The sequence below is a fragment of the Listeria weihenstephanensis genome, assembly GCF_003534205.1.
GTDB lineage: Bacteria > Bacillota > Bacilli > Lactobacillales > Listeriaceae > Listeria_A > Listeria_A weihenstephanensis.
Genome location: NZ_CP011102.1, coordinates 3,087,949 through 3,145,619, shown reverse-complemented (window position 1 = coordinate 3,145,619; position 57,671 = coordinate 3,087,949). Strand labels below are relative to the sequence as shown.

Below are 57,671 nucleotides of genomic sequence, written 5' to 3'. Positions count from 1 at the left end.
ACAAAATAAGGAGTGTTTTAGAAATGGCTTTATCGAAAAAATGGAAATTGTACGTGTTGCATCATTCGCATACCGATATTGGTTACACCGAGCGCCAAGAGAAATTAAAGCGGTATCATGTTGATTTTATTCAGCAAGCGATTGATATTTTAACGGATATTGAAAATGGTAAACGTCCGGAATGGGAAGGTTTTCGCTGGGTATGTGAAAATTATTGGCAGGTGGAAAACTTCCTTGCAAATAGTAGTGAAGAGAACATTGCTTGCTTTGAACGCTACGTACAGGCGGGTCTTATCGATATTTCGCTCAATTATTTAAACATGACGGAATTAGTGGATAATGATGTGCTGAATCATAAATTGGCGCAAGGCAGGAGTTACGCGGATGGGTTAGCGGTACCACTTGATTCCGCGATGACTGCTGATATTAACGGTTATTCGTGGGGTTATGCCGACGCACTGGCCAACAACGGGATTGAGAATTTATTCAGCTGTATTCACACGCATCACGGGATGTTTCCGCTCGGAAAAAAGCATCACGGTTTTTGGTGGGAAGGTCCAAGTGGCGAACGCGTTTTAACATGGGTGTCGGATCATTATCATATGGGAAACGAGTTATGCTTAGTGCCGGAGCATGGGATTACGTATTTGTTGGAGGATCGCTTTAACGAGAAGGCGGCGGTCGCTGATTTTGCGATTGCGGAAGAACGGATTTTCCAATATATCGAGAAGCTGGATCAAGACGCGGAATATGACTATAATTTTGTGCCAATTATGGTTTCGGGGATGAGCACGGATAACGGCGCGCCGAATGGTCGGATTTTGGAGCGGCTGAAGGCTTGGAACGACAAACACGGCGAGCAAATTGAAATCGAGATGATCACGCTGAATCACTTTTTCGAAATTTTGCGGAAGGAAATGAATGAGTTACCGGTGTATCGCGGTGATTGGAATGACTGGTGGGCGGATGGTGTTGGCTCGACGCCTGCGGTTGTGAAGCATTACAAAGATGCGCAGCGGAAATATCATATTGGCAAGCAGTTGGCGCCTGAATCGGTTGTGGCGGACAAGGCGTATCTTGATGCAGTGGAGTACGAGTTGGCGCTATACGCGGAGCATACGTGGGGCTATTCCTCATCCGTGACCGAGCCATGGGAAACGCTCGTCAATGATTTAGATTTCAGAAAGTCGGCTTATGCGATACGTGCCAATCAGTTGGCGTCGCTGAAACTAGATGAAATTTTAGCGGCAAAAGGGGAAGTCACGATTCGACCTGACCGCGAAAAACTGTTTAAAGTCATCAATCCGCAAGCAACGACGCGTACGGATAGCGTTCGCCTGTACATCGAGCATTGGGAAGACGTAGAAGGGGCAAGCGTGGACATTTTACTGCAAAATATCGAAGTGGTGGATGAAGCGACTGGAAACGTGTTGCCATCACAAGTTAGGGAAATCGCGCGGGCAAAAGAAGTGGAGGTTGTCATAGAACTGGCAGCTTTGGAGGAACGGATTTTGCGGATTCGGCTTAAAAAAGAACTGCAAAAAGAGCAGTATCGCTATTTAGCGGTGGATAAAGTGAAGGATATTATGTACGATGGTTGGCAAGATGGTCTGCGTGTAAATGCGCATCAAGTGGAAACGAAATATTATTCGATGGCTTTTGACGAAACGCAGGGAATTGTTTCGCTGGTTGATAAGCAGGATGGGCGTTCGTTGCTTCGAGATAACATGGAGCACGCGCCGTTTGTAGGCATTTATGAGCGTACCACGACGGAGCCAGATGCGTGGGAAGTTCGTCATACAATGGGACGTAACCGCAAAAAAGTAAACACGAATCGCCACATATCGACTTTACGAAATATCCGAGTAGGTGAAATCGGTGATGTGAGCGCGACCGTCGTGTTTACCTATGATTTGGAAGGCACGCAAATGTATGAAATCCACATGAAGGTTTATCGTGATACGCCGAAAATCGACGTTACGCTTCGCTTGCACAAAGATAGCATTTGGGATCCTGAAAATCTGTATATTTCGTTCCCATTCACGGCGGGCGGAGCGGAGGACCTTTACTTTGATAAAACAGGTTGCTTGGTACGGCCGGGAATCGATCAACTTCCAGGCACGAATCAAGAATTTTATTTAGTTCAAGAAGGCGCGGCTTATGTTGGTGAAGAGAAGTCGGTGATCCTGGCATTGAAAGACACGCCACTGCTCGTTTTGGGCGATTTGAAGCACCATCTTATTGAACTATCTGGACAAGGAAGCACACCGAAAAACAAAGAACCGCTTTATGTTTGGGCGATGAATAATTTCTGGGAAACGAATTTTAAAGTGGATTTGGCTGGGTTTTATGAGTTCCGGTATACATTGGCGACATTGCAAACAAATGAGGCTGCTGTTGCGATTGATGCTTGTAAATCTTATAATCAAGGCTTTTTATCGATGTATGTGTAAGGGGTGTATGACTGAATGTATCGAATTGGGATAGATATTGGGGCGACGAATATGCGGGTGGCTTTGTTTGATCGGGACAATCGGTTGGTGGCGCGTGAGCAAGTCAAAACGGAAGCTGCGTTAGGACCCGCGCAAGCATTGGAAAAGTTAGTGAATATGATTGGCGTAGTTGATCAAGGGCGCTTGGCGATAGGAGTTGGGATTGGCGCGCCGGGACCACTAGATACAAGCAGTGGCACTGTTTTGGATGCACCGAATTTGCCTGGATGGTACGGATTTCGGGTTCGAGATGAGCTTTCCAGTCGTGTCAATATGCCAGTTATCTTGATGAACGATGCCAAAGTAGCGGCTCTTGCTGAGGCCAAAATGGGCGCGGGTGCAGGGTACGAGAGTGTGCAGTATATCACCGTTAGCACTGGTGTTGGAGGTGGCTTCGTCTGTGATGGGGAGCTGTTTTCTGGGAGCCATGGACATGCTTCGGAAATCGGGAATATGATTGTTGGGAACAGTACGCTTGAGGATATGTGCAGTGGCAGCGCTTTGCTTCGAGCGAGTAAACGTTTGTTCGGTGAAGATAAGACAGCTGCTGATTTATTCGCGCAATATGAAGCGAATCATGAAGGAGCACGCCAAGTAATCGACGACTGGCTACATCATTTCGCTGGCGCCCTAACATCGATTATCCAAGTCATCGATCCAGAAGTTTTCGTTCTCGGTGGCGCGGTAATTTTGAATAATCCGTGGTTAGTAGAAAAGTTGCACCCGATTGTGACGCGACAGGTGTACGATACAATGAAGGAAACCGTTCAATTAAAGGTGGCTAGTTTAGGAGATGACGCGGGGCTTTACGGGGCTGCGATGCTTGTTAAATGAAGGGAATGGTGACATTTTGGATAAAGAAGTTTTGAAAAATACGAGCCTTGATAAGGAATTGATGGGCGATGATACGTATTTACGATTACGGCGAATTACGGATGAAATTTTAACAGAGGCGATGCGTGACAATGCGGAACTTGCGACCTTGATCGATAATGCGGTAGATCAAGTGTTGGAGCGCGCTAATCTTTCTGATAAGCTAAAACGGATGTTCCGAAAATGCATGCTAAATACGATTACGACAACACTGGTGCAAAAAAAGGACGACTCGGCATTTCTGTTTACGGGCGATATTCCAGCGATGTGGTTACGCGATTCGGGTGGGCAGTTACGCGTGTTTTTGAATCTGGATGATCCGAGCGGGAAGTTGTACGACGTGATTGGGGCGGTAATTCGGCAACAGTTTCGCTATATTCTTCTCGATCCGTACACGAACGCATTTAATTTTGCGGGAAATGGGAACTGTTGGAGCGCGATTGATAAGAGTGAACGCCAAAATCCGTGGAGTTGGGAACGTAAATATGAGCTTGATTCGCTTTGTTTTCCTGTGGAACTTGCGTATTTTTACTGGAAGCAGACGGGGCGGGTGGATTTATTTGATGGCGATTTCTTAGCCGCGGTTAAGGAGTTAATACGTGTGTTTCGTGTGGAGCAGCATCATGAGGAGCAGTCGGAGTACTTCTTTATTCGCGATAATGGGATTGAGCAGGATAGTTTGCCGAACGACGGACGCGGAATAAAAGTCGGCTATACCGGGATGATTTGGTCAGCTTTTCGTCCTAGTGATGATGCGTGTGAATACGGATATCTGTTGCCTGCGAACATGTTTGCCGTTGTGATTCTTGGATATTTAGAGGAAATCATGACCGCGTTTTATCCAGAAGAAACGGACTTACTCGGCACGATAACAGACGTGAAAAAAGAAGTACAAGCGGGAATCGTTGAATTTGGCATTGTCGAACATCCGAAATACGGAAAAATTTATGCATATGAAGTGGACGGTTTGGGTAATAGCAATATCATGGACGATACTGGCGTTCCGAGTCTGCTATCGTTGCCATATATTAAGTATTGCGATACGGATGATGCGATTTATCAAAATACGCGCCGATTTTCATTATCAAAGGATAACCGGTATTATTTTGAAGGGACCGCCGCGAAAGGATTGGGAAGCCCGCACACGCCACCAGAATACGTTTGGCATATGGGACTGGCGATTCAAGGTCTAACTTCGACGGATGAGGAAGAATGTCAAGAGTTGCTGCGGTTATTTGAAACGACGGATGCAGGGACAGACCTGACACATGAAGGATTTTTAGCCGACGATCCGACGATATACACGCGCGAATGGTTTTCATGGTCGAACTCGATATTTTGCGAATTTGTGTTAAAAGAAATTGGGAAGTTGAAGCTATAATTTGTTTTCAATACGACGAAATATCTCTGTGATTATTTTTCGAGTAATTATGGAGATTTTCGTTGTATAATGGGCATATATGAGGAAAAGAGGTTTTAGCCATGAAATCAGGAATTGTACAATTGCAAGCGCTAGCAAAACAGTCGATGGGGTCATATCAAGACATTGCCAAATATATCGTGACCAATGCAGAAACGGTAAAAACGATGCATATTACACAATTGGCGAATGAATGTTTCACGAGTCCGGCGACGATTGTACGGATGTGCAAGAAACTGGGCTACAAAGGGTACACTGATTTTAAGCAAGACTTAGTACTGAACTTACATAAATGGTTTTTCGAAAAGCAGGAAGTGTATAATCGCGGGTATATTTATCCGAATAAGGCAGCGATTGAAATTGGCGAAGTGATTACGAACTTGACGATAAACGGGATGATCAAAAGTGTGCAGTTTTTGGATTCGGAGTTGGTGACAGATTTAGCGAAAATACTATACGAGGCGAAGCGGATTGATTTCTACGGTTGCGGGGTTTCGAATTTGGTAGCGCAAGATTTCTCTTACCGGTTTATGCGTTCGGGGAAGAGTACGAGCGCTTTTGCGGACTCGCATATTCAGATTTCGCAAGCGCAGCAATCGGATGCGGGCTGCGTGGCTGTTGGGATTTCGTATAGCGGGGAGACAAAAGAGGTGATCGCGTCGCTCGAAATCGCACAACAACTGGGCGCGTACACGATTTCGTTCACATCGGAGGAGGACAATAGCTTGGCGCAGGTGGCTGCTTGTAATATAACGGTAGCGCAGATCGAGCATCCAGAAGGGTTTGTCGCCGCGGCGTCACGGATTGAGATGTTGCACGTGATGGATATTATTTATTCGGTTTATGCGAGCACGTATGATGAAACGATCGCAGCGAAAATATCGCGGACACGGCCTTATTTTAAGAAAAAGAGTGATGATGCGGATGAGGAATGAAAGTATCGGTGATTTTTATTCACAACTCGCTATCCGCCCAAAATTCGGTTATACTATGAGGTAACGAAGTTCAAAAAGGAGAACCACATGAATACAAATGAAGTGATGCGGCAACTCGAATCTCTCGGTTCTGAGCAAACGAAAAAGACCCTCTGTAAACATGGTGCGAACGAGCCGATTTTTGGTGTTAAAATTGGGGATATGAAGAAATTCTTAGTCAAGAAAATAAAGGATTCAGATGTTTCTCGTGAGCTTTTCGCAACTGGGAATTATGATGCGCAGTATTTAGCTGGCTTAACGATCAATCCGAAAGCGATCACGAAAGAAGAGCTGCTTAATTGGGCGGAAACTGCGAATTGTTCGGCCATAAATGAAGCTATCGTAGCGAGCCTTGCAGCGGAAACGCCATATGCGATCGAACTCGCAAAAATTTGGATGGCGTCTGGCGAAGAACGAATTGAGGACACTGGATGGAGCTGTTACGCTAATTATTTATCCCTTGCGCCGAATGAGGAAATTAACGAAACTGAGGTGCTGGAGCTTTTAGAACAGGTTGAAAAGAATATTCATGCTGCCAAAAATAGTGTTAAATATACGATGAATCAATTTGTCATCTGCGTTGGAACTTACTATCCACCTCTTCTTGAAAAAGCGATTTCCGTTGCAGAAAATATCGGCCAAGTTCACGTAGATATGGGTGATACTTCGTGTAAGGTCCCGCTAGCAACGGGTTACATCGAAAAAGTGATTGAAAAAGATCGCGTCGGGAAGAAACGCAAACGCGCGATTTGTTAGATATGAGTTTGTGAACATGACGTCATTTTAAAAGCTCAGTAAATCGATTGCTATGCGGTTGTTTTACGGGGCTTTTTTGCGCTTTCTTTTCGGACGGCGTAAATGGTTTTCGCTATTGGCTAAAAGTATTGTGGAAAGCGCTTTAAATTCTTATACTGGAAGCATGAAGAGAAGGAGGCGTTGACATTGGGGAACAACCACACAACATATAATCACTGTCCAACAACGAAGGTGAAAGGTGATTTTGAAACATGGACGGGATTTCAAACGATATTTTCGGAGCTTTCAAGTGCGATAGCTGGGCGAGCGGATGAGAAAATGGTATTGGTAATCGAGACTTATCCGGGAGTGCGGATGGAGGTTTTGCGTCGGGATTTGGAGGCGTATTTTAAAGAAGCGACGATATTATGCGCTGATGATTTTGCGATGACTGGTCAGGAAATTCAGGAGAAATTCGCGATGCTAATTACGGAAGATCGCGTTTTTGGACGGATGGCGGCGATTAAGATCGAGGATTATTACGCGAAATCGCAGTTGGAGTTGTTACGGCAAAAAGTGGCGCTGGCTGACGGTTTGACGATTGTTTTCGGAACTGGCGCGAGCTTGGCGGGGGATGCTGATATGACGGTTTACGTGGACGTTGCGCGTTGGGAGATTCAGAAGCGGATGCGTTCTGGTGAAATTGGAAATTGGAATGATACGAATTTGGATGAGGATATTTTGCGGAAATATAAGCGTGGATTTTTCTTGGATTGGCGGGCTGCTGATCGGTTGAAGGTGGATTTGTTCGGGGAAATTGACTATTATGTTGACGAAAATGTTTTGGAGAATCCTAAAATGGTGCGCTGGTCGGATTATTGTTCTGGGCTTGAGCAGATGTTGCGGGGACCGTTTCGCCTCGTTCCGTATTTTGATCCAGGTGTATGGGGCGGGCAGTGGATGAAGGAGAATTTAGGCTTGGATTCGAGTGTGGAAAATTTTGCGTGGGCGTTTGATGGGGTTGCGGAGGAGAATAGTTTGTATTTGCAATTTGGCAATACGAGGATTGAGACGCCGGCGATGAATGCTGTTTTGAAATATCCGAGGGAGCTACTGGGCGAGTTGGTGTTTAGCCGATTTGGAGCCGAGTTGCCGATTCGGTTTGACTTTTTGGATACGGTGGGTGGGCAGAATTTGAGCTTGCAGGTGCACCCGGATAAGGAATACATTAAGAAACAATTCGGCATGGATTACACGCAGGAGGAGAGTTATTATTTGCTCGATGCGAAGGAGGATGCGGTCGTTTACTTGGGTGTGAAGGATGGCGTGGAGTCGGAGGAGCTGATCGCGGCGCTTGAGGAGGCGCAGACAGGTGCGGCGGAACTTGATGCGACGCGGTATGTCAATACGTTTCCAGCGAAAAAACACGATCATTTCTTAATACCATCAGGCACGGTGCATTGTTCGGGCGCGGATTCGATGATTCTTGAGATAAGCCTGTGCGCGTATATTTTCACGTTCAAGTTGTGGGATTGGGGACGCTTGGGGCTAGATGGCAAACCGAGGCCGGTGCATATTGAGCATGGAGAAAAAGTGATAAATTGGGATCGTTCGGAGGATTGGGTCGCGGAGAATCTGGTGAATCATTTCGAGACGCTGGTTGAGACGGAGACGCATAAAAAAGAGAAGACCGGGCTGTATAAGACGGAGCAAATTCGGACAGAGCGGGATTGGTTTACTGATTTCGTGGATTATGATAATACAGAAAAAACGGTGAATATGTTGAATTTGGTGGAGGGGGATAAGGTCGTTGTAGAGAGCGTGGACGGGGCGTTTGAAGCGTTTGAAGTGAATTATGTGGAGACGTTTGTGATTCCCGCGCAGGTGGAGCGATTTAGGATTAGGAATGTTGGGGAAAGCGCGCGGGTTGGGGTTTTGCGGGCGAGGGTTATGTGAATAGGAGGGCGCAATCAGGGGTTTGCTTGTTGCGTCTGATTTTATATTCGTGAACACCTTGGACTAAATGGTTATACGAGATATAATTAAGTTATAGTGATGACTACTGGTACGATAATGCTTTGTTTGTTTGCCAAGACATTTTGGAAGAGTTTTCAGATGAAGATAGGGTGAATTTAACAGCTATGATTCCAAATGAGACGAATAGATGGAAAAAGCGATTAGTCGAATGCTTAGGTGGTACAGATACCTCATATGAATTAAGAATAATATTAGATATTATCGATACGCCAGATGATGATGTATTCGTTGCGTGTATCGATTCTCTGAGGGGATTCGATTGGGATGGGATGGATAGTTCTATCATGGAATCGTTGAAGAAGAAAATAGACAAGCTTTTAGTTGGCGCATCATTACCAGTAAAGAATGTATTAGAGAATTTTCTTGAGAAAGATTGAGTAGAAAATTGAAATATTAGAAAAATATAGCAGAGGTTTATAGTTATGGCAGTCTATGTGTTGATGATAAAAGAACTGGAAAATGATGTGATGGTTAGTTATAAATTTGGACCTAATGAGCAACAATTAGGAATAATAGAATTTAATAAAAAAGCTAGGAAATTTAAAGTAGTGGAAGAAGTGAATGAGCCTCATGTATCTAATGAGGCATATGAGCATTGGGCTATAGAAAGAATTGTTAGAGTCGTGGCACGAGAAGGTAGTGTTTTTCCAGCGAGGATGGTTGTGGAAAAGTGAGGATATAACTAACCAGATTAGAAACTAGTTGAAATTTTTACGTATTTGAACACGCTTTAATGTAAAATGCGGCGAGTCGTAACTAACAAATTACACAGCCTCACTATTCACAATTCCTAAAACCAAGGCCATCAGCGCTTTCAAGACGTTTTTGGTCTGTATTTTTATATAGTATCTTTATATACTTTGATTTTATAATATTTTGACTATTTGTGTGTGGTCGTTTACACTTACAAGTGATACTAAATAAGAGGGATGAAGGTGAAGAAACCAATGTTCAAAGGCAAGAGCAATCGCTACTACTGGATAACCGCAAATGGCACACTCAAAAACAAATAGGCAGATGTGAGATAAACTTGACGATAAAAGCGGAATTACTGCTTGTTATAGCACCGCTGATTTACATTTCATTTTTGATTAGTTGGATAAGAAACAAAGCACCTATCGAGAAAATTGTCTTCAAAAGCTTCCTGTTTTTCCAATCGAGCTTGAGCCGGAGCTTCGGGAGACTATGTTTAAGAATACGCGGTGGATTAATGTGATTCCGTTTGCGACGATTAGCGAAATATATGTGTACCGGAATTTCGATAACTACGGCACATTTTTTCAAGTCGTTGCGAATATCATTATGTTTATTCCTCTCGGATGTTTGTATGCGCAATGCTCGAAATATCACGTGACGTGGAAGCGGATGTTGATGACGGCGTTTATTTTTACACTTTCGATCGAGATGGCGCAGCTGATTCAGAATCTTTTATACCAAGCTATTCCGCATTCTATCGACGTGGATGACCTCATTTTTAACACGGCGGGCGGCATGATTGGATTTGCGATATTTTACGTCTGTAAGCCTCTTTTTCGTAAATGGAATATATATGAATTTTAGGGCGGTGGAAAATGCTGAAAAAGATATTATTGATTATTGGAATTCTGCTAGTCGGACTCTTCGCCTATATTGGAGTTGTATGGGTGAAGGACGTCTGGCCGGTTAATGACACCTCGCTAAAAGATGAGCAGATTGGTAAATTAGCTATTGGAATGGATGAATCTCAAATTAAGCATTATTATCCTGGGTTTGAGATTGTGAGCGAGGACGACGTAACTTTATATTACTTTGATGATGAGACTGGTTTTATTGTAAGGGCAGATGCTAAAACGAACAAAATTGTCTGCATGGAGCTCAGGGAGAAAATCGATGGGCAGAAGTTTACGACAGGAAAGGGAATTGGCCTTGGTAGCAGTCTGGCGGATATTAAACGGGAATACGGGACTGATTACAGGAAGAAAAATACGGAGATGTATGGTGATGTTATTGAATTTCAGGATTCGAAAACTAATCAGAAAATCGGTTTTGGAATCAACGCAACAAATGATAGTGTAACGGTTGTTGTATTGTATAATTATGATGTATACAAATTTCCGTATTAGGTATCACAACCAATATACATATGCATATAGATATGTTATAATAGACGTGGAAAAAGATATTCATATGTTACCCAAAGCGAAGCCCCCATCTCGGGTAAGGAGATGGGGGCTTCTTTTTTGGTTAGCAAACCGTCTACTATTCTTTTTCTTGCGTCGAGTCTCTAACCAGTGATTGAAGATTGCAAGGATGCAACCAACAATGACCGGCGCAAGAATGGTAGAAAAGATATTCACATGTTTCCCTCCTTCCCTAGATGCTGTTTTCGTCTAGAGGTAGACGGCTACTCAAGTGTAGCATGTTATGAGGTCTATATTTTTTAACTTGAACACAACTTTCTTTTGCTCAAAATAAAAAATGGGGTGTCCGATTTACCTGGACACTCCATTTGCTCATTTATAATCTTTCCCCATCCGATAATGCCCGCCGATTTTCGGAATCACGAACTCTTCTCCAATCGAATAGAAGCCCATTTTTTCATAAAATCCAGTCGCAATTACGCGTGCGTTACACCAAAGTAAATCGGCGTCACGTCGCACGAGCTCTTCCTCCGCAAACACAATCACAGCTTTACCAAGTCCTTGCAGCCGTGCCTTTGAATCACTCGCCATGCCGCGTAATCGATACTGTTTTTCACCTTCAAAATGATCATCCGACTCTTCATAAAAACTCCCGATTGCGACCAGCCGTCCTTCGTCATCAAACACCCCAACATGAAACGTCGTCTCATCCTCGTCTCCTGGATAGACCAACGCCTCCACTGGATGATCTGGAATCAGCACGCGGTGGCGCAAATCGTGTGTTTCGCTAGCTTCTATAAACCGTGTTTCCATCTATACCATTCCCTCTCTCAAAAGCAAGTTACTTGGAATGATTGTACCCAATTTCGCACGATTTAGCAACGATTATTGTGAGATTTTCGCGAATTCTGCATCGCGCAATGCCACGCGGCGAACTTTTCCAGAATCAGTTTTCGGCAAACTCTCTACAAACTCAATGCGTCGTGGATATTTATACGGTGCGGTGTGTTCTTTCGTGAAGTTCTGCAACTCTTTCACAAGCGTCGAATCTCCAACAAAACCGTCTTTCAAAACGATGAACGCTTTCACAACCGTACCGCGAATCTCGTCAGGGCTTGCCACAACAGCGACTTCTTTCACGCTCGGATGGTTCGTCAACGCGTCTTCCACCTCAAACGGTCCAATTGTATATCCAGAACTAATAATAATATCGTCATTGCGGCCTTGGAACCAGTAGTAATCGTCCTCATCACGGTACGCGCGGTCGCCGGACACGAAATAATCGCCGCGAATCGCTTTTTCAAGACGCTCAGGCTCTTTGTAATATTCTTGGAACAGCGCTGGGAAATCTTTGCGCATCGCGATATCGCCAATTTCGCCGACACCAACAGGCTGGCCATTTTCATCAATAATCGCCATGTACTCCGGCATAATCGGCTTGCCCATCGAGCCCGGACGAATCGGAAACTCCACAAGCGTCCCAATCAGAAGCGTACTCTCGGTCTGGCCATAACCATCGCGAACCTTAATGTCAAAATTGTCTTGGAAAACTGTGATAACTTCGCGGTTCAGCGGCTCACCAGCAGAAACAGCGCTGCGCAAATGACTCAAATCATACGAATCCAAGTGGTCCGCCTTCGCCATCAAACGGTATTCCGTCGGCGTACAGCAAAGCACATTAATTTGCTTATCTTGCAAAAGTTCCAACTGTTTCGCGGGACGGAAACGCCCATTATAAATGAAACCCGTCGCGCCTTTGCCTAAAACAGACAAGAACGGCGACCAAACCCACTTTTGCCAGCCAGGTCCAGCCGTTGCCCAAACCGTGTCGCTCTCGCGAATATCCAACCAGTGGTCCGCGGCGATCCGAATGTGTGCGTAACCCCAACCATGCACATGCACCACACCCTTCGGATTCCCCGTCGTGCCTGACGTAAAGGCCAGCAAACAAGGATCATCTTTGCGCGTCGCTACCTTCTCAAATTCGGCGTCAGCGTCCTCAATCAACCGCTCATAACCCAGCCAACCATCACGCGCGCCGTCCGCCCCAACAACAATCCGCGTCACGATACTAGGCGCGTCCACGATCTTATCAAACTCCGCCGTACAACTCACGTCCGCAATCACAGCTTTCACGCCCGCATGATGAATCCGATATTCCAAATCATGCGCCTTTAAAAGCTCCGAGGCAGGAATAATAATCGCGCCCGTCAGCCAAATCCCCATATAAACCGCGTACGTCTCCAACAACCGCGGCATCATCACAATCACATGATCGCCCTTCCCGATACCAGCATCCTTCATCACAGTCGCAAACCGGTTCGCCTGCTCTAACAAATGATGATAAGACCATTCCTTCACATCCCCAGCCTCATTCTGCCAAATCAGCGCCGTTTTCTCCGAGTCAAATTGTGCAATTTCATCCGTAATATTATAAAATTCAGGTGCAATTAAATTTTCAGATTTCACTTTGGAACATCTCCTTGGGTTTATTTTTGGTGTTTCTCCTTGAGGCATCATTTTTATTGTTACCAGGTACTAATACATGGTACTATAACCTCCTAACCAAAGCAAATAAAAGGCACAAACCGCATACCTATGCTAAAATAAAGAAGATATCGAAAGGGGAAACATCCATGCAAAAAGAAATCTATATGCGCGAGGCCTTACTCGAAGCCGAAAAAGCACGCGAAAAAGGGGAAGTCCCGATTGGCGCGGTTGTAGTGCTTAACGATGAAATCATCGGACGCGCGCACAATCTCCGCGAAACGACAAAAAACGCGATCACGCACGCCGAGATCCTAGCGATCCAAGACGCCTGCAAAAACCAAGACGCTTGGCGACTCGAAGGTGCGGAACTCTACGTCACGCTTGAACCTTGCCCGATGTGCAGCGGCGCGATTCTACTATCCCGCATAGACACGGTTTACTACGGAGCACCTGATCCCAAAGCCGGAACAGCTGGAACGCTCATGAACCTACTTCAAGATTCGCGCTTCAATCATCAATGCGAAGTAGAAGCTGGACTCTTAGCTGATGAATGCGGTGCCATCCTAACCGACTTTTTCCGCAATTTACGAGCGCAAAAAAAATTACAAAAGAAGCCGTAATACCTATTTTAATTCAATTTATCCCCATTATGCGCTAATATGTGAAAAAATGCGCAATGCACTGATACGTCTAAACTCGCCTGCCCGACTCACTTTATGACTCCATGTTTTCCCTTATGAAATTAGAACCAAAAGAACTAAACAAATTTAGGTCAAAATGAGATAGAATAAAGATTAGGTAGAACTTATTCTAATCTGTCAAAGATGCGAAGGAAACCCGTTAGCCTCGACAAAATTTGTTAGAGGGCGCAGTGAAAACCTTCTTTTGGTTTTTGCGGAGGCCACGAAAATTTCGAGAGGGCGGTTTCTGTAGCTCGCTTCACGCGTTTATTTATGTGAGAAATTAGACACAGTCTGAGAAGTAACTATTTTTCAGTGGAATCAGGGGATTTCCGTACGTGTTTTTTCTTATATCATGATTTGTGAATTTTAACACAAGGTATCAGAACGGTATTCGCAGTTTTTCACAATCGATAAATGTGTATAGTAAAAAGTCGGCAAATTATTATAATGCTAACAAGCTGGGTTAAATGCCCAATAAACACAAAAGGAGGAAAAAAGGTGGATAAACTTTTCTTAGCTAGACTTCAATTCGGATCAACAACCGTTTTCCATTTCTTATTTGTACCACTTTCTATTGGACTTGTATTTATGGTTGCTCTTATGGAAACGTTGTATGTTGTGAAGAAAAAAGAAATCTACAAAAAAATGTCGAAGTTTTGGGGACATTTGTTCTTAATTAACTTCGCGGTAGGGGTAGTAACAGGGATAATTCAGGAATTCCAATTCGGGATGAACTGGTCGGACTATTCGAGATTCGTAGGGGACGTATTTGGGGCACCGCTTGCAATTGAAGCGCTACTTGCCTTCTTTATGGAATCAACATTTATCGGACTTTGGATCTTCGGCTGGGATCGCTTGAACAAGAAATTACATTTAATGTGTATTTGGCTGGTTGCACTTGGAACAGTTTTCTCCGCGTTCTGGATTTTAGCGGCGAACTCATTCATGCAACATCCAGTAGGATTCCAAGAAATCAATGGACGTGCGGAAATGAACGATTTCTGGGCGCTTATTACGAATGGACAGTTACTTGTGGAATTCCCACACGTTATCTTTGGTGCGTTCGCGACGGGTGCGTTCTTTGTAGCCGGGGTCAGCGCGTACAAATTACTTAAAAAGCAAGATGTGGACTTTTTCCGAAAATCGTTCCAAATCGCGCTCGTACTCGTTATTATCGGTGGTTTTGGTACGGCCTTCAGTGGTCACCAACAAGCGCAATATCTTGTTAAAACGCAACCGATGAAAATGGCGGCGACGGAAGGTATATGGGATGATACGGCCGATCCGGCACCGTGGACGATGATCGCTGGGATTGATGTTGACAACAAGAAGAACACGTGGGAAGTTAATATTCCGTATGCGCTGAGCTTCTTATCCTACTCGACGTTCTCTGGTAGCGTTCAAGGTATGAATTCGCTACAGGCCGAGTATCAAGAGAAGTATAAAGATCGTTTCGGGGCGGATATGAACTATATTCCACCAGTTAAAACATCATTCTGGAGCTTCCGTATTATGGTGCTCTCCGGTATGTTAATGATTATGTTCGGCTTGTGGGGAGCTTTCCTTGCATGGCGCAAAAAATTAACAACTTCAAAATTATATTTACGTTTAATGATTCCAATGATTGCTTTCCCGTTCATCGCCAATTCAATGGGTTGGATTATGACGGAAGTAGGGCGTCAACCGTGGGTAGTATTTGGCTACATGTCAACGGCTGATGGGGTCTCACCGAACGTCTCGGCAGGCTCGATATTATTCTCGCTCATTGCGTTTTCAGCGATCTATCTGGCGCTTGCAATTGTGCTAGTCTGGCTGTTTATTCGCGAAATCAAAGCAGGGCCATTTGCACACGATCATGACGATAAAAAAGGTAAGAAAACGCCTGCGTCTGTCGATCCATTTGATTTGAAGGGGGCGAAATAAGATGGAATTAAATGAACTGTGGTTCCTTTTAGTTGCTGTACTTTTCATCGGCTTTTTCTTCTTGGAAGGGTTTGATTTTGGAGTTGGAATGTCGACTCGTTTTGTAGCTCGAAATGATATGGAGCGTCGTGTTTTAATCAATACGATCGGTCCTTTCTGGGATGCGAATGAGGTTTGGTTGCTGACGGCTGGGGGCGCGATTTTTGCGGCGTTTCCGAACTGGTATGCGACAATGTTTAGTGGTTATTATATTCCACTTGTCTTCTTCTTGCTGGCGCTCATCGGCCGTGGTGTTTCGTTTGAATTCCGCGGGAAACATGATACAAAAGCTTGGGTGAAAACGTGGGATTGGGTTATTTTTATCGGTAGTGTTTTGCCGCCGTTCTTACTTGGCGTCTTGTTCTCGTCACTTGTTGCGGGGATGCCGATTAATAGTGAAATGAATATGAATGCAGGATTCTTTGATTACATTACGCCGTTCTCGCTTATGGGCGGATTGACGGTTACATTAATCTGTTATTTCCACGGATTGCTGTTTATCACGCTTCGTACGCATGACGACATTCGTGAACGTGCGAATCGGATTGCAAAACGGATGTGGTTCGTAACGGTTCCTGTACTTGCGATTTTTGTAGTGATGGCGTTCTTCTATACAGATATTTTCCAAGCTCGTCCAGTCTTATTGCCAATCATTATCGGCGCGACTGTTGTTTTCTACGTAATCTCTGCGATTGCTCTTTGGAAAGGTCGCGAAGGTTGGGCATTTGCCTTTAGTGGACTTGGAATTGTTGGAACGATCGGCGCGATTTTTGCGGGATTATTCCCACGTGTCATGATTAGTTCGACAAGTTCGCTATATGATTTAACGATTCATAATGCAGCATCCGGCGATTATTCGCTGAAAGTAATGACAATCGTGGCTCTGACGCTTTTGCCGTTCGTACTAGGTTATCAAATCTGGAGCTATTATGTGTTCCGCAAGCGTGTATCCAGTAAGGAGAAAATGACGTACTAATGGGTAGAGATTTATTAAAATACCAAGGTATAAAACCGATCCTTGCAATGCTAGCCGTCCTGACAATTGTTCAGGGCGCGGCTATCATCGCGATGGCAAGATATTTAGCAACTGCGATTACAACGTTATTTCACGGGGAACCGTGGGGGAACGCGCTGTTCGATTTAGGCCTCTTTGCGGGGGCTTATCTCGTACGGCATTTTTTGAATGTATGGAAACGCAAAATAGTCTATGATTATGCTGCAAAAACAGGGACGAAGATGCGCCAGGAACTGCTTTCAAAATTGTTTCTACTTGGGCCGCGCTATACAAGTGCGGAAGGGACAGGGAAAGTCGTGACGATGGTGATGGAAGGCGTCGCTGATTTTCGACGCTATTTGGAGCTCTTTTTGCCGAAATTGATGAATATGTCTATTATTCCTGTGATGATTTTAATCTACGTATTTATAGAAGATGGGACGTCGGGCACGATTTTGATTTTGACGTTGCCGATTTTGATTCTATTTTTGATTATGATTGGGCTGGCAACGAAGAAACAGGCGGATCGCCAGTTTGAGACGCATCGTGTGTTGTCGAATCATTTTGTGGACTCGCTAAAGGGACTTGAAACGCTGAAATATTTGGGGATTAGTCGCTCGCATGAGGGGAATATTGCGAAGGTGAGTGAGGATTACCGGAAGGCAACGATGGGGACTTTGCGAATGGCGTTCTTGTCTTCGTTTGCGCTGGACTTCTTTACGATGCTTTCGGTTGCGACGGTGGCGGTGTTTCTAGGGCTAGGTTTGATTGAAATGACGATGAATTTGCCGATCGCGCTCGGGATACTTATTTTAGCACCGGAGTACTTTTTGCCGGTTCGTGAGGTTGGCTCGGATTATCACGCGACGCTAGACGGTCAAGAGGCGGGACGTGTGATTCAGGAGATTATTAATAAGGACGTGACGGAGGTTGCGGCGGATCAGAAGTTGGAGTTCGACGCGAATACGTCGTTTACTTTGCAAAATGTGACGGTGCAACATCAGGCGGACTCGCCGACTTCGCTTGACGCGGCGAATTTTACGGTTTCGGGTTTTGAAAAGATCGGGATTATTGGTGCAACGGGGGCTGGGAAGTCAACGATGATCGATGTGCTGAGTGGCTTTTTGGAACCGACGGCGGGTGAATTTATTTGGAACGACACTGAACGTGTGCAGTTGCGTGATGCGGCTTGGCAGAGTCAGGTGACGTATATTCCGCAGCACCCGTACCTTTTTCATGAAACGGTGCGCGAGAATATTCGTTTTTATGCACCGGATAGTACGGACGCGGCAGTGGAGCAGGCGGCGAATGAGGCTGGGTTGCGCGATTTAGTGGCGGAGCTTGATGCGGGTTATGATACGCTTGTTGGTGAGGCTGGGCGTGTGCTTAGTGGTGGTCAGGAGCAGCGGATTGCAATTGCGCGGGCTTTTCTTAGTGATCGCCGAATTGTGTTGATGGATGAACCGACGGCGCATTTGGATATTGAGACGGAGTATGAGTTGAAGCAGCCGATGCTTGATTTATTTGAGAACCGTCTTGTCTTTTTTGCGACGCATCGTTTGCATTGGATGCTTGAAATGGACCGGATTATTGTGCTGGATCATGGTGCGATTGTGGAAGTTGGCACGCACGAAGAATTGATCGCGAAAAATGGCTTTTATGCGAAATTAATCAAAGCCCAATTGGAGGAGATCTGATGATAAAAAGTAGCTGGATTGGGCCGTATATCAAACAAAATCGGATGCTTTTCCTCTGGGTTATTTTGCTCGGGTTGTTGACGGTATTTTCAACGGGAGCGTTAATGTTTACATCGGGATATTTGATCTCGACAGCGGCAACGATTCCGGAGACAATTTTACTTATTTATGTGCCGATCGTTGGTGTGCGGGCATTCGGAATCATGCGTGCGGTATCGCGTTACGTCGAACGTCTGGCGAGTCATTCGCTCGTTTTGCGGATTTTGGCGAAAATGCGTGTGCGTTTGTACCGTATTATTGAACCGCAAGCTTTGTTGATGCGTTCGCGTTACCGGACGGGGGATATTTTGGGGCTTCTTTCGGATGATATCGAGCATTTGCAAAATTACTATTTGACGACGCTACTTCCGAACATTGTGGCAATGGTTTTATATGGTGGGATTGTGATTTCACTTGGCGTCTTTTCGATTCCGTTTGCGATTCTATTTTTCGCTTATATCGCGCTGCTCGTTCTTGTGATGCCTTGGGTGTCGCTACTTTATGCGCGTGGAAAAAATGCGTACATGAAGCAGGAACGGAATAAGTTGTATCAAAAATTCACCGATGCTGTGTTTGGTATCAGTGACTGGATGTTCAGTGGTCGTGAAAAAAGCTTTATCGCGGATTATGAGGCGGATGAGAAATTGATGCTGGCGGCTGAAACGAAACAGGCGCGTTTTGCGACATTGCGCGACTTTATTGGGCAACTGATCATCGGAGTTATGGTGCTGTCGATGGTGTATTGGACAAACGAGCAAGTCGTGGATGGCGTTTTTGAACCGACGTTTATCGCGGCGTTTGTGTTAGCGATTTTAGCTTTATCGGAGAGCTTTATTCCGGTGAGTAATGCGGTCAGTGATGGCTCGCTTTACAAGGATTCGATTGCGCGTTTGGAAGAGATTGAGGACGCGGAACTTCTGACTTGGGAAGAGGAAGGCGCGCTTGAAAAAGTGGCGATCGATACGCAAAATGTAACTTTACGTACGGAAAAACTGACTTTTGGTTACACAGATGTGAAACCTGTTTTGCGAGATTTGGATTTTGAGTTGAAGCAAGGCGAGAAAATCGCAATTTTAGGCCGAAGTGGTACTGGGAAATCGACATTTTTGAAATTAGTGCAAGGGGCTTTGGCGCCAACATCAGGCTCGGTTACGTTAAACGGGGACGATGTGGCGAAACTTCGACCGCAAATCGCGGACATGATTTCGATGCTGAATCAGAAGGCACATTTGTTTAATACGACGGTTTTGAACAATATTCGAATGGGAAATCAGGATGCAACGGATGAAGAAGTCGCAGAGGTCGCGAAACAAGTGAAGTTGCACGACTTTATTATGAGCATGCCGGATGGATATCATACGCAGATGACGGAGATGGGCGCGCGCTTTTCTGGTGGTGAACGTCAACGGATTGCACTAGCTCGGATTTTGTTACAAGATACGCCGATTGTAGTGCTAGATGAGCCAACTGTGGGACTTGATCCGATTACTGAGAAGGAACTACTGGGAACTATTTTTGAGACGCTGCAAGGGAAGTCGCTCGTTTGGGTGACGCATCATCTTGTTGGTGTGGAGAAAATGGATCGGGTATTATTCTTAGAGAACGGGGAAATCATCATGGAGGGAACACATCAGGAATTGTTGCATCAGGAAGAACGTTATCGTCACTTGTATGAGTTGGATCGTCCAATTAAGCTGTGACTAACGTAATGAAAGGTAATATTTATCACACTGAAAAAGACCTGTTTTGTCACATTTTAGACACAAACAGGCCTTTTTTTGTAGCATAATAATGTTTTGTATGTTAAAGTTTTAGATGTAGTGAAGTTTTATACATAGTTACTTTTGATAGGTAACGGTATGCTTGAATATGAAGATTGAAAATTCTGCTTTTTAATTTCGAGTTAGAGTACTCGTTTTTATACTTACATCTTGGTGTAACTCGCATTTGGTTTGCTCATCTAAGAACAGAGATGAAGGCGCTTGTGGGGACCCTAAATTCATCAGGTCAAGGCACGAACCATTTATGTGCAATTTTGATAGAAAAGGGGAAAAAGAGATGAAGAAGGCAGTTATTTTTGTTGTTTTATTTATGTTGGTTGGGTTTAATTTGGTGTCGGCGATTCCAGTGAGTTCGGCGAATGTGGAACGGGATTTTATTCAGGATGTGGCAGTGAAAAATAGCCAGGGGTCGCAGGAACTTGAAAATGCGCCGCCTGTGGAAGTGTTGTATAATTGGGATTCTGGTGCGGATGGAATGGCAGCGGGGACGGTAATTGGGATTGATATTCCGCGGGAACTGGGTCTTGCTGATCAAACGGTGAATTTGTTGGGTGATGATGAAAGCGTTTACGGGAATGTGACTTTGGATAGTGAGAAGTTGCACGGAGAATTGGAGATTACGAAGGATATTCCGGCTAACTTGACGGGAGGATTTAGTTTTCAGGCGGGGTTAGCGGCGGATGATGCTGTGCTTGCTTTTGACATGGGAAATACGGTGAAGCAGGTCGCGGTGAAATCGGTGGAAAAGGGATTGAAAAGTGCTATTACTGCGCCGATTTTGACGGATGTAGCTTTGACGGACAGTTCTGGGAACGTGTTCACGGAGGAAAACCGGCCGTCTGTTGATTCGGCGGCGCATTTGGCGTTTGAATGGGCTTTGCCAGACGCGTTGAACGTGAAAAATGGGGATACGTATACGTTTAAGCTGCCGGATATTTTCAAATTATACTCGGTGGTGAATGGAACGCTGGGCGATTATGGGACGTTTGTTGCGGGGACGGATGGGACGGTAACGATGACGTTTAATGAAAATGTGGAGACGGATTCTGGCGTCACGGGCACGTTGCAGTTTAATACGCGATTTGATGGGGCTAAGGAGAATACGCTAGCGGAGCAGAAGATTGTGTTCCCAGTTGCGGAGTCACAGAGTTTTGAGGTGCATTTTGTTCCAACTGGTGGCGAGAAGGTGATGTCAAAGTCGGGGACGGTGGATCAGGCGTATGGGCCGAGTCAGATTGACTGGAAGGTACGTGTGAATGAGAAGCAGGATGTGTTGCGGGACGCGGTTTTGAAGGATGCTATTCCGACGGGGCTGAGGTTGGATACGGAGAGTATTGCGGTTTATAAACTGGATGTATTTACGAATGGGGACGTGAAAGTTGGCGGATTGGCTGACAAATCGGAGTATACTATTTCGAAAAATCAGAATAATGAGCTGGAAATTACGTTTGTAGATGGTTCGACTGGGAGTTATGAGGTTCGCTATACGACGCTGATTGAGGATGCGAGTAAGAAGCAGTTTGTGAATACGGCGGAGTTTGTGACATCGGGGAAACCGACGAGCGCGACGGGGACTGTGACGGTGGAACGCGGGGAACATTTGGCGAAGCAGGGTGTTTTTGATGCGAAAACTGGACGGGTGATGTGGACGGTTGGCTTTAATTTTGATAATGCGGATGTAGCGCAAGCAGACGCGGTGCTGCATGATTTGTTTGACGCGACACATCGATTAGTGGACGGCTCGGTCGTTGTGCGGCATGTGAGCGTGGATGGGAATGGTGCGGTGTCGCAGGGTGATGTGCTGGCGGCGACGGATTATTCGGTGATTCCGCAGTCGAGCGCGACGCAAAATGGGTTTGATTTGCATTTTACAGACGGGGTGAAAACGGCGTATCAGGTGACGTATGAGACGGAGCTTGTGGACACGGATGCGGATGTAAGTAGTGTTGTGAATCGTGTTGGGACGGCTGATTCTCCTGAGAAAACGGCGACGGTGAGTACAGCGACGCAAAATATTACGAAACGCTTGGTTGACGCGGATTATCATGCGAAGACGATGAAGTGGGAGCAGCGAATTAATGAGCATAATTATGCGTTAGATAATGCGGTTATTCGGGATAGTTTTGCTTCGGGGGGCTTGGAACTCCTTGATGATACGCTGAAATTGGTGGATCGTGATAATGGAAATGCTGTGCTGGTCGTTGGTGAGGATTATACATGGACGGCGGATGGCGACGGTTTTACGATCACACTTTTGAATAGTTATGCAAAACAGATGACTCATGAGCTTGTGTTGACGTACGATACGAGTTTCCAGCTGGGTGATGCGACGGTTTTCAAAAATGATACGCGTTTAGAATGGAGTAGCACTGGCGGTGGAACGAAGACAAGTACGGATTCCGTGACGACCTATCCGGATTATTATACGCAAAAAAATGGTTTTAAACTTGGAAACTATGATGCGCAAAAAAAAGAAATAACGTGGAAAATCGGCTTTAATTATAATTTGTTAACGATTGCAGAGCCAATTTTGAAGGATGTGATTCCGAGTAATCAGAAGTTAGTAGCGGACTCGGTTGAAGTGCATAAAATGGAGCTGGGCAAGGAGGCGTATAATTATTCAGATGGTGGCGTTGTAAATCCGAGTGAATATACGCTTGATACGAATGATAATACAGTGACGATTACGTTCAAAAATGGTATTTCGGAAGGATATTATGCGACGTTTAAGACTAGTTTGGACGGAAAGTTGGTGTCTTCGTATTATTTGAACGAGGCGACGCTTTCGGATGGGACTAAGTCTGTGGCTGATTTGGATGGTTTTGTCTTGATACCAAATGGGGGCAGTTATGTTGGTAAAACGGGGACGCAAGATGGGGAGAATATTCATTGGAATGCGACGGTGAATGCAGGGCAGTCCACTATATCGAACGCGAAAATCACGGATACGCCGAGCTCGAATCAAGTTTTGCTCCCGGATACGATCAAGGTTTATGGTACGGTAATGGAATCTAGTGGTTATTTTGCGAAAGGTGCGCAGTTAGTTGAGGGCGAGGATTACGCGCTTACGATGCATAGTGACGCCGAAACTGGGAAGCAATCGTTTGAGATTGCGTTTAGTGACACGATTTCGACGGCTTATATGGTTCAGTATGACACATTTATTGACGCGGGGGATGATGAGATTGTCAAAAATGGGATCGGGCTGACTGGTGATAATCTCACGACAGAGCCTACGCAAACTGCGACCGAAGTGAAAGTCCGGTTTTCTGATGGTTCGGGCGGTGCAACGGGTGAGCGCGGGGCTTTGACGCTTCACAAAGCAGACGGTAACTCAAAACGAGCGCTGGCAGGGGCGGAATTCGGCCTGTACAATAAGGACGGTAGTGTGTTGCTTCGAACGGCAACGTCTGATGCAGCTGGTGAAATTTTATTCGGTTCTTTGCGCTACGGGGATTATACGGTGAAAGAGCTGAATGCACCATCTGGTTACTTCAAATCGGCGAGCTCGGAGGCTGGTATTGCAGTGACAGTGAACTCGAAAAATCAGGATTTGACCGTTGAAAATGAAGCTTTTGTTGGCGAGGCAAAACTGACCAAATTTGAAAAAGGAACGACGGAACGCTTGGCGGATGCTACGTTTAGCTTGATGAAGGGTGCGGAGGTCATTCAAACCGATTTAAAAACAGATGAAAATGGCGAAATCGTTGTGCGTGATTTAGAACCAGGAGATTATAGTTTTGTGGAAACAGCTGCGCCACAAGGCTATAAAATAAACGCGGAGCCGCAAGACTTCACGATTGGCGAGAAGCAGAAAGCGCCGGTGAATGTGACTGTGGAGGACGAAGTGATTTTAGGAACGTTGCTTATCACGAAGCAGGATCATACGACAAAAATGCCGTTGTCGGGTGCGATATTTGACTTGCAGGATAGTGATGGAAATACTGTGAAATCAGGGGTTATTAGTGATTTTGAAGGAAAGATAGAGATGGCAAATTTGCCGTTGGGGAACTATAAGCTTGTGGAAACGCAGGCGCCGACGGATTATGTGCGTGGGGATACCGTAATTCCGATTACCATTTCCAAGGCTACAAGCGAGCGAAATCTTTACTACGAAACGGTGGATAATGAGTTGGCAAAAGGTGGCGTCATTTTGACTAAAACGGATAGCGTGAATGCACAGAAACATTTAGCGGGCGCCATTTTTGATTTGAAGGATGTGGATGGGAACGCGATACAAACAAATTTGACGACGGATAAAAATGGCGTGCTTGTGATAGCGGACTTGGAGCCAGGAGATTATTATTTTGTGGAAACAGCTGCGCCACAAGGTTACAAATTAGATGCCACGCCGCTTCCTTTTTCGATCGTGAAATCGCAGCAGGAATTTGTGAATGTCGCGGTGAGCAATGAAATTTTGGCGGGACCAGAGGAATTACCAACGCCGAACGTGCCAGGGGATGAAGTGGAGCCGCCAAGTGGAGAGGCACCGCAAGAAGAAATTCCTCGTGGAGAAACACCGCAAGAAGTTGTAACGCCAAATGGTGGATCGCCGCAGAAAGTGGTTGGGAATCCAGTGGTAACACCGGTTGGTAGTCAAGCGTTACCAACGATTAAAGCGGTAAAACCTGAGGCAACTCAAAGTTTACCAACAACAGGTGACACGCAAAATGAAACGCTGATTTGGCTCGGCTGGGGACTTATATTAATGAGTGGAATCTATTTAAGTAGACGCCAAAAATAAGATTATATACTCTCATGCACTGCAGGTTTATTCTTGTGATGCGTGAGAGTTTTTTGATGTGTCTAAAAAGAAAGGCTTTACATTTCCGCATTGCTTTTATATAATAAAGGTACTTAATTAAGTATTTTAAATAAATCGTGAGCTGGTGAAATTGATGGAAAATAAGCATGTCGTAAAAGAGGCGAATTTGAATAAAGTAAGAGCTGTTTTATTTAAATATGGATCGGCGACAAAAGCGAAATTAGCAAGTGAATCGGATATAAGTACGGTCACGGTCAATGGACTTGTCAAAGAACTTGTGGAGGCTGGAGAGTTTATCGGTGGAGAATTAATTCATCCCAAGATCGGCCGGCCATCTGTGCACTATCATTTTAATTATGATTTTGAGCATTATCTCTTAATTTCTATTCAAGAAACGGCCGGGAAATTGCATATTGTTGCGCAAGTTGTGAATATGCAAGGTAACGTAAAAATAACGCGAGACGTCCTTATGGAAGTCGTTGATATCAGCAGGGTTATCGACGTTGTTACAGAAGTATTGGATCAAAAAATAGCTATCTCAAATATTGCAATTTCGATTCCAGGTAAAAAAATCGGCTCCCAAATTGCGGTTAGTTGGCGCGATGAGCTCAATGGTTGGGATTTAGAAACAGAAATCGGAGAGCGGTTCGGGATTCCCGTCCATGTCGAAAATGACGCGAATCTTGCAACGGTCGGATATTGCAGAGAAATGGATGTTCCTAATCGGGACTATGTTGTTGGCATCTATTATTTGCCGATGAGCATGCCTGGCGCCAGTCTTTTCTACAATAATCATCTTTTTAGAGGACAGGAAGGTTTGGCTGGTGAAATTCGTTATTTGCCGCAGTTTATTGGGCAGGGATTACCTAATTCGTTTGAGGAATCGGCGCGAAATTTGATAGATATTATTTGTATTTACAACAGCCTGCTCGCACCGCACACGTTTGTGATTCATATGGAAGGTTTGAGTAAGTCTGATCTGGAAACATTGATTTTAGAAAATGGCATTTTGGAGCAACAGCCAAATAAACCGAACATTTATTGCGGGGACTCGTTTGATAAGGATGTTATGGCGGGGCTGCAGTGGCTAGCGATGTCGAATGTAGCGTTTATTGATCTTAAATAAGAAGGAGTTGAGCGCGATGAGGGATTTGCTGAGTGTAAAAAAACAACAATTTCGGCGGCAATTTCGAGTGAAATGGTGGTTTTCGACGAATAGTTTGTACTTGTTTGCGCTGAATCGGGATATCGATTACTTTGCGATTGTTCCGATTCGGCGAATTTTAGCGACTTGTGAGGTAGAGGGCGTTGATACTGTGGGTTTTGCGGATGCGGGTTTTAAGTACAGCATTATAAATAAGGATTTAGTAGAAAAATTACGAAATATGGGGGTAGGAGCATGATTAAATTAGTGATTACGGATATGGATGGAACGTTTTTGAACAGTAAGGGAGATTTCAATCGCGAGCTTTATCGTGAGGTGAAACAGTTGATGTTAGACAAAAATGTGGCTTTCGCGCCATGTACTGGCAAGCAATGTGATCGTGTGGAGCAGATTTTTGGCCCAGAGGATAGTCGCGATTTATGGATTTTAGGAGATAGTGCATCCCGAATTAAGCGTAATGGTGAATTTGTTTATGAGTCGCTTATTAAAAATGAGATGGGGCTTGCGATTATTGCAAAACTAGAAGCGATTCGTTTGGATTATGTGATTATTGCATGTACGTCGGCGGGCGCGATTGTGAAGGATACGATCGATGAGGCTATATTTAATAAAATGAAAAATTCGTATTCGGAGTTGCGCAAAGTTGCGGATTTTAACGATATTGACCTTGATTTTGTTAAAATTACCGTTTATGATGCAAAAGAGGATTGTTTTAACACGCGTGATCAGTTGGCGGAGTTTTTCGATAAGGCGCATATTGTCGCTTCGGAGGCGGCTTGGATCGATATTACGGATGTGGGCGTTCACAAAGGAACAACGGTGGCGCGACTTCAGGAAATACTGGGTGTGACGCATGACGAGACGATGGTATTTGGTGATGGTCTGAACGATTTGGAGCTCATGGAGGCTGGATTGTATAGTTTTGCGATGCGAAATGGTTTTCAAGAGACGAAGGATGCGGCGAATTATATTGTGAGATCGAATGACGAGGACGGCGTACTGCAAACAATCAAGCAGATTTTAGCGTTACAATAAATGGAGATGAAAAAGGAGTTTTTATGGAGAAAAAGTGGTATTATGCGATTTTAGTTATTTTTACGACGTGTGGATTTAGCTTTTCGAGTTGGATTTCGCGAACGCCAGAGTTGCGGGATGCCTTGCATGCGTCGACGGGAACGATGGGAATTATTTTACTCGGATTGTCGATGGGGTCGATTTTAGGGCTCGTGCTTTCGAATATATTTGTCCGAGCGCGTGGCGGGCGATTCGCGATTATAACGAGTGCGTTTTTTATGTTCAGTGGTTTCATCGCGCTTTCGGCAGGGGCGCTGATCGCTAGCCAAATCATGGTTTTCGCAGCGCTGTTCATTTTTGGAATGGGCGCTGGGATGTGTAATGTGGCGATGAATTTAGAAGGAACCGAGATTGAATATCGGATCAAAAAGACCATTTTGCCAGTGTTGCACGCGATGTTCAGTATTGGAACGCTTGCGGGAGCTGGAGTCGGGGTTCTTTTCATCAAGTTCGGGTTATCGGTTAGTCTGCATTTGACGATTGTCGCGTGTTTGTTGTTTGCGACGTTGCTGATTGCGACGCGCTATGTACCGGCGGGGATCGGCAAAGATTCGGTGGCGGATAAGAAAGCGAGCAAGGAAGATACTGCCGCAGACAAGCGATTGTGGTTGAATAAGCGGACTGTGGCGCTTGCGATTATGGCGTTATGCCTCGCGTTTGTTGAAGGATCTGCGAACGATTGGATTCCGCTTGCGATGGTCGATGGCTACAATGTTTCGCACAGTTTTAGTACGGTTATTTATGGCGTGTTCTTGACAGGAATGATTAGCGGACGCCTTGTGAGTGGCAAGTTAATCGACACGTATGGCCGGGTTTTACTGCTGCGTATCGCGGTGGCTTTGGCTGCTATCGGCCTGCTTCTAGTCATCCTGAAAATTTCGGTTGTAGTGTGTGTTACCGCGATTTTCTTATGGGGACTCGGCGCTTCGCTCGGTTTCCCAATGACGATTTCGGCGGCTGGGGACGAGAGCCAGTATGCGGTGAGGCGAGTGAGTTTGGTGACGCTGGCAGGTTACGGAGCATCGCTTGCAGGACCTCCGTTACTTGGATTTCTAGCGAACTATTTTGGTCTGCTGAACGCGTTTATTTTCGTGCTTATCGCGATTTGTGTGGCTGGCTTGTTTACGAGTAATGTTGCGAAAATCCGGCAAACTTCATAATGAAAAAACCGTATCCTAATTTCGTGCTGGATACGGTTTTTGAATGTATTATAAATATTTTTGATGAAATTCTAAATGTTCCTCGATAAAACTCGCGATGAAATAATAGCTGTGATCGTAGCCATCTTGCATGCGTAGCGCCAATGGATAACCTTGCTCATCCGCAATCTCAGCCAATTTCGCTGGCTGCAATTGTCCATCATAGAACGAATCCCCAGTTCCCTGATCAATCAAAATCGGCGTCTGCGTACGGCCGTCATATTCCACCAACAGCTTCGTCGCATCCCATTCCGACCAAGTTTCCCGATCCGCGCCCAAATACGCATCAAACGCTTTCAATCCCCACGGAACCTCCATCGGATTCACAATCGGCGCAAAAGCCGAAATTGAGCAGAAGCGTCCTGAATTGCGCAAACCAATAACCAGCGCGCCATGTCCACCCATCGAATGCCCCATAATCGACTCGGGTCCTGTTAATCCGAACTCGTCCCGCGCAATCGCCGTAAGCTCCGTCACGATATAATCATACATCTTGTAGTTCCGCGCCCAAGGTTCCTCCGTCGCGTTCACATAAAACCCAGCCCCCTGACCCAAATCCCAATCCGCGCTATCCGCAACACCATCCCCGCGAGGACTCGTATCCGGCATCAACATCGCCACACCCAGTTCCGCGGCCTTTTTCTGCGCGCCCGCCTTATGCGTAAAATTATCATCCGTACACGTCAAGCCTGACAGCCACCAAACGAGCGGCGGTGTCTCAAATTCCTCCTTGTTCGGCAAAAACAAGCTAAACGTCATGTCGCAACCAAGAACCGTCGAATAATGCCGATACTTCAACTGAACACCGTCAAAACTCCGATGTTCCTCCAGCAATTCCAGTTTTTCAGTCATACGAAAGCACCGTCCGAATCGATTTACCGTTATGCAACAAGTCAAACGCCTCATTAATGCTCGCAAATGGCAAAGTATGCGTAATAAACGGGTCCAACTGAATCTCGCCCTGCATCGCTTGCTCCACCATGCCCGGCAACTCACTACGCCCCTTCACGCCGCCAAAAGCAGACCCGCGCCACACGCGACCCGTCACAAGTTGGAATGGACGCGTACTAATCTCTTTTCCAGCCGCCGCAACGCCGATAATCACGCTCTCGCCCCAACCTTTATGACAACATTCCAGCGCTGAACGCATCACATCGGTATTCCCGATACACTCAAAACTAAAGTCCACGCCACCATTCGTCATCTCAACAATCACTTCTTGAATCGGCCGCGTATGATCTTTCGGATTCACAAAGTCCGTCGCGCCCATCTCTTTTGCCAGCGTAAATTTATCCGGGTTCGTATCAATCGCGATAATCCGACCAGCCTTAGCCTGCACCGCGCCTTGAATTACGGCCAAACCAATCGCGCCAAGTCCAAACACCGCCACCGTATCGCCGGCTTGAACTTTCGCTGTATTGTGAACCGCGCCAATTCCAGTCGTTACGCCACAACCTAGCAAACACGCTTTTTCAAGCGGCGCCTCCGGGTTAATTTTTGCAAGCGAAATCTCTGGGATAACGGTGTATTCGCTAAACGTGCTCGTGCCCATGTAATGGTAAATCGGCTCACCGTTGTAAGAAAAACGCGTCGTCCCGTCCGGCATAAGCCCCTTACCTTGCGTCTCGCGGACCGCCTGACAAAGATTCGTTTTACCAGACGTACAGTATTCACACTCGCCACATTCGGCTGTATAAAGCGGAATCACATGATCGCCAACCGCCACACTTGTCACTCCTTCGCCAATCTCGATGACAATACCGCCACCCTCATGCCCTAAAACGGCTGGGAAAACGCCTTCAGGATCATCACCAGAAAGCGTATAAGCATCCGTATGACAAACCGCCGTATCTGTAATTTGAACTAAAACTTCCCCTTTTTTCGGAGCCTCTACGTCAATTTCAACGATTTCAAGAGGTTTTCCAGGCGCAAAGGCCACTGCTGCACGTGATTTCATATATAACTTCCTTTCGACATTGCTATTTTTAGCATACAGATTAAGTATACTACAAGGCGTGGCGGGATAACAAAGATGTGGTTCGCTAGGATGTTGTTAAAACAATCACAAAAATGTCAAATTTAAATGAAATCTAGCAAGTATTATTATAGTTTCGGGATTTTGAATAATGAAATAAATGGTAGCATAGTAAGTAAGAAGCAATTTTGCTTCGAAGTAATAAATTTGAAACAAAATTTTAGGGAAAAGAGGGAACAAGAATGAAGAATCGTAAAATCAGAACGATCTTTATGTCTATTTTGTTGCTTGCGGTAGTTACAATTGCGACTACAATGGGGATAAAAGCAGAAGCAGCAAAAATGGAGAAAAAACTATACACGCTGGAGAATCCGACGTGGCTGAGAAATCAGGGGTTTACGAAGGGATTGGATCACGATAAACAAGGGTTAGGCGTGGTACTACCGAAAAACGAGACGATTGAGATTCGCCAAGTCAACACGAATTTCAAAGGGAACGTCACATTAGAACTATTAAATGAAGATCGGTTAGAGGAGAGTGCCACAACAATCGGCAGCTCGTGGGTAACAGTAACAGCTACCACTGACTCGGTGCCATTTGTCAGGACAACATACACGTCAGATCCGAATCCGCCAATCGTCGAATACAAAGTGAGCGATGCGGCTCCGGCATTGCCAACATTTAATCAAGGCGATAACGAGGCAGACTTTTTCAAAAAATGGGACGAAACGAACGCGAGTTTTGGTTTAATCGGCAATAAATACATCCAAATTCTAGTGCCAAAAGGAGACAAGCCGTACCTCAAAAAAATGAGAGACTTCACTTCCATCGATGCGTTACTAGCCTATTATGACAGTGTATTCGAAACTTACAACGAGCTCGCAGGCATATCTTTTACGCCACAAAAAGCGACAGATAAAAACATCGCGAATCGTTATTTTGCAAAAGCAGATAAAAACGGCTACGGCTTGGGATCTTACGGGCAGTATCACACCTCGGACACAAGCGCATCAGTCATTGATTTTTGGTTAACAAAAGGTTGGGGTGGGCTTCATGAAATTGGGCATGGCTACCAAGGTACGTTCATGAACGATGAAACCTTTACGACAGGAGAAGTTTGGAATAACATTTACGCCAACACCATGCAAAAAAAGGCGAATGGGGCAGATTACTATAACGGCTGGCTTTATAATGGCAATATAGCCGCAGTAGAAGCCGCTTTTAATAAACAAGTCTACGTGAACAAAACACCGGCAAACGATTGGAATGTGCACGATAAACTGTATCTTCTGACGCTCATCAAAGACAAGGCAGGAGACAAAGCGTTCCAACATTTCAACCAATCACATCGTACGGCGGTAAATGCGAAAACGCTAGAGGAGAAGCCACGATTCCTAGATTTACTGAATAAATATTTTGGCGAATCGAGTCATTATAACTTCGCAGCCTACTTAGAATTAGTACAAGGTTCGATGTCTCTAAACGGAAAAACAGAAGCGCTCTACTCTGAAAACAAAGCTGTTTATCCATTAGCATCACTCTTTTCCGGTGACAATTTGGCAAAAGCGAGAAAAGACATTGCTTTGGACACCAAATGGGGCTTAGTAAGTAACGCTCAACTGGAAAAATACAAGGTCACAACCACGATGAATATCCAATTGGCCATCGATGATTTCGCGGAAATAAAAGGGAAGGTATTAAAAATCAAGGACGGCGCGGACGTTGTGCGGGAAGTGAAGATTACAACGCCAACCGTGACGCTTAAAAATATGCCAATCGGAATCTATTCTTTAGACATCCCGACTGGAATCACGCGCTCATACGAACCATCAACGAATTATTTGGCTGTATCAGACGCTAGTAATAGCACGACTATCACAATGAACGAGCTACAAACATCAGACATCGCAACACAACAACTGGTTTTTAAAGGCCTAAGTGATAACGTTTTTGCTACAGCATCCGTGGATCCTGAAAAAGGAAATCTGACTTTTGCTGTTACGAAAGCAGATCCACATTTTTATTTTGCAGGCGAATATGTCGCTATCGAAGTAGTCAATGAACTAGGGCAGTCTGTTTTCAAGCGGAGTATAAACGGTGCTAAGACCGAAACTGGGAAAACTCAAATCGCGATTAAACCAGGCTACACAATCAAAGTGATGCACCCAGAGCCAAATCGGTTTGGTATTACCGGAGCACCAGCTAAGCTCACAAACACCTCGCAAAATCAGGTTTTCAAAGTAACGAAATACGGTCTAACAAGTGATGTGACAGGCGTTACAGCACAAGATGCACTAGCAAATTACAAAACGAAATTAGTCACTTTCGCAGCAACAATCAACGACAACGCCATATATAAAAACGAAGACTATATTATCCTAAAAAGCATGTTGAAAAAAGGTATCGCTTACCTGCCAGATACAGACAGCGATAAAGCGGCCTATCAAAAGAAATACGCAGACCTGCTGACACCTAAAAATGAGAACACATCAAATCTATTGAGCGGTGAGCAGTTCCAATTCCAATTGAAGGGCCATAGCGACAGGGAATTTGCTAATATGCGTATCAATCTAGACACAAATAAAGCAACGATTACCCAAAACGCCGGCGAACCTCATTGGTATTTCCTAGACGCATATGCTTCCATCAAAATCAACAAAGCAAACGGGAAAGAAATTTTCAAGAAAGATTTCGTGGGGCGGGGTTCAGTTCCAGCAACGCAAGACAACGTAACCATCGCGGTCGGTGATTTTATAACGGTAACGCACCAAGAATTCGATATACGCCTTTTCTTGAAGAATGAAGAAACGGGAGAAACTTACAGCACGTATAAAACAGCAACATATCTTGTGACGGCGGACGGACTTAAAAAAGTAGACACATCGGAAATCCCGACACCAACGAAAGATCCAAATGAACTAGACGGTCAAAAGTTCCAAGTCGATTTCAAAGGATACAGTGACCGACTTTTCGCAACGATGGCGTTAGATTTACAAAAAGAACAAGCAACCATCACGCAACATGCTGGGCAAGTACATTGGGTCTTCCCAGACGCGTATGCCTCCATCAAGATTTACAATACGCGCGGCAAACAAGTATATGCGAAAGACTTTATCGGGCAGGATGTTGCACCAAGTTCTCTAGATAATGTCAGTATCAGTGAAGGATATTATGTCACGGTTACGCATAAAGAACCTATGCTGAGATTGGCAATCACAAATCCCGATACAAAAGAAGCCTTTGCAGTTAGCGTGAAGGCGACATATAAAGTAACGCCATACGGATTACTAAAAGTAGATGAAAACAGTATTCCAGCGCAAAGTGTAGCCGATCTTGTAGGGAAAAACTTCGCGTATAAATTTCTAGGTTATGCCGATGTAAACTTCGCTAATTTAGCGGTAAATCTTGATACGATGGAACTAACATTCTCGCAAAATAGCGGACAAGCCCATATCTATGTTGACAAAACAAAGCCGTACGCGACGGTAGAAGTAAGAGACGATGATGGTCGTGTGGTTTATAAATATGACGTGTTCGGCAGTGAGAATGTAGCGGCTTTCAAGAAAAACATCAAGCTAGAAACAGGATATTATTTGATTATCACGCATTTAGAGGCCAATGTGAACCGTTTGAAATTGAGTGTAGGCACTGCGGATCAAGGAACTCTGCCAAGTCAGAACGTGTATGAAATTGTGGATAATGGATTAGCTAAGAAGACATTGTCCGATATACCGAAAACGAATTGAGGTTTTAAATAGGATAGGAATGGCGGAGAGCGGAGATGCTTTCCGCCTTTTCCATGTGACAAAATCGTAACGTAGATGTAACCTGGCTAGAGGGAAAAGAATGGGACAATAAGGTATAATTAAATAAAAAAGGAACGAAGGCGGAAACGTTGAAAACAATAACTTGGCGAACAAAAATAGGTTTTCGTTTTACAATCAGCGGTATACTTTTATTCGCACTATTTTTAGTAGGAACGACATTTTACTATAGTGGTTCAGATATGTTTCTATTATTTTATAGGATTGGTGTTGGCGCATGTGTAGCATTGTTTTTGATCGGTTATATTAGTAGCTTTTTAGGTATTATTTCGAAACAGGAGAAGCGTTCAACGGGAATGATTGTGCTGTTTGTAATCGCGTCGCTGATTGTTTTCTGGGTAGGCAGTGTGCTGTATCTAGGATCGACTGGTTTCTATGACTGAATGTGAAGCGGGATTCGAGGGCTAAATCTTGACTCCGCCTTTTTTATCGTTATAATTGGGGACAAATGAGGAAAAATTGAGGGTGACGTGGATGGGAAATGTGGTTTATGTAATGGGTGTCGATATTGGGACGACGAGCACGAAAGCGGTGATTTTTGATGCGAGTGGGGAGCTGGTGGCGCGGGAATCGCGAGGCTATCCATTGGTGACGGACGACTCAGGGATGGCGGAGCAGGAGCCGCGCGTGATTCTGGATGCGGTTGTGGACGCGATTCGGGCTGTGGTTGAGACGGCGGGCGTGGACGCAGAAGCTTTGCGAGCGATTTCGTTTAGCGCAGCGATGCATAGTTTGATTGCGGTGGACGCGGACGGCGAACCTTTGACGAACTGCATCACATGGGCGGATCAGCGCAGCGGCGAGGCTTTGGAACGCCGAAAACGCGATTTTTACTTGCAACAAGTGTATGAAAAAACAGGAACACCGATTCATCCGATGAGCCCTTTTGCCAAACTCTGCTGGTTGCACGATGATTTTCCAGACGTGGTGGCACGGGCGCATCAGTACATCGGGATCAAAAGTTATGTTTTGCACGCGCTGTTTGGCGAATATGTCATTGACGAGGCATCAGCTTCTGCGTCAGGACTCTACAACATGTTGACCCATGACTGGGAGCCGCTCGCGCTTGAAATTACGCAAATCACCGCATCACAATTACCAAAAGTGGTCGCAGAATCGCACTTCTTACAGAGTATCCTACCAGTATGGAAAGAAAAACTCGGCATCATCGCGGAAAATACGATTTTCGTCGTTGGAAGCAGTGATGGCGCGCTTGCCAATGTCGGCATAGGCTCCGTCGGCGAACACGATGTCACGCTCACCGTTGGAACAAGTGGCGCCGTTCGCAAACTCACAAAAACATACCACGTCGACGATTGGCAACGAACCTTTTGCTACGGCGTCGCGAACGGCTACTTCGTACAAGGTGGCGCAGTAAACAATGGCGGTGCCGTCCTCGCCTGGGGATTAGAACAATTCGGCACAGACGCCGAGCGCGCAGCAAACGATTTCACCGGATTCATCAATAGCATCACCCAAACACCACCCGGCGCAAACGGCCTCCTTTTCCAACCCTATTTACTAGGAGAACGCGCGCCCTATTGGACCGACCAAATCCGCGGCAGCTTCGTCGGACTCACCATTAACCACAAACGCGCCCACTTCATCCGAGCCATGTTAGAAGGCATCGCGTTTAATTTAGCACACGTTTACGAAGTGATGAGCGACCCACACGATAAAATTCACGTCACTGGCGGCCTCTCCCAACATCCCGTATGGTGTCAACTCGTCGCCGATGTTTTCGACCGCGAAGTCATCGTGCCCCACACAATCGAAGGCTCAAGTCTAGGCGCCGCAATCATTGCCCTGCATACATTAAAAATTTTGCCAACACTCGAACTCCCGAAAAAAATACCACCAAGGCGCATTTATCAACCAAATCCTGAGAACGTCGCGATTTACAAAGAACTCCAACCGATTTTCCAACAAATCACGACCCAGCTAATGGGAAGTTACGAGCGCCTAATTGACTGGCAAAAAAGCCAAGTAAATGGTAAGATAGAAACAAATAACAGATAAAGCGCGCATCGGAGGCAAAAAAAACGTGGGGTGATTCGAATGAACCGCAAATTAGTATGGACGCTAATCATTTTAGTGGGAATTTGTCTTTTAGGGACATTGATTGCAGTATTAGCAAACTTATTTTATTTCAGCGCATAAAAAACTGGCCTCGGCCAGTTTTTTTGATTCCCAATTTTATTTTACGAATATCGATTTCCATGATATAATGGTGTTGGAAAAAGATATGCATGACGGCACCAAAAGCGAACCCCCAATCTCATGCAGGAGATTGGGGGTTCTTTTGGTCGGATTACCGTCTACTTTTTTGTTTTTTCTTCTTGCTTCGCATCTCCAACCAATAATTGAAGGTAGCAAGGACGCATCCAACAATGATGGGAGCAAGAATTGTAGAAAAGATATACATGATAACACCTCCTTCCTCCAGATGTAACACTCGTCTGGGGGTAGACGGCTTATCAACTATAGCATGGAAACATAGTGTGTTTTCTCGCGTTGAACACAAATTAAAAATCACTGAAAAACAAAATTGTGTACCTCCAATCGAAGTTAAATTTTGAGAATACCGATAATCATGGTAATATAAGTAATGTATTGGTTTGTCGAAAATAATACTTAATTAAAGAGGGGAAACACGTCGATGAAAAATAAAATAGCGTTATTTCTAATGGCAGTTTTGGTTGTATTTTCACCTGTTTCAGCAGGAATTACAGGCGTTTCAAGCATCCAAGCAGAGGCCGCAGTTAAGAACCCAGTCAAAGTATCACTAAGCACAACGACACCAAAACAACGCACGAATGTAACTCTTAATGTATCAGGTGTGCCTAAAAACACAGCCTACACAGGTACAATTTTTTACAAATCGAAAAAAACCTACATCTCTGGTAAAGTTGGCACCGCTAAAAAATTCAACATCAGTACAGCAACAAAAGGCTATAAAGTCAAAGTAGAAATCGTTGTAAAACACAATAAACAAACGTACAAATCATACGCATACTTCACACCGCGGTGATCTGAATAACAAGCCAATATAGATAAAAGCATCACTTGTTAACTCTCTTACTTGAGAAGATACAGGAGGTGTTTTTTCGTGGGAAAAGGAAGTAATTTTGACGAGATTTTCAAAAAATGCTATAATGAGGACAAGAAAAGGAAGTCATGCGCTAACATGACTCCCTAGTAGTAGCTCCGTAAAAAGACGGTGGCTGAATTGAATTGTTATAAAAATAACCATCGACTCTTGCCGAAGTGAGGATGGTTATTTTTTGTGGTCGTTGTTAAGTTTGATCAACACAACTCCATCCAATATAATTAAATTTTTTGGAAACCTATTAACAAAGTATAAAAAGTGCACCAAACTATATAAAGAGACTTTCTATTGTGACAAAGTAGTGAAAAAGCAAAGAATAAAAGGAGCAAAAATTATATAGCGGGTAGAAAACTTAAATAGGATATGGTAGTCTGGAGCTGGAGAATACGCATGTTGGAGATAGACCTAAAGCTATCAAATAAGAGTATATGAGGTGCAGTTAATGGAGCAAGGATCGAAGCAATTGGTGCATGAACTTTATAATAGTCTAGAGCAACCAGATATGAAAGAGGTTAAAGACGCGCTACTCAAAGTCTATGCCAAGTTAAAAGATGAGGATTCTAAAGATAATATAGCGCTTATCGGTCCCTTGGTGAAATTTATTTATTTTACAGCTTTTGCTCAGAAATTGCATTTTAATGAGGAACAAAATAAATTAATTGGAAAGCTAAGCGATATTGGGAAAACTGCTCATCCAGAAGGCTTACTACGGCCAAGCATTCGCCCTTTTTAAAAGAGGTTGATAAAATATAATGATGGATGCATCCAATTGTAGATACAGAAAACAGACGGTGTGAGTAGCAGAACTAAGATTCGCTACTCACACTGTCTGTTTTATATTTTATCGGAAGTATTATTTCAACAAACTCAACAACACAACCCCAACCATAATCAATCCAACTCCCGAAAGAATAAACGTCCACTCGAGTGGGCTCTTTTTATGCTTGAAAATCAGAATCCCACCAATCGTCGCCACAATCACGCAAGCCTGTGAAATCGAGAAACTAGTCGCGACGCCAAGCACGGCAGTCGCCAGAAACATACCAAGATTCGCGATCGACCACGATAATCCAGTCAACAGATTGAACGCCACATTTTTGCGGGAAATGGCAGATTTTTTCGCTAAATTAATGCCAATGGCGCATGTCAGCATTCCGATCGCTTGTGGTAAGATGATAGCGAAACCACTCACATGAAATAGCTGGTTTGTCACGACGTAAAGCGTTAAAAAGAAGGAAGATAGAATAACGATAGCGTAGACATGAATGGAAACTGACTCCTTGATTTGATTCCCACGTTTTTGAAATCCGGTCATTACCACCCCAACCAAAATGATAAGCACTGCAAAAATGCCAATCACAACAGCGCTCGTCGTCTGCCATTCGTGGAAAATGAGGACGGCAAATAGTGTAGCGCCAACAAGTTGTGTCCCATTGGAAATCGGCATCGCCTTGGCGACATTCGACGCGGCGATTCCTTTAAATTGCAGTAATTGGCCAAAACTCCAAAAAATACCCGATACGAAGCTGACAATAAATGAGGCCATCGTGATTTCGGGCGACACAATCCAAAACAAAATAAAAGCGAATACAAGCGCGCTAATCGATGTCCCAAGTAACTGCTCCTCCGGGGTGCTTTTTCGTAAGTTCGCAATGATGGGCATAAAACCCCAACCAAGAACTGGTAATAAGGCAACAAAATAAATCAACATAATAAGCTTCCTCTCATCATTAATAATGCCACTTAAACTTATCATGCGTAGGATGACTCGGCAATATCCCAAAATTACGGTATTCAATGCGGTAATTTTCGTAGTTTTCGGTAAGGTAGCTTTGTAATAGAATAAGGTCTGGGAAAGGAAATATGAAATGAAAGCGGTAACGAAAATGATTGCAAATCGCGAAAAGAATATCATTCAGTTTTTAATGAAAGCAGGCCAGACACGCGTGGGAGATATTGCGGATCACTTAAGTCTCTCTGAAAAAACAGTATCCAATTCATTGAAAGAAATCGATCAGTTCCTAAAAGAATTTGGCATGACGGTCGTGCGTAAACCGAAAGTCGGCGTTTATATTGATGGAGATAGCGAAGGCTTGGCGCAAGTCACTCGTTTTCTAGGCAACCAAGTGAGTCTCGTTCCGTCCACCAAAGAAGAGCGCGTCATCTACATCTTCAGCACGCTACTAAAAGCAAGCGATTACGTGACGATTCAAGAACTTTCCGAAGCGCTTTACATTAGCCGTGGAACGATTGAGAAAGACATGATTGAAGTGACGAAAATGCTTGAGAAAGAGGGCGTCAAACTTTATAAAAAGCCAAGTAAAGGCATGAAGCTTCTCGTTAATGAGCAAGAAAAGCGCACCTTGACCTCGAAATTTATCCGTAATTTCTGGGGCAACAATTGGTATTTGAAACAAGAAGGCGAGAAAGTGCTCCAAGCTTTCGATACGATTCAAGCGGACGTGACTGGAATTTTTCCAAAAGAGGGTCTAAAAGAAATTATTTCGATTGTGCGCGAGTTCAGCGAAACATATGATTTCGCGTTTACCGACTATGCTTTTCAGTCAATCGTGATTCATCTAGCCATTGCGGTGGAACGGATTCGCAAAAAAGAGTATGTACGAGATCAGGTGGACGGTCTCATAAAAGATGCGCTGGATTCCCAACAAAAAAATACCGAAACGCTCGTTGATATGCTTGAAAATCAGCTGGGTATAACGATTCCAGATTTTGAAATTGGCTATATTCAGATTCACCTCGCAGCGGCTTACAATCAACGGAATAACAGTTTTCTCAGTAATCAAGTCCAGCCTCAAGATGATGTATCGGAATTTGTGACGGGATGTTTGGCGGAAACGGAGTATGATCAGGAGCTGCTAGAAGGTTTGGCGACACACATAAAGTCGGCGATTAATCGATTGCAATTCGGCATGAATTTTAAAAATCCGTACCTTAGTAAAATTAAGCAAAACTTCCCGCGGGCATTTGAGGAAGCGCTGTATTTGAAAACGGAGGTGGAGGCGAAATACGAGGTGCAAGTGAATGAAGATGAAACGGCGTATATCGCGCTTCATTTCGAGGCGTATCACGAGCGAATGCGTTTCTTCCCTGATCCAATTCGTGTGGTGCTTGTGTGCAGTACTGGCCTAGGTTCGTCGAGGTTACTTGCCGCCAGAATTAAGAAATATTTCCCGATGATTCAGATTGAAAAAATCCTATCCGTGCAAGCGATGATGGAGTCGAATATCGATGTTGACCTTGTGATTAGCACGATTTATCTCGAACTGGAAACGGTGCCAAGTATTGTGGTGAGCCCGATGATGAGTAAAGATGATTTGCAACAAGTGGAGCGACATATGGAAAAGTTGAAGCGGCAAAAGAAGACCGTGAGCCAGCCATTTTTAGATTTAATCCAGCCAGAACATATTTTGGCAGAGCTTGACGTTACGTCGATGGAGGCGGTGATTACCGAGATTGGTGAGATGCTGATTGCGCGGGATATTGCAAAGCCAGGCATCGTTCAGAGCGCGCTTTTGCGGGAGGAATTGTCGTTCACGTCGTTTGACGAGTTGGCGACGCCGCATGCAGATCCGGCACTGATCAAGGAATCCGCGATTGTTATTGCGACACTTAAGAAACCAGTGAAATGGGGACTTGTGGACGTGGATAAAGTATTTTTCATCGCGCTGACGGAGAATAACGGTTTGAATTTAGACGCGGTATACGAGCAATTTTACAATTATATTGATAATAAAAAGTGGTTGGAAAAGCTGGCGACGCTTCGGACCTCTAAAGAAATATATGAACATTTAATAAAGGATGGGATGTAATGGAAGTAAAGGATATTTTGACAAAGGAACTCGTCGTATTCGATTTAGAAGCGACAACGAAGGAAACAGCGATTCGAGAAATGGCGGAGATTCTGGATTCGAAGGGAATTCTTGCGGACAAAGAGGCCTACATCCAAGCTGTTTTGGATCGGGAAACGCACGCGACGACAGGGATTGGGAATAATATCGCGATTCCGCACGGTAAGAGCGATAGCGTGAAGCATTCGGCGATTGTTTTTGCCCGCACGAAAAACCAGATTGAATGGGAGTCGCTTGATGACGAGCCGGTAAACATGATTTTCCTACTTGCCATCAGCGATTCCGATAAAACCGATGCCCATTTGAAAATTCTAGCTGAAATCGCGACGAAGCTTATGGATGACGATATTGTCGCTGGGTTGAAGGAAACGCGAGATAAAGAAGAAGTAATCCGTATTTTAAACGAAGGAGTGGTAGGAGTATGAAACGTAAAATAATCGCAGTAACCGCATGTGCAACAGGTGTAGCCCACACGTATATGGCAGCACAAGCACTCAAAAAAGGCGCGAAGAAAATGGGCGACTTAATTAAGGTGGAAACGCAAGGCGCGACTGGAATCGAGAATGAACTGACCGAAAAAGACGTAAATATCGGTGAAGTTGTGATTTTTGCAGTGGATACGAAAGTGAGAAATAGCGAGCGTTTTGCCGGGAAAACGATTCTAGAAGTTCCTGTAAGCGCGCCGATTAAAGACGCTGAAAAAGTGATTAACGAAGCACTGAAACTAATCGATGAGAAATAGGGGGAAACGACTATGTTTAGAAAAATTGGGAGCGAGCTTAAAAAACACGTTTTAACAGGTATTTCATATATGATTCCACTCGTTATTGCGGGTGCGGTGATCATGGCGATTGCGCGTGTTGGTGGTTCATTTTACGGAATTACGGACATTTGGGATCCGAAATATGCAGATAGTACGAACGGTATTATTTCGCTGCTGCACAGTTTAGATGGTTTTGGTGGCCTGGCACTTGGCATGATGTTCCCTGTCATTGCAGCGTTTATCGCCTATTCGATTTCGGATAAGCTCGGCATCGCACCAGGACTTGTCGGTGGTTTGTTGGCCCGTGATATTGGCGCAGGATTCCTTGGTGCTCTTGCGGCAGGTTTGATCGCAGGTTACGCATGTCTATTGATCAAGAAACATGTTAAATTACCAAAATCAGCAGCATCGATTGTGCCCGTCTTTTTAGTACCTGTTTTTGGGACGCTCATTACTGTACTCATTATAAATTATGTCGTCGGAATTCCGTTTGCCGACTTGAATAAAGCGCTTGAAACTTGGTTAAACGGCATGTCAGGAACGAACCAAATTTTGATGGCGGCAATTATTGGCGCGATGGTTGGGTTTGACTTAGGCGGACCAGTAAATAAAGCCGCAGTTACGACCGCGATGGCACTTTTGACGAGTGGAATTTATGCTCCGAATACTGCCGCACAAGTCGCGATTATTATTCCCCCACTAGGTCTGGGGTTGGCAACATTGATCGCTAGACGAAAATACAACACCGAAATGCGCGAAGCTGGGAAATCATCATTAATCATGGGACTCGTTGGTATTAGCGAAGGCGCGATTCCGTTCGCTGTAGAATCCCCGCTAAAAGTCATTCCGGCAACCGTGATAGGTTCGGCAATCGGTGGCGCACTCGCAGTAGGACTTGGCGCAATTAACCAAGCACCAATCAGCGGTTTTTATGGCTGGTTCACCGTGCAAAACTGGTGGTTCTACATTTTAGCAATCGCGGTTGGAACGTTCGTCGTAGCAGGAATATCAGTGGCGTTACGTAAAGATAGCGCTGGTCAAGAAGAATCGTATACCATCGAAGAAGAAGATTTTGATGAAGCAGAATGGGAAGCTTAAAAAACGGAGGTAATTATGGTTAAAGCACATATTGTGAATCATACGCATTGGGATCGGGAATGGTATTTCACGTCCGCCGATGCGCTGGTGTTAAGCGAACAACTTTTCACAGAAGTTATCGAGGAATTGCAAAAGCACCCAGAGGCAAATTTCGTATTGGACGGTCAACTCTCGATTTTGGACGATTACGTCGCGCTATATCCTGAAAAAATGACGGATATTAAAAAGCTGATTGCGGACAAACAATTATTTATCGGTCCGTGGTTCACGCAAACAGATGCGTTTTTCGCACACGGTGAATCAATTTTACGGAACGCGATGATTGGTATTTTTGATAGTAAAAAATATGGCGATTACATGAAAATTGGTTATTTGCCAGATACATTCGGATTTAACGCGCAAATGCCGACATTGCTTGCTCAGGCGGGCTTTGATAACATCATTTTCTGGCGCGGGATTCATCTTGGACAACAAGTGAACTCTCCGTATTTTAAATGGCAGGGGCTGGGCAATTCCGCAGAGCTTTATGCGATTAATTTGCCGCAAGGGTATGGAACGGGAATGCTGCTTGAGCCAACGACGGCGTATGTCGATGGGCGTCTTGACCCCGCGATTGATTTCATCAGTAAATACAGCCAGACAAAAGAAGTGCTGATTCCATCTGGAAACGATCAGCTGAACATTATTTTCAATTTTGCCGATAAGCTAGCCGAGATAAACGAGATGGGGGGCCACTCGTACGAACTGAGCACCTATCAAGATTTTATCGAATACGTCAAAACACTGCCTGATTTGGAAACGTTCCGTGGTGAATTCAGAAGTCCCGTTTTAGCCCGCGTGCATAAAACAATCGGATCGAGCCGCATGAATATCAAGCTAAAAAGCGCAGAATTAGAACAAAAATTACTCACCCGTATTGAGCCGCTTCTCGTTATCGCAAAAGCGTCTGGTATCCCGATGAGCGAACGATTACTCATGCATACGTGGAAAAAGCTGCTCGAAGGCCAAGCACATGATAGTTTAGCAGGATGCGTTTCCGATCCAGTTGCCGAGGACATTTTGCATCGGATGAAAGAGGCCGACGAATTATGTGACAGTATCGAAAACACGATTGTTAAGAAAATCGCGGATGATTTAGCGCTGGCGCCGAACGAAATTATCATTTTTAACACAGAATTAAGCGTTTTTGACGGCTATAAAGAAATCCAAGTCGTTACGAAAAACAAGCAGATCTGTTTCCCAGAACATCCAGATGCGACGATTATCAAAGAGCAATATATCGAATCTAGAGAGAATGTTCTGGAAGAAACACCAGCTGGGAATCGATTCATTGAAGAACCTGGTTATTACGTGTTGCAAATTAGGCTAAAAACGCAGCTCCCGGGCCTTGGTTATCGCGTGGTTTGTTTTGAAGAAAGCGATGTAGAACTTGAAGGAATGGTGCACACGAATGAAGCGGAAATTAAGAATGAATTTTATAGTATCGTGTTTAAAAATGGTGACCTCACGTTAGAAACGCCGAACGGAGACAAGAAAACGAACTTTATTCAACTTGAAAATACCGCTAATGCTGGTGATACGTATGATTATTCACCACTTGCTGGCGACATGAAGCGAAACCTCACATTTACAAAAGCGATCATAGAGAAATCGCGCGAAGTGGAGCAACTCATTTTAACAGGAGTAACTATTTTACCGTTTGATTTGGAAGACCGATTAACGGATGGTAAACAAGGCGAGCTTACCGTGAAAATGACCTTGGAGCTTGGAAAAGGTAGCGAGTTGTTGCGTTGTGAGGTAGAGGTCGACAATCAGATTCAAAGTCATCGCTTGCGTCTAAAAGTGAATACGGGTGTCGAGGCAACGGCTAATATGGCGTCGCTACCGTTCGGCTATATCGAGAGAACGCCTGGCGTGCCTGCTAACTGGCAAGAAACGTATAGCGAGATGCCGATCGATATTGAGCCGTTAGAACAAAGTGTCACGCTATCAAATGAGGCTAAGAGTTGTACCATTTTCACTCGAGGAATTAAGGAATATCAACAATTAGACAGCCATTTAGCCTTGACCTTACTCGCGACAACAGGACAACTCGGCAAACCAGACTTAGCCTACCGTCCAGGTCGCGCATCCGGTGATACAACGAAAAAAGGCCATGTTCTGATTCCAACAGAAGGTGCGCAGTTGATTGGTCAACACACATTCTCACTTGCCATCTACTTAGGCGAGAAATCCTTTGATGAGCACGAAACGGCGCTACGGAGCAGAGAATTCAACGAAACGACCATATCCTATCAATGCCAACCTTTCAATCATTTTTTACACCGTTTGGACAATAAAATTCAAAAAACAGAGCGTAAATTAGGATTACCGCGGACACTCGAATTAATAAATGTACCAAAAGAATATCTAGTTTCCGCGTGTTATCCGTCGTATTACCAAGCAGATAAATACATCGTCAGGTTTGAAAACCCAACTAGCGCACCACAAAAACTAGATTTATCATGTATTGCAACTGAAAACATCGAAGTAGTAAACGCGGTAGAAGAAGTGATTGTTGAATCTGAATTTACAATTCCTTCTTACGACGCCATAACGCTACGACTCAAAATTTAAATACGCGTAAACCATGTTTCCACTTGCACTTTTGCTGAAATAAAGGTATATTTATAAGTGAGCCGTTTTTAATAAATGGCAGCCAATTTGTCATGCTAGATGGGGATGTAGCGGAGCCCTGTAACCCACAATCCGCTCTAGTGGGGTTGAATTCCTTATCGAGGCTTTGTACCTGTTTGGTCAGCCCTTTGTAAGTGGTGTTGACGTCTGGGTCTTGCGCAATGGAATCCTATGAACCATGTCAGGTCCGGAAGGAAGCAGCATTAAGTAGTGTCTTCCATGTGCCGTGAGGTCGCCTGGGCTGAGCTAACTGCAGAGGTAACGTAGATGGGTGCATTGCCGGAATAAGGTGCATGGCATTATAATTTTAAATAACTCGAGTCTTCTTTTCTGTCCAGAGAAGGAGGCTTTTTTCATTGACTGCAAAATAAAAGCACAGTACACGATGTTATCACCGAAGCGTGGCGCCACATGTTCATCCCCTAGGCAAAGTCGAGCACTGGAGCGGAACATACTCGAGTACGAGAGCATCAGCGCACAGACTTTAATGACGGAGATGGACATATGCCGCCACGCTTGGTGTATCTAATTTTAGCGATATAGACTATACTAGACAAAAGAGGTGAATGAAATGCCAGTAGAAGACAAAGGTGTGAATTTGCTAGAGTTACGGAAATCTCCGCGAGCACATGTAGAAATACAAGGAGAGATAGAAGACTACGTGACATGGGAAAGAGAAGACAAAATATATTTCGGCCGAATCGAAAAAATGCTGATTAACTCGGCGATTGTATCGATTGACGAAGATCTACAAAAAGAACATAATGCACCAATACGCACAGTTGTAAATTTCAAAAAGTATCGCGTACTTGATTTAGAAAAATAAATTGGGAGGTGTCCATTCATTTTGGGCGCTTTTTTTGGTAAATAAGATATGATAAAATAGAATGTATAAATATCATCACACAAGGAGAACAACGCATGAAACTTACAAAGAAATTCTGGCGAAACGCAGCATTGGTAACCATATGTATCATCGCTATTCCAGCTATTATTTTCAGCGCGAATAAAGCTAATGCCAGCGTAGCCATCGACAAAAAAATTGCAGAATATGGCATCCTAAAAGGAGATATTGTCGATATCAACAAACTTGGCTATGATTTCAAAAACGGCGGTTATAGCAGAATTATCACGACCAAAAGAGACATGGCAAAGTGGAAAGCCTATCTTGAGAATCCGAAGCACAAAGAAGAGAATTACTACTATGGTGCGGACGAAAATGACGAGTTAATTCGTAAAAAGAAGAACACGACAGATCCAAAAGATACGGATTGGTATTATATTTTCACTTACGATCAAGGGGAAGTAACTGTTGACATGAGCGTTTTCGGCAACTGGATTGATCCAGATGGAACGGAATTAGAAGAATACCGCGCCCTAATGTCCTATCCTAAACCTAACTAATAATCCTTGTAAAATTCCTCTATCCTTTTTACTATAAAATTGGTATACTTATAAAAAGGGAGTGATAATGTGAAAAGAAAAGCATATCGTAATTCACCAGCATTTGTTATGTTAGCATGGGGTTCATTCTTGGCGTTCTTAGCGCTTACAATTATTGGACTAGCCACGTTAAAAGAGCCACTAATGGTCAAAGGCTATTATTTGATGGGATCGATCGGCTTGATTTCATCTGCTTTTACAGTAGCTAAAGTCGTGCGTGATAACCAGGAAGATGAAGAACGTTACAATCAGATGTTCCGCGCGAAAGATGTGGAGAACATCGAGGAATAATGGAATCAAAAAATGGTTCTATCATCAATGTGGAGTAGATTTTTCTTGCCCCAATGTTGATGGTAGAACCATTCTTTTTAATTATAAATCGGCTAATACCTCGATATTTAGTTACAAAACGAGGTATTTCTTTATTCTGTATCCTTGGATTCGTTTTTCTGATCATCGGACTTCTTTTTCGTCGGCAAAATAATTTCTTTATCGCCAGGAAGGACGATCGTATAATCATTTTTCTTCACGAGTTTACCGTTGTCGAAGTCTGGGAAATCTGCTTTTTGTGCCATACTATGACCTCCATTTCTCTCTCATTATACTACAAATCTCATTTTCTTTCCTTATATGCTTGTAAAAAAGCCGTGTAAATGGGATAATTTTAGAGAAGCAAAGTTGCTACGGAATAAAGTTATGAAGGAGCGTAAGTCCATTGAAAATTACGAAAAAACTCGCGATCTCGCAAAAAGAGTGTTTTGATACCATTATGAACTCAGTTGTCCACGACGTTAAAGAAGCAACAGGGAAGAAACCGCTTGTACAGAAGTTGGAAGGCCTGAAATTTAAGCGCAAAATGGCGAATGGCTCCGAAGCGGTCATGATAATCACGAAATGTACGCCACCCGAAATATACGAATTCCAAACGAAAACACACGTCAACACCCACACGACAAGCTATACAGTCACGGCGATCACCGAGCACACATGCGAAGTAGTGTATGACGAAACGGTCGAAGCAGAAACAGCAATGGCGCGCTGGAACAACATCCTCGTCGGCGGCTTGCTAGGGTTCACCCGCAAAAAAAGAATCACCCGCATGCTAGACGGAATCGAAGCCCTAGTCATCCAACAACACAAAGAACTAGTAACAAAAATCTCCAAATAAGCATAAAATGAAAATTCAGCCACCGCAAAACTCAAAGTAAAAGTCTACCGAAAACCCGCCCAAGCTTTCAGCGGAGTGCGCAAGTGCTCAGTTTCTAGGCAAAGGCGAGTACCGACGCGGAATGTACGATTGTACACGAGCATCGGAACGGAGCCTTTAACGACGAAAATGAGTACTTGCGCGCTCCGCTGAGAAAGGAGTTAGTATGGCATATCAGGCACTATACCGCGTCTTTAGACCACAAAGCTTTCAAGATGTGGTGGGACAAGAACACGTAACACGAACATTAAAAAACGCAATCGTTCAAAATAAAACATCGCATGCTTACCTTTTCTCTGGACCTCGTGGAACGGGGAAAACGAGTGCTGCGAAAATTTTTGCTAAGGCGATAAACTGTCCGAATAGCGTGGACGGCGAACCGTGTAATAATTGCGAAATTTGCCAAGGTACAACAGACGGATCAATCCCTGATGTTCTCGAAATCGATGCGGCATCGAACAACGGTGTTGAAGAAATTCGCGATATCCGTGAAAAGGTCAAATACGCACCAACGATCGCCAAATATAAAGTGTATATTATCGATGAAGTGCACATGCTTTCAACAGGAGCTTTCAACGCGCTCTTAAAAACGTTAGAAGAACCGCCGAAGCATGTCATCTTTATTTTGGCGACAACCGAACCACATAAATTACCGCTGACCATTATTTCGCGCGTACAGCGATTTGATTTTAAGCGAATCACAACGCAAGACATTATCGGTCGGTTGGCATTCATTTTAGACGAAGAAAAAATCGGCTATGATCCAAAGGCACTCGATATCGTGGCCCGCGCAGCAGAAGGCGGGATGCGGGATGCGCTTAGCTTGCTCGACCAAGTTATATCGTACGGGACACAAGAAGTTACCGTTGCGGATGCACTCGAAATCACTGGTTCTGTAGCGCAAGGAATGCTCACCGAACTGGTTCAAGCAGTCATCAATTCCGATGCAAAAATGGCGTTAGAAAAGTTATCAGGTTTACTCGCAGAAGGGAAAGATCCAGTTCGCTTAGTAGAAGATCTGCTCGTCTTTTTCCGCGATGTGTTGCTATTCCAAAAGGCACCAGATTTAACGGATGCTATGGAGCGCGCGGTCATTGACGAAGCATTTCAAACACTAGCGACGTCGGCCGATGCGAATAAAATTTATCAATATGTAACGATTTTAAACGATGCAGGACAGCAGATGCGCTTTTCTAATCATCCAGGAATCTACATTGAGGTGGCTCTTGTACAACTGATTCAAGTTGGCGGAGGTGCACCAGTCGTTGCCACATCAAGCGCCACGACGGCACCAAGTCAAGATGTTGCCGAACTTGTAAACAAAGTGGAACGTCTCGAACAAGAACTAAACGACTTGAAACGCCAGATCGCAAACGGCGCGACAGCATCAAATGGAGCAAGCGCTCAAATCGCCGCTCCACGTAAAAAACAAGCGATCTCAGGAAATAAGCAATTTAAAGCACCAGTTGGCCGCATTAATTCCGTGCTAAGCGCCGCGAAAAAACAAGATTTACAGTTAATTCGTAGCTGTTGGAGCGACCTAATTTCGATGCTAATGGCCTCGCAAGCCGCACTTTTAAACGAAGCAGAGCCTGTAGCTGCCTCTAGCGACACTTTTGTGTTAAAATTTAAGCATGAGATTCATTGTCAAATGGCGATGGACAATCCCAATTTTGTAGAAACAGTAACGAACGGCATTTCGCGGCTGACGAAGAATAATTATTCCTTCATCGGCATTCCCGAAGACCAATGGGGCGAAATCCGCGAGAACTTCCTGAAAAATGCGGATAACACAGAAGCGGAAGACGGTGGTCAAAAACCAGCAGAACCCGCGGAAGATCCGATTATCAGTGAAGCTGCGAAACTAGTTGGAGAAGGCTTGCTTGAAATTAAAGAATAAAAAACTAAGATAAGAAAGAGGAGATTTATAATGCGTGGAATGGGAAATATGCAAGGTATGATGAAACAAATGCAAAAAATGCAAAAAGAAATGGCGAAAGCACAAGCAGAACTAGAATTAAGAACATTCACAGGAACAGCAGGCGGCGGCATGGTAACCGTTGAAATGACAGGGAAACGCCTAGTAACAGACGTAATCGTGAAAGAAGAAGTAGTAGATCCAGAAGACATCGAAATGCTACAAGACCTTGTTTTAGCAGCAACAAACGACGCCCTAAAACAAGTAGAAGACACAACAGCCTCCACAATGGGCCAATTCACTCAGGGAATGAACCTACCTGGAATGTAATTAAAAATTAGATGAAAAATGTGCATTAAAAGTATTTGACCTAAAGAAAACAATGAGCTGGCCTAAGAACGTGCCATATTTTTGATGTAGGACGAATACTTCGCAATGCACCAAATCGAGCGAAAGCGTTTGTATTCAGGGAGTTTGGTGGAAGCCGGAGAGCTGCGTGTACGATTGTACATGAGAACCGGAAGTCCGCCAAACTCCCTGAATGCGAGCGCTTGCCGCCGATTTACCCGAGGTAAGGAGGAATCCCCAGATGCATTATCCAGAGCCGATAACGAAACTAATGGACAGCTTTATGAAATTGCCAGGGATCGGACCGAAAACGGCGGCGCGGCTGGCTTTTTTTACGTTGGACATGAAAGAAGAAGATGTACTAGATTTTGCGAAAGCGCTCGTGGATGCGAAACGTAACTTGAGTTTTTGCTCAGTTTGTGGGCATATTACAGATAAAGATCCGTGTTATATTTGTACGGATATGTCGCGTGACCGCAGTATTATTTGCGTCGTGCAAGAAGCGAAAGACGTCATTGCAATGGAAAAAATGCGTGATTTCCGCGGCTTATATCACGTACTTCACGGTACGATTTCACCGATGGATGGGATTGGACCTGAGGATATTAATATTCCTGATTTGCTGAAACGCCTGCAAGATGACACGATTCAAGAAGTCGTTTTAGCGACGAATCCAAACGTAGAAGGCGAAGCGACCGCAATGTATATCTCAAGATTGCTGAAACCATCAGGAATTAAAGTGACGCGAATTGCGCATGGTCTTCCAGTCGGTGGCGATTTAGAATATGCAGATGAAGTAACGTTGTCCAAAGCGCTTGAAGGGCGACGCGAAATTTAAAAATGAGGTGAGCGAAAATGGAATCCAGAAGTGACAAAAAAGCAAAAACTTCACGTAAAAAGAAACAAAAGATTGGAAAACTGCATAAATCATATGATGCGTATTTACTTGAATTGATTGAGGTAACACAAGAAAAGTGGAATCAGCACAAGAATATTGCGCGGAAAAGTTTCGGTTATAATACAGAAACAGAATATGAATTAAAGAAAGCAGAAGCCAAATATTTTTACCTTTTTCGCGAAGCAAGGCATCGTAACATAACAAACTCGCCGAAATAAGTAATAGTCTGGGACATAACCCAGATAAATCGGCGACAAGCGCTCGCATTGTTGGGGCTGTTCGAAATAACATGAGGTACAGCCCCAATATGCCTATGAGCAACGCGAATGGGCGGTCATTCGGGGTTTGTGGAACAAGGAGATAGTGCTACTTCTTTAAGGTTCTGCTGCACAAGAGCAGTTTCGCTTAACTTCTCACATGGTCGGGGATACAACTCCCTCTCTGTTTTCAGTCATCATGTACAAGTCGTACACTCCGCTTCCGGCTTCCACCAAATCCCCTAAATACAAACGCTTTCGCTCGATTTGTGTAAAGCAAAATTTTTCGTCCTACCCGAAGTAAATGGCTGGGCGGTTTTTCCTTGTCTCGAGTTTGTCTTGGACTCGTTGCTATGCTTAAAAAGGGGTGAAGGGGAATGAAGAAAAAGCGTAGGTGGACCGGGGTTATCATCGCTGTTCTAGTGATAGCAATGCTTTTATTCGCGGGATTCAGAACGACTTTGCTTGATCCGATCGGTTTCCACGCGGCACATGCGCTAAAAATCGAAACGAAAGCAAACACCGATGACGAACCGATTGTCTTCATTCACGGATACGACGGCTCGAATTGGACCTTTTTCACAACGACCGTTCGTTATAGTTTCAGCGATTTTGCAACGCGATCTTTAACATTGCTTGTCCGCGAAAATGGAGATGTAGAGGCTTCGGGTGTGTACGATAGGGCGATGAAGCGACCGATGATTCGCGTTAATTTTGAAAATCCACGTTCGATTATTCCTGATAATGCAGCGTGGTTCGCCAAAGCGATGGACCTACTAAAAACAAAGTACGGTATCGAAAAAGTAGATGTTGTCGCGCATTCTTATGGTGGCCTCACGTTTGTTAATTATCTACAGAAATATAATTATAAATCGAATAGTTATCCAAAAGTGACTACATTTACTGCTATAGGTACTCCGTTTAATGGTTCTGTCGTGTCGAGCGACGGCAAAACAGCTTATGATCTAACTAAAACCGGTCCGAAAAAGGAATCCGTGTACTTTCAAGAAATGATGAAACGACAGGCGAAAATTCCGTCAGATCTCGAGGTTCTAAATATCGTTGGAGATCTTGATGACGGTAGCCGAAGTGATGGCCCGGTAGCTGTTGATAGTGCCAAAAGTGCCGCTTTCCTATTTAACAAAAATGACTATCGAGAAGTACTTTTTACGGGGAGATTCGCACAACATAGTTGGCTTCATGCTAATATTGGCGTCGATCAAGAAATAAAAGCATTTATTGAGAATACAAACTAAGAAATAAGTTGATTAGAGTATTAAAATAGTTAATTTGAATAAGAAAGTATTTTCTGATAAATCATTTGACTAAATCCTAGAAATAGGATAGAATTAATATTGGCTCTATAAGTAAGCTTATGTGTGCGGCTTGCTTAGAGTGCCATCATCCCACACAGATGGGCCTGCAAGTGCTAGTTGTAGGTTCGTCTGTGTTTTTTTGATATCCTAAACTTGCTTTATCGAAATAGTAGGCGTATACTTATTAAATCGTAATGATTACTATTTATATCGAGGAGGAAAGTAAATGGCTAAGAAATCCAAAATAGCAAAAGCTGCAAAACAACGCCAACTAATTGCGCAATACGCGGAATTACGAAGTGAATTAAAGGCCAGCGGAAATATAGAAGCCTTAAGTAAACTACCAAAAGATTCGAACCCCAATCGCTATAAGAATCGTGATTTGATTGATGGCAGACCTAGAGCTTACATGCGTAAGTTTGGAATGTCACGGATTACATTTCGCGAATATGCTCATAAAGGACAGATACCCGGCGTGAAAAAAGCAAGCTGGTGAACAAGAAAAATGGCGCAGACTACTGAAAATTAGAGTAGTTCGCGCCATTTTTTATTTTACAATAATCGTTTTTAAATTCGCGTTAATCACGTCGATGCTTTCGTCCATTTGGAGCTGAGCTGCGGTTACGTAGGCACCTTCCAAAATCGGAACATCAAACAGAAGAATTTCCTTATCCGAGATTTCCATCACCGTTTCGATATTCATTTTTGCGCTACCAAGATCGTAAAAAGCATAGATATGATCAGCTTCATTCGTCTCAAAAGCGATACTTACTTTCTCAAAACTCGTACCAATTTCCCCATCATCAGTTCCACCAGCATGCGTGATCGCAACGTCCTGCGCGACTTCTTTGATGATTTGGTGAACACCGTACGCAACATCAGCGGAATGGGAGATGATCACGATACCATATTTTTTCGTCATTTATTTGTCCTCCTGTGCAAGGAAAGCGCGGAAAAGTAGCGCGGATGAGTAGGCGCCAGGATCAAGATGGCCGACAGAACGATCGCCAAGATATGCGGCACGGCCTTTTGTTGCTTTCAAGTCTTTCGTTTTTTGAAGGGCCGCTTCGATGACATCGCTCGTCAGATCATCTTGGCGCAGTGCGTTAATCACAGGCTCCCATACGTCGATCATCGTTTTTTCGCCAGCATGAGATTTGCCGCGGTGTTCGATGCCAGCCAGCCCTGCTTCAAGTGCTTCGATCAGATCCGTTTCGCTCAGTGGATCGGTTTCCACAGCCTTACTCATCGCAAGAAAAGCACTACCATATAGCGGACCAGATGCGCCGCCAACCTTGCTAAGAATCGTCATGCCCGCCGTTTTGAATGCATCTTTCACACTCTCAGGTTCCTTCTCAGCAAGCGCTTTTTTGAGCTCCGTGAGGCCACGCGCCATATTAATACCATGATCACCGTCGCCAATCGCCTGATCCAAATCGCTCAATAATTGCTTATTCTCAATAACGCTATCACTAAAATCAGTCAGCCACTTTATCGCCCATTTATTATTATAAGTCATCGTCATTCCTCCTATTTCCACGCGCTAGTTTCGACCGGGAAGTTCAACATATTCAGCCATTTTTCATCCGTTAATTTTAAAACTGTCAAGGATAATCCGCTCATATCAAGCGATGTCATGAAGTCACCAACCATCGTTTTGGCAATCGGAATACCGTGCGCCGCGACGACATTATGCACATCGTTTGTGAAAATATACTGCTCCATAAGTGGCGTCGCGCCCATCCCATTGACGAGGACGACGATCTTATCCTCCGTGCCAAGTCTCAGTTCTGCGTTAATCCGTGCAAAAAGTAAATTTGCGAGTTCATGCGAAGTCATCACTTTTTCGCGACTAGATCCAGGCTCACCGTGAATCCCAACGCCAACTTCAATCTCATCTTCAGGAAGCTCAAAGCCACGATGCCCAACTTCGGGAACAGTTCCAGCAGACAAAGCCGCGCCAATCGTTTTGACAGAAGCCACGACTTTTTCACCAAGCGCTTGGAGCTCAGGGAGGGATGCACCGGCCTCTGCTGCTGCGCCAACGATTTTGTGAACCAGAACAGTTCCTGCCACGCCACGTCGCCCAGTGGTAAACGAGCTATCCTCTACGGCGATATCATCATTGACGAGGACCGACGCGACTTCAATATCTTCCGCCTCCGCAAGTTCCGCCGCCATTTCGAAATTCATCACATCACCCGTATAATTTTTCACGATCAGGAGAACGCCTTTTCCTTGGTCAGCCGCTTTAATACCTTCTAAAATTTGATCCGGAGTTGGCGATGTGAAAACGTCACCACAAACAGCGGCGCTAAGCATCCCACGACCAACATAACCCGCATGCGCAGGCTCGTGACCAGAACCGCCGCCGCTAACGAGGCCGACTTTTAAAGGACGCACATCGTTACGAGCAATCACGCGCGTGCCCTCCACCCGATAAATAAGATCGCCATGCGTTTTGACGAGACCTTCCACCATTTGCTCCACGGCTTGATCTACTTCATTTAGAATTTTTTTCATTTGAAATATCTCCTCCTTGATTTTAGTTTCTATATATAAAATTCCCTTGATGGTGGGAGGTTAAACGTTATGATACAATGTATGGGAAGAAGATTGGAGAGATTAGCATGCAAAAAAAGATGCCGGTAGTAGATGCTTTGCGGAACCACGCGGGAAACCGTTCGCTACATGTTCCCGGTCATAAAAATGGATTGCTGTTCCCCGAAAAATATCGCGAGGTTTTGCGTCATGATTTGACCGAGGTTTCAGGGTTGGACGATCTGCACCACCCAGAAGGCGCGATTCTTGAGGCACAACAGTTACTCGCGACGTGTTACGATTCTGATCAAAGTTACATGTTAGTGAACGGGTCCACTGTCGGCAATTTGGCGATGATTCTAGGAACTTGTAAGCGCGGCGATACGGTCATAGTCTCGCGTGATTGCCATAAATCAGTAATGCACGCGCTAGATTTGGCGGGCGTCCACGCGATTTATTTGGCGACGCAAAAGGAATCACAGACAGGGACGGCGAACGGTATCGAAGCCGCGCTACTACGCGAAGCCTTGCAAATGGAGACAATTCGCGCCGTCGTGTTTACCTATCCAAGCTACTACGGTTTTGGTTTTGACCTCGCAACTTGCATCGCGACATGCCGAGAATTTGGCGCACTCGTACTCGTGGACGAGGCGCACGGAGCTCATTTTGAAGCGGACAAGTCATTATTCCCAGCCTCAGCAATCGAGCTCGGCGCTGATGTTGTCGTCCATTCCGCGCATAAAACCCTACCAGCCTTAACGATGGGATCCTATTTACATATACCAAAATGGCGCGACGAATTAGCCGAGATCCCGCGCTATCTGCAAATGTTGCAATCAAGCAGCCCGTCCTATTTAATCATGGCCTCACTCGATTACGCGCGTCATTACGTGGCCAATTACACGGAAAAAGATGCCGAAGCGTTTCAAAAAATGCGAGCAGATTGGCTTCAGTGGTTACGCGAAAACGAGCTCACCGTCATCACGCCCGATGATCCACTAAAATTCATCGTTCGCAAAGACGGTTTATCAGGCTTCGCGCTACAAGAAATCTTCGAACAGATTGGATATTTTCCAGAGCTCGCCGATGCCAATAATGTATTATTAATATTGCCTCTAATCAAAAATGGCATGGAATTTCTACCACCCAAAGTCTCGTTAAGCTTTGATGCTAATGACTTTGTCGAATTACCAGCACCGAACTTAATCACAAAAATTTCAGCTCGCGACATAACTCGCCCAACCCGTTTTGAAACACTCGAAAATGCAATCGGCAAAACAGCAGCGGAAATGGTCATTCCCTATCCCCCGGGAATCCCAATTATTTTAATCGGTGAAAAAATAACAACAGCCCATATCGAAATACTTTTGTCAGTTAAAAAACACCACTACCAAGGCGGTGAAAAGCTCCACAAAGACAAGCTGAAAATTTTCATATAAATATAAGCGTTTTGCGCCAGTTCATGGTATGCTTAGAACTAAGAAAACGAATAAGGATGGTAACAAAAATGAGCGGTATTTTTATCACGTTAGAAGGTCCAGACGGATCGGGAAAAACAACGGTCGGCACACGTTTAGCAGAGCGTTTAGAAGAAGCAGGAATCCAGTTTGTAAAAACAAGAGAACCCGGAGGCAGCAAGATTTCAGATGTCGTACGAGAAATTTTCCTGAACGATCTCGACAGCAGAATGGACGCAAAAACCGAAGCTTTACTCATTGCAGGCGCGAGACGGCAGCACGTCGTAGAACTTATCCGCCCAGCATTGGCAGAAGGAAATGTAGTTTTGTGCGATCGCTTTATCGATAGTTCACTTGCCTATCAAGGTGTTGGACGCGATATCGGGATTGACGAAGTTTTGAAAATAAATCAGTTTGCCGTGGAAGATACAATGCCAGATGTAACGTTTTATCTAGATGTTCCAGCAGACGT

54 protein-coding genes and 1 other RNA gene (2 of these 55 only partly in view) are annotated in these 57,671 nt (G+C 44.5%); 44 read left to right on the top strand and 11 right to left on the bottom strand.

Going from position 1 to position 57,671, the window contains the following annotated elements; translation table 11 throughout:
- The 11 genes from UE46_RS15115 to UE46_RS15065 all read left to right on the top strand — a co-directional run.
- Positions 1–9: the final stretch of a carbohydrate ABC transporter permease gene (locus UE46_RS15115; RefSeq protein WP_036060726.1), read on the top strand. The gene continues 828 nt to the left of window position 1, outside the view; 9 of the gene's 837 nt are visible here — the last part of the coding sequence; its start codon lies off the left edge, out of view; its stop codon occupies positions 7–9.
- A 14-nt stretch (positions 10–23) separates the two neighbouring features.
- Positions 24–2,453 (top strand): glycoside hydrolase family 38 N-terminal domain-containing protein, encoded by a 2,430-nt coding sequence (locus UE46_RS15110; protein WP_036060724.1) that lies wholly within the window; start codon positions 24–26, stop codon positions 2,451–2,453.
- Positions 2,454–2,468: 15 nt separating this feature from the next.
- A complete protein-coding gene (locus tag UE46_RS15105) occupies positions 2,469–3,326 on the top strand; it encodes an ROK family protein (RefSeq protein WP_036060723.1) in 858 nt (285 codons plus the stop codon).
- Complete coding sequence (locus tag UE46_RS15100; protein WP_036060721.1) at positions 3,316–4,746, top strand: glycoside hydrolase family 125 protein; 1,431 nt, start codon at positions 3,316–3,318, stop codon at positions 4,744–4,746. Before UE46_RS15105 ends, UE46_RS15100 begins: the two co-directional genes overlap by 11 nt.
- Before the next feature lie 101 nt (positions 4,747–4,847).
- Positions 4,848–5,720: a MurR/RpiR family transcriptional regulator gene (locus UE46_RS15095; protein WP_036060719.1), complete on the top strand. Its 873-nt coding sequence runs from the start codon at positions 4,848–4,850 to the stop codon at positions 5,718–5,720.
- Positions 5,721–5,807: 87 nt separating this feature from the next.
- Positions 5,808–6,515, top strand: a complete 708-nt coding sequence (locus UE46_RS15090) for a DNA alkylation repair protein (protein WP_036060717.1) — start codon at positions 5,808–5,810, stop codon at positions 6,513–6,515.
- A 186-nt stretch (positions 6,516–6,701) separates the two neighbouring features.
- Positions 6,702–8,450: a class I mannose-6-phosphate isomerase gene (locus UE46_RS15085; RefSeq protein WP_118907743.1), complete on the top strand. Its 1,749-nt coding sequence runs from the start codon at positions 6,702–6,704 to the stop codon at positions 8,448–8,450.
- 170 nt (positions 8,451–8,620) lie between these two features.
- Positions 8,621–8,908, top strand: coding sequence for a hypothetical protein (locus tag UE46_RS15080; protein WP_149024156.1), 288 nt, complete (start codon positions 8,621–8,623; stop codon positions 8,906–8,908).
- Positions 8,909–8,971: 63 nt separating this feature from the next.
- On the top strand, positions 8,972–9,205 hold the full coding sequence (locus tag UE46_RS15075) for a hypothetical protein (RefSeq protein WP_143812894.1): 234 nt from the start codon (positions 8,972–8,974) through the stop codon (positions 9,203–9,205).
- A gap of 511 nt (positions 9,206–9,716) precedes the next feature.
- Positions 9,717–10,091, top strand: coding sequence for a VanZ family protein (locus UE46_RS15070; RefSeq protein ID WP_051492906.1), 375 nt, complete (start codon positions 9,717–9,719; stop codon positions 10,089–10,091).
- Positions 10,092–10,102: 11 nt separating this feature from the next.
- Positions 10,103–10,633 (top strand): hypothetical protein, encoded by a 531-nt coding sequence (locus UE46_RS15065; protein ID WP_036060713.1) that lies wholly within the window; start codon positions 10,103–10,105, stop codon positions 10,631–10,633.
- Between the two features lie 60 nt (positions 10,634–10,693).
- On the opposite strand, the gene UE46_RS16490 is transcribed toward UE46_RS15065, so the two are convergent.
- From UE46_RS16490 to UE46_RS15050, 3 genes are all read right to left on the bottom strand, one after another.
- The gene (locus tag UE46_RS16490) at positions 10,694–10,867 is read right to left on the bottom strand and encodes a type I toxin-antitoxin system Fst family toxin (RefSeq protein WP_118907742.1); all 174 of its coding nucleotides are present in this window, start codon (positions 10,865–10,867) and stop codon (positions 10,694–10,696) included.
- 156 nt (positions 10,868–11,023) lie between these two features.
- Positions 11,024–11,464 carry a GNAT family N-acetyltransferase gene (locus UE46_RS15055; protein WP_036060712.1) on the bottom strand — a complete coding sequence of 147 codons (441 nt, stop codon included), beginning with the start codon at positions 11,462–11,464 and terminating at the stop codon, positions 11,024–11,026.
- A gap of 72 nt (positions 11,465–11,536) precedes the next feature.
- Positions 11,537–13,120 (bottom strand): acyl-CoA synthetase, encoded by a 1,584-nt coding sequence (locus UE46_RS15050; RefSeq protein ID WP_036060711.1) that lies wholly within the window; start codon positions 13,118–13,120, stop codon positions 11,537–11,539.
- Positions 13,121–13,287: 167 nt separating this feature from the next.
- Between UE46_RS15050 and tadA the strand changes: the two genes are divergently transcribed.
- The 10 genes from tadA to UE46_RS15000 all read left to right on the top strand — a co-directional run bounded on the left by tadA (position 13,288) and on the right by UE46_RS15000 (position 28,461).
- Complete coding sequence (tadA, locus tag UE46_RS15045) at positions 13,288–13,761, top strand: tRNA adenosine(34) deaminase TadA (protein WP_036060710.1); 474 nt, start codon at positions 13,288–13,290, stop codon at positions 13,759–13,761.
- Between the two features lie 561 nt (positions 13,762–14,322).
- Entirely contained in the window at positions 14,323–15,747 is a 1,425-nt protein-coding gene (locus tag UE46_RS15040) for a cytochrome ubiquinol oxidase subunit I (protein ID WP_118907741.1), read from the top strand.
- Between the two features lies 1 nt (position 15,748).
- Positions 15,749–16,762, top strand: coding sequence for a cytochrome d ubiquinol oxidase subunit II (gene cydB, locus UE46_RS15035; RefSeq protein WP_036060709.1), 1,014 nt, complete (start codon positions 15,749–15,751; stop codon positions 16,760–16,762).
- Positions 16,762–18,477 (top strand): thiol reductant ABC exporter subunit CydD, encoded by a 1,716-nt coding sequence (cydD, locus tag UE46_RS15030; protein WP_036060708.1) that lies wholly within the window; start codon positions 16,762–16,764, stop codon positions 18,475–18,477. The genes cydB and cydD overlap by 1 nt, the downstream gene beginning before the upstream one ends.
- Positions 18,477–20,216 carry a thiol reductant ABC exporter subunit CydC gene (cydC, locus tag UE46_RS15025; RefSeq protein WP_036060706.1) on the top strand — a complete coding sequence of 580 codons (1,740 nt, stop codon included), beginning with the start codon at positions 18,477–18,479 and terminating at the stop codon, positions 20,214–20,216. Before cydD ends, cydC begins: the two co-directional genes overlap by 1 nt.
- A 358-nt stretch (positions 20,217–20,574) precedes the next feature.
- Positions 20,575–25,041, top strand: coding sequence for an LPXTG cell wall anchor domain-containing protein (locus tag UE46_RS15020; RefSeq protein ID WP_036060705.1), 4,467 nt, complete (start codon positions 20,575–20,577; stop codon positions 25,039–25,041).
- Positions 25,042–25,195: 154 nt separating this feature from the next.
- Positions 25,196–26,188: an ROK family protein gene (locus UE46_RS15015; RefSeq protein WP_036060703.1), complete on the top strand. Its 993-nt coding sequence runs from the start codon at positions 25,196–25,198 to the stop codon at positions 26,186–26,188.
- A gap of 16 nt (positions 26,189–26,204) precedes the next feature.
- On the top strand, positions 26,205–26,465 hold the full coding sequence (locus tag UE46_RS15010; RefSeq protein ID WP_036060702.1) for a hypothetical protein: 261 nt from the start codon (positions 26,205–26,207) through the stop codon (positions 26,463–26,465).
- Positions 26,462–27,262, top strand: a complete 801-nt coding sequence (locus tag UE46_RS15005; protein WP_036060700.1) for an HAD-IIB family hydrolase — start codon at positions 26,462–26,464, stop codon at positions 27,260–27,262. Before UE46_RS15010 ends, UE46_RS15005 begins: the two co-directional genes overlap by 4 nt.
- A gap of 23 nt (positions 27,263–27,285) precedes the next feature.
- Positions 27,286–28,461, top strand: a complete 1,176-nt coding sequence (locus UE46_RS15000) for an MFS transporter (RefSeq protein WP_118907740.1) — start codon at positions 27,286–27,288, stop codon at positions 28,459–28,461.
- Positions 28,462–28,509: 48 nt separating this feature from the next.
- Here UE46_RS15000 and fghA read toward each other — a convergent pair whose 3' ends face one another.
- Both fghA and UE46_RS14990 read right to left on the bottom strand, forming a co-directional pair.
- The gene (fghA, locus tag UE46_RS14995; protein WP_036060698.1) at positions 28,510–29,352 is read right to left on the bottom strand and encodes an S-formylglutathione hydrolase; all 843 of its coding nucleotides are present in this window, start codon (positions 29,350–29,352) and stop codon (positions 28,510–28,512) included.
- Positions 29,345–30,457, bottom strand: coding sequence for an S-(hydroxymethyl)glutathione dehydrogenase/class III alcohol dehydrogenase (locus UE46_RS14990; RefSeq protein ID WP_036060697.1), 1,113 nt, complete (start codon positions 30,455–30,457; stop codon positions 29,345–29,347). Before UE46_RS14990 ends, fghA begins: the two co-directional genes overlap by 8 nt.
- 260 nt (positions 30,458–30,717) lie before the next feature.
- On the opposite strand from UE46_RS14990, the gene UE46_RS14985 reads away from it, so the two are divergent.
- The 3 genes from UE46_RS14985 to UE46_RS14975 all read left to right on the top strand — a co-directional run bounded on the left by UE46_RS14985 (position 30,718) and on the right by UE46_RS14975 (position 36,318).
- Positions 30,718–34,221: a putative mucin/carbohydrate-binding domain-containing protein gene (locus UE46_RS14985; RefSeq protein WP_118907739.1), complete on the top strand. Its 3,504-nt coding sequence runs from the start codon at positions 30,718–30,720 to the stop codon at positions 34,219–34,221.
- Between the two features lie 149 nt (positions 34,222–34,370).
- The gene (locus tag UE46_RS14980) at positions 34,371–34,682 is read left to right on the top strand and encodes a hypothetical protein (RefSeq protein ID WP_036060692.1); all 312 of its coding nucleotides are present in this window, start codon (positions 34,371–34,373) and stop codon (positions 34,680–34,682) included.
- Positions 34,683–34,773: 91 nt separating this feature from the next.
- Positions 34,774–36,318 (top strand): gluconokinase, encoded by a 1,545-nt coding sequence (locus tag UE46_RS14975; RefSeq protein WP_051492905.1) that lies wholly within the window; start codon positions 34,774–34,776, stop codon positions 36,316–36,318.
- 292 nt (positions 36,319–36,610) lie between these two features.
- Here UE46_RS14975 and UE46_RS14970 read toward each other — a convergent pair whose 3' ends face one another.
- Positions 36,611–36,724, bottom strand: a complete 114-nt coding sequence (locus UE46_RS14970; protein WP_221638573.1) for a type I toxin-antitoxin system Fst family toxin — start codon at positions 36,722–36,724, stop codon at positions 36,611–36,613.
- A 234-nt stretch (positions 36,725–36,958) separates the two neighbouring features.
- Here UE46_RS14970 and UE46_RS14965 point away from each other — a divergent pair, with 234 nt between their 5' ends.
- Positions 36,959–37,330, top strand: coding sequence for a hypothetical protein (locus UE46_RS14965; RefSeq protein ID WP_036060690.1), 372 nt, complete (start codon positions 36,959–36,961; stop codon positions 37,328–37,330).
- A gap of 520 nt (positions 37,331–37,850) precedes the next feature.
- Positions 37,851–38,141, top strand: a complete 291-nt coding sequence (locus UE46_RS14960; RefSeq protein WP_036060689.1) for a bacteriocin immunity protein — start codon at positions 37,851–37,853, stop codon at positions 38,139–38,141.
- Positions 38,142–38,261: 120 nt separating this feature from the next.
- On the opposite strand, the gene UE46_RS14955 is transcribed toward UE46_RS14960, so the two are convergent.
- On the bottom strand, positions 38,262–39,119 hold the full coding sequence (locus UE46_RS14955) for a GRP family sugar transporter (RefSeq protein WP_036060688.1): 858 nt from the start codon (positions 39,117–39,119) through the stop codon (positions 38,262–38,264).
- 157 nt (positions 39,120–39,276) lie between these two features.
- Between UE46_RS14955 and UE46_RS14950 the strand changes: the two genes are divergently transcribed.
- The 9 genes from UE46_RS14950 (at position 39,277) to UE46_RS14910 (ending at position 47,548) form a co-directional block, all read left to right on the top strand.
- A complete protein-coding gene (locus UE46_RS14950; RefSeq protein WP_036060687.1) occupies positions 39,277–41,238 on the top strand; it encodes a BglG family transcription antiterminator in 1,962 nt (653 codons plus the stop codon).
- The gene (locus UE46_RS14945; protein WP_036060686.1) at positions 41,238–41,702 is read left to right on the top strand and encodes a PTS sugar transporter subunit IIA; all 465 of its coding nucleotides are present in this window, start codon (positions 41,238–41,240) and stop codon (positions 41,700–41,702) included. Before UE46_RS14950 ends, UE46_RS14945 begins: the two co-directional genes overlap by 1 nt.
- On the top strand, positions 41,699–42,019 hold the full coding sequence (locus tag UE46_RS14940; protein ID WP_036060685.1) for a PTS fructose transporter subunit IIB: 321 nt from the start codon (positions 41,699–41,701) through the stop codon (positions 42,017–42,019). The genes UE46_RS14945 and UE46_RS14940 overlap by 4 nt, the downstream gene beginning before the upstream one ends.
- Positions 42,020–42,031: 12 nt before the next feature.
- Entirely contained in the window at positions 42,032–43,138 is a 1,107-nt protein-coding gene (locus UE46_RS14935) for a PTS fructose transporter subunit IIC (protein ID WP_036060683.1), read from the top strand.
- A 15-nt stretch (positions 43,139–43,153) separates the two neighbouring features.
- Positions 43,154–45,754, top strand: coding sequence for an alpha-mannosidase (locus UE46_RS14930; protein WP_036060681.1), 2,601 nt, complete (start codon positions 43,154–43,156; stop codon positions 45,752–45,754).
- A gap of 90 nt (positions 45,755–45,844) precedes the next feature.
- An RNA gene (gene ffs, locus UE46_RS14925) (signal recognition particle sRNA large type) lies at positions 45,845–46,111 on the top strand.
- Between the two features lie 274 nt (positions 46,112–46,385).
- Entirely contained in the window at positions 46,386–46,640 is a 255-nt protein-coding gene (locus UE46_RS14920; protein ID WP_036060679.1) for a DUF2187 domain-containing protein, read from the top strand.
- A gap of 95 nt (positions 46,641–46,735) precedes the next feature.
- Positions 46,736–47,218: a hypothetical protein gene (locus UE46_RS14915; protein WP_036060677.1), complete on the top strand. Its 483-nt coding sequence runs from the start codon at positions 46,736–46,738 to the stop codon at positions 47,216–47,218.
- A 69-nt stretch (positions 47,219–47,287) separates the two neighbouring features.
- Positions 47,288–47,548 carry a YiaA/YiaB family inner membrane protein gene (locus UE46_RS14910; protein WP_036060675.1) on the top strand — a complete coding sequence of 87 codons (261 nt, stop codon included), beginning with the start codon at positions 47,288–47,290 and terminating at the stop codon, positions 47,546–47,548.
- A 131-nt stretch (positions 47,549–47,679) separates the two neighbouring features.
- Here the strand turns inward: UE46_RS14910 and UE46_RS16370 are convergent, their stop codons facing one another.
- Positions 47,680–47,832, bottom strand: a complete 153-nt coding sequence (locus UE46_RS16370) for a hypothetical protein (RefSeq protein WP_159103095.1) — start codon at positions 47,830–47,832, stop codon at positions 47,680–47,682.
- 140 nt (positions 47,833–47,972) lie between these two features.
- Here UE46_RS16370 and UE46_RS14905 point away from each other — a divergent pair, with 140 nt between their 5' ends.
- The 7 genes from UE46_RS14905 (at position 47,973) to rpsN (ending at position 53,697) form a co-directional block, all read left to right on the top strand.
- Entirely contained in the window at positions 47,973–48,425 is a 453-nt protein-coding gene (locus UE46_RS14905; RefSeq protein ID WP_036060673.1) for a DUF3284 domain-containing protein, read from the top strand.
- A gap of 205 nt (positions 48,426–48,630) precedes the next feature.
- The gene (gene dnaX / locus UE46_RS14900) at positions 48,631–50,364 is read left to right on the top strand and encodes a DNA polymerase III subunit gamma/tau (RefSeq protein WP_036060671.1); all 1,734 of its coding nucleotides are present in this window, start codon (positions 48,631–48,633) and stop codon (positions 50,362–50,364) included.
- 30 nt (positions 50,365–50,394) lie between these two features.
- Positions 50,395–50,712 carry a YbaB/EbfC family nucleoid-associated protein gene (locus UE46_RS14895; protein WP_118907738.1) on the top strand — a complete coding sequence of 106 codons (318 nt, stop codon included), beginning with the start codon at positions 50,395–50,397 and terminating at the stop codon, positions 50,710–50,712.
- A 259-nt stretch (positions 50,713–50,971) separates the two neighbouring features.
- Positions 50,972–51,568, top strand: coding sequence for a recombination mediator RecR (gene recR / locus UE46_RS14890; protein WP_036060669.1), 597 nt, complete (start codon positions 50,972–50,974; stop codon positions 51,566–51,568).
- Positions 51,569–51,585: 17 nt separating this feature from the next.
- Positions 51,586–51,846 carry a YaaL family protein gene (locus UE46_RS14885; protein WP_036060667.1) on the top strand — a complete coding sequence of 87 codons (261 nt, stop codon included), beginning with the start codon at positions 51,586–51,588 and terminating at the stop codon, positions 51,844–51,846.
- A gap of 416 nt (positions 51,847–52,262) precedes the next feature.
- Positions 52,263–53,141 (top strand): alpha/beta hydrolase, encoded by an 879-nt coding sequence (locus tag UE46_RS14880; RefSeq protein WP_118907737.1) that lies wholly within the window; start codon positions 52,263–52,265, stop codon positions 53,139–53,141.
- Between the two features lie 286 nt (positions 53,142–53,427).
- A complete protein-coding gene (rpsN, locus tag UE46_RS14875) occupies positions 53,428–53,697 on the top strand; it encodes a 30S ribosomal protein S14 (protein WP_036060666.1) in 270 nt (89 codons plus the stop codon).
- A gap of 51 nt (positions 53,698–53,748) precedes the next feature.
- Here the strand turns inward: rpsN and dhaM are convergent, their stop codons facing one another.
- Genes dhaM through dhaK form a run of 3 tightly spaced genes read right to left on the bottom strand, consistent with a single transcriptional unit; the run spans position 53,749 to position 55,724 of the window.
- Positions 53,749–54,123, bottom strand: coding sequence for a dihydroxyacetone kinase phosphoryl donor subunit DhaM (gene dhaM, locus UE46_RS14870; RefSeq protein ID WP_036060665.1), 375 nt, complete (start codon positions 54,121–54,123; stop codon positions 53,749–53,751).
- Entirely contained in the window at positions 54,124–54,720 is a 597-nt protein-coding gene (gene dhaL, locus UE46_RS14865) for a dihydroxyacetone kinase subunit DhaL (protein WP_036060664.1), read from the bottom strand.
- Positions 54,721–54,731: 11 nt separating this feature from the next.
- Positions 54,732–55,724 (bottom strand): dihydroxyacetone kinase subunit DhaK, encoded by a 993-nt coding sequence (dhaK, locus tag UE46_RS14860; protein ID WP_036060663.1) that lies wholly within the window; start codon positions 55,722–55,724, stop codon positions 54,732–54,734.
- Positions 55,725–55,825: 101 nt separating this feature from the next.
- Between dhaK and UE46_RS14855 the strand changes: the two genes are divergently transcribed.
- Together UE46_RS14855 and tmk are read left to right on the top strand one after the other, a co-directional pair.
- Positions 55,826–57,181 (top strand): aminotransferase class I/II-fold pyridoxal phosphate-dependent enzyme, encoded by a 1,356-nt coding sequence (locus tag UE46_RS14855; RefSeq protein ID WP_118907832.1) that lies wholly within the window; start codon positions 55,826–55,828, stop codon positions 57,179–57,181.
- A 68-nt stretch (positions 57,182–57,249) separates the two neighbouring features.
- Positions 57,250–57,671, top strand: partial view of a dTMP kinase gene (tmk, locus tag UE46_RS14850; RefSeq protein WP_036060662.1) — the 5' portion only. The gene runs 205 nt beyond the window's last position; only the first 422 of its 627 coding nucleotides appear in the window; the start codon lies at positions 57,250–57,252; its stop codon lies off the right edge, out of view.

Coding starts and splice junctions, on each gene's coding strand:
- UE46_RS15110 (WP_036060724.1), top strand. CDS start 24: ATGGCTTTATCGAAAAAATGGAAATTGTACGTGTTGCATCATTCGCAT.
- UE46_RS15105 (WP_036060723.1), top strand. CDS start 2,469: ATGTATCGAATTGGGATAGATATTGGGGCGACGAATATGCGGGTGGCT.
- UE46_RS15095 (WP_036060719.1), top strand. CDS start 4,848: ATGAAATCAGGAATTGTACAATTGCAAGCGCTAGCAAAACAGTCGATG.
- UE46_RS15090 (WP_036060717.1), top strand. CDS start 5,808: ATGAATACAAATGAAGTGATGCGGCAACTCGAATCTCTCGGTTCTGAG.
- UE46_RS15075 (WP_143812894.1), top strand. CDS start 8,972: ATGATAAAAGAACTGGAAAATGATGTGATGGTTAGTTATAAATTTGGA.
- UE46_RS15070 (WP_051492906.1), top strand. CDS start 9,717: ATGTTTAAGAATACGCGGTGGATTAATGTGATTCCGTTTGCGACGATT.
- UE46_RS15065 (WP_036060713.1), top strand. CDS start 10,103: ATGCTGAAAAAGATATTATTGATTATTGGAATTCTGCTAGTCGGACTC.
- UE46_RS15055 (WP_036060712.1), bottom strand. CDS start 11,464: ATGGAAACACGGTTTATAGAAGCTAGCGAAACACACGATTTGCGCCAC.
- tadA (WP_036060710.1), top strand. CDS start 13,288: ATGCAAAAAGAAATCTATATGCGCGAGGCCTTACTCGAAGCCGAAAAA.
- cydB (WP_036060709.1), top strand. CDS start 15,749: ATGGAATTAAATGAACTGTGGTTCCTTTTAGTTGCTGTACTTTTCATC.
- cydD (WP_036060708.1), top strand. CDS start 16,762: ATGGGTAGAGATTTATTAAAATACCAAGGTATAAAACCGATCCTTGCA.
- cydC (WP_036060706.1), top strand. CDS start 18,477: ATGATAAAAAGTAGCTGGATTGGGCCGTATATCAAACAAAATCGGATG.
- UE46_RS15020 (WP_036060705.1), top strand. CDS start 20,575: ATGAAGAAGGCAGTTATTTTTGTTGTTTTATTTATGTTGGTTGGGTTT.
- UE46_RS15015 (WP_036060703.1), top strand. CDS start 25,196: ATGGAAAATAAGCATGTCGTAAAAGAGGCGAATTTGAATAAAGTAAGA.
- UE46_RS15010 (WP_036060702.1), top strand. CDS start 26,205: ATGAGGGATTTGCTGAGTGTAAAAAAACAACAATTTCGGCGGCAATTT.
- UE46_RS15005 (WP_036060700.1), top strand. CDS start 26,462: ATGATTAAATTAGTGATTACGGATATGGATGGAACGTTTTTGAACAGT.
- UE46_RS15000 (WP_118907740.1), top strand. CDS start 27,286: ATGGAGAAAAAGTGGTATTATGCGATTTTAGTTATTTTTACGACGTGT.
- fghA (WP_036060698.1), bottom strand. CDS start 29,352: ATGACTGAAAAACTGGAATTGCTGGAGGAACATCGGAGTTTTGACGGT.
- UE46_RS14990 (WP_036060697.1), bottom strand. CDS start 30,457: ATGAAATCACGTGCAGCAGTGGCCTTTGCGCCTGGAAAACCTCTTGAA.
- UE46_RS14985 (WP_118907739.1), top strand. CDS start 30,718: ATGAAGAATCGTAAAATCAGAACGATCTTTATGTCTATTTTGTTGCTT.
- UE46_RS14975 (WP_051492905.1), top strand. CDS start 34,774: ATGGGAAATGTGGTTTATGTAATGGGTGTCGATATTGGGACGACGAGC.
- UE46_RS14970 (WP_221638573.1), bottom strand. CDS start 36,724: ATGTATATCTTTTCTACAATTCTTGCTCCCATCATTGTTGGATGCGTC.
- UE46_RS14965 (WP_036060690.1), top strand. CDS start 36,959: ATGAAAAATAAAATAGCGTTATTTCTAATGGCAGTTTTGGTTGTATTT.
- UE46_RS14960 (WP_036060689.1), top strand. CDS start 37,851: ATGGAGCAAGGATCGAAGCAATTGGTGCATGAACTTTATAATAGTCTA.
- UE46_RS14955 (WP_036060688.1), bottom strand. CDS start 39,119: ATGTTGATTTATTTTGTTGCCTTATTACCAGTTCTTGGTTGGGGTTTT.
- UE46_RS14950 (WP_036060687.1), top strand. CDS start 39,277: ATGAAAGCGGTAACGAAAATGATTGCAAATCGCGAAAAGAATATCATT.
- UE46_RS14945 (WP_036060686.1), top strand. CDS start 41,238: ATGGAAGTAAAGGATATTTTGACAAAGGAACTCGTCGTATTCGATTTA.
- UE46_RS14940 (WP_036060685.1), top strand. CDS start 41,699: ATGAAACGTAAAATAATCGCAGTAACCGCATGTGCAACAGGTGTAGCC.
- UE46_RS14935 (WP_036060683.1), top strand. CDS start 42,032: ATGTTTAGAAAAATTGGGAGCGAGCTTAAAAAACACGTTTTAACAGGT.
- UE46_RS14930 (WP_036060681.1), top strand. CDS start 43,154: ATGGTTAAAGCACATATTGTGAATCATACGCATTGGGATCGGGAATGG.
- UE46_RS14920 (WP_036060679.1), top strand. CDS start 46,386: ATGCCAGTAGAAGACAAAGGTGTGAATTTGCTAGAGTTACGGAAATCT.
- UE46_RS14915 (WP_036060677.1), top strand. CDS start 46,736: ATGAAACTTACAAAGAAATTCTGGCGAAACGCAGCATTGGTAACCATA.
- UE46_RS16370 (WP_159103095.1), bottom strand. CDS start 47,832: ATGGCACAAAAAGCAGATTTCCCAGACTTCGACAACGGTAAACTCGTG.
- dnaX (WP_036060671.1), top strand. CDS start 48,631: ATGGCATATCAGGCACTATACCGCGTCTTTAGACCACAAAGCTTTCAA.
- UE46_RS14895 (WP_118907738.1), top strand. CDS start 50,395: ATGCGTGGAATGGGAAATATGCAAGGTATGATGAAACAAATGCAAAAA.
- recR (WP_036060669.1), top strand. CDS start 50,972: ATGCATTATCCAGAGCCGATAACGAAACTAATGGACAGCTTTATGAAA.
- UE46_RS14885 (WP_036060667.1), top strand. CDS start 51,586: ATGGAATCCAGAAGTGACAAAAAAGCAAAAACTTCACGTAAAAAGAAA.
- UE46_RS14880 (WP_118907737.1), top strand. CDS start 52,263: ATGAAGAAAAAGCGTAGGTGGACCGGGGTTATCATCGCTGTTCTAGTG.
- rpsN (WP_036060666.1), top strand. CDS start 53,428: ATGGCTAAGAAATCCAAAATAGCAAAAGCTGCAAAACAACGCCAACTA.
- dhaM (WP_036060665.1), bottom strand. CDS start 54,123: ATGACGAAAAAATATGGTATCGTGATCATCTCCCATTCCGCTGATGTT.
- dhaL (WP_036060664.1), bottom strand. CDS start 54,720: ATGACTTATAATAATAAATGGGCGATAAAGTGGCTGACTGATTTTAGT.
- dhaK (WP_036060663.1), bottom strand. CDS start 55,724: ATGAAAAAAATTCTAAATGAAGTAGATCAAGCCGTGGAGCAAATGGTG.